Annotated in this window: 56 protein-coding genes and 1 tRNA gene (1 of these 57 running past the window's edge); 34 read left to right on the forward strand and 23 right to left on the reverse strand. The window is 64.3% G+C overall.

Going from position 1 to position 55529, the window contains the following annotated elements:
• Positions 1–70: 70 nt before the first annotated feature.
• The 3 genes from BHD06_RS24640 to BHD06_RS07795 all read right to left on the reverse strand — a co-directional run bounded on the left by BHD06_RS24640 (position 71) and on the right by BHD06_RS07795 (position 3232).
• Positions 71–1075, reverse strand: coding sequence for a calcium-binding protein (locus BHD06_RS24640; protein ID WP_080456429.1), 1005 nt, complete (start codon positions 1073–1075; stop codon positions 71–73).
• Between the two features lie 75 nt (positions 1076–1150).
• On the reverse strand, positions 1151–2098 hold the full coding sequence (locus BHD06_RS07790) for an NAD(P)-dependent oxidoreductase (RefSeq protein ID WP_080456430.1): 948 nt from the start codon (positions 2096–2098) through the stop codon (positions 1151–1153).
• Positions 2099–2206: 108 nt separating this feature from the next.
• Positions 2207–3232 carry a LacI family DNA-binding transcriptional regulator gene (locus BHD06_RS07795; protein WP_080456533.1) on the reverse strand — a complete coding sequence of 342 codons (1026 nt, stop codon included), beginning with the start codon at positions 3230–3232 and terminating at the stop codon, positions 2207–2209.
• Positions 3233–3384: 152 nt separating this feature from the next.
• Between BHD06_RS07795 and BHD06_RS07800 the strand changes: the two genes are divergently transcribed.
• The 7 genes from BHD06_RS07800 (at position 3385) to aroA (ending at position 10687) form a co-directional block, all read left to right on the forward strand.
• Positions 3385–3461, forward strand: a tRNA-Arg gene (locus BHD06_RS07800).
• A 203-nt stretch (positions 3462–3664) separates the two neighbouring features.
• Positions 3665–4453, forward strand: a complete 789-nt coding sequence (locus BHD06_RS07805) for an allophanate hydrolase subunit 1 (protein WP_080456431.1) — start codon at positions 3665–3667, stop codon at positions 4451–4453.
• Entirely contained in the window at positions 4450–5469 is a 1020-nt protein-coding gene (locus BHD06_RS07810; RefSeq protein WP_080456432.1) for a biotin-dependent carboxyltransferase family protein, read from the forward strand. Before BHD06_RS07805 ends, BHD06_RS07810 begins: the two co-directional genes overlap by 4 nt.
• 3 nt (positions 5470–5472) lie before the next feature.
• Positions 5473–6243: a LamB/YcsF family protein gene (locus BHD06_RS07815; RefSeq protein WP_080456433.1), complete on the forward strand. Its 771-nt coding sequence runs from the start codon at positions 5473–5475 to the stop codon at positions 6241–6243.
• Between the two features lie 177 nt (positions 6244–6420).
• Positions 6421–7575 (forward strand): phosphoserine transaminase, encoded by a 1155-nt coding sequence (locus tag BHD06_RS07820; protein ID WP_080456434.1) that lies wholly within the window; start codon positions 6421–6423, stop codon positions 7573–7575.
• Positions 7576–7662: 87 nt separating this feature from the next.
• Complete coding sequence (serA, locus tag BHD06_RS07825) at positions 7663–9258, forward strand: phosphoglycerate dehydrogenase (protein WP_080456435.1); 1596 nt, start codon at positions 7663–7665, stop codon at positions 9256–9258.
• 82 nt (positions 9259–9340) lie between these two features.
• Positions 9341–10687, forward strand: a complete 1347-nt coding sequence (gene aroA / locus BHD06_RS07830) for a 3-phosphoshikimate 1-carboxyvinyltransferase (RefSeq protein WP_080456534.1) — start codon at positions 9341–9343, stop codon at positions 10685–10687.
• A 28-nt stretch (positions 10688–10715) separates the two neighbouring features.
• Here the strand turns inward: aroA and BHD06_RS07835 are convergent, their stop codons facing one another.
• The 3 genes from BHD06_RS07835 to dapA form a co-directional block, all read right to left on the reverse strand.
• Entirely contained in the window at positions 10716–11096 is a 381-nt protein-coding gene (locus BHD06_RS07835) for a hypothetical protein (RefSeq protein WP_080456436.1), read from the reverse strand.
• 88 nt (positions 11097–11184) lie between these two features.
• Positions 11185–12444: a glycerate kinase gene (locus BHD06_RS07840; RefSeq protein ID WP_254892342.1), complete on the reverse strand. Its 1260-nt coding sequence runs from the start codon at positions 12442–12444 to the stop codon at positions 11185–11187.
• A gap of 8 nt (positions 12445–12452) precedes the next feature.
• Positions 12453–13328, reverse strand: coding sequence for a 4-hydroxy-tetrahydrodipicolinate synthase (dapA, locus tag BHD06_RS07845; protein WP_080456535.1), 876 nt, complete (start codon positions 13326–13328; stop codon positions 12453–12455).
• Between the two features lie 149 nt (positions 13329–13477).
• Here dapA and BHD06_RS07850 point away from each other — a divergent pair, with 149 nt between their 5' ends.
• Positions 13478–15412, forward strand: a complete 1935-nt coding sequence (locus BHD06_RS07850) for a lytic transglycosylase domain-containing protein (RefSeq protein WP_080456438.1) — start codon at positions 13478–13480, stop codon at positions 15410–15412.
• 12 nt (positions 15413–15424) lie between these two features.
• On the opposite strand, the gene BHD06_RS07855 is transcribed toward BHD06_RS07850, so the two are convergent.
• Positions 15425–15841: a VOC family protein gene (locus BHD06_RS07855; RefSeq protein ID WP_080456439.1), complete on the reverse strand. Its 417-nt coding sequence runs from the start codon at positions 15839–15841 to the stop codon at positions 15425–15427.
• 82 nt (positions 15842–15923) lie between these two features.
• Entirely contained in the window at positions 15924–16952 is a 1029-nt protein-coding gene (locus tag BHD06_RS07860) for an FAD-binding oxidoreductase (protein WP_080456440.1), read from the reverse strand.
• A gap of 63 nt (positions 16953–17015) precedes the next feature.
• Here BHD06_RS07860 and mnmD point away from each other — a divergent pair, with 63 nt between their 5' ends.
• The 5 genes from mnmD to BHD06_RS23685 all read left to right on the forward strand — a co-directional run bounded on the left by mnmD (position 17016) and on the right by BHD06_RS23685 (position 20864).
• Complete coding sequence (gene mnmD / locus BHD06_RS07865) at positions 17016–17693, forward strand: tRNA (5-methylaminomethyl-2-thiouridine)(34)-methyltransferase MnmD (RefSeq protein WP_080456441.1); 678 nt, start codon at positions 17016–17018, stop codon at positions 17691–17693.
• Positions 17690–18556 carry a DMT family transporter gene (locus BHD06_RS07870; protein ID WP_080456442.1) on the forward strand — a complete coding sequence of 289 codons (867 nt, stop codon included), beginning with the start codon at positions 17690–17692 and terminating at the stop codon, positions 18554–18556. The genes mnmD and BHD06_RS07870 overlap by 4 nt, the downstream gene beginning before the upstream one ends.
• Before the next feature lie 125 nt (positions 18557–18681).
• On the forward strand, positions 18682–19131 hold the full coding sequence (locus tag BHD06_RS07875; protein WP_254892343.1) for a hypothetical protein: 450 nt from the start codon (positions 18682–18684) through the stop codon (positions 19129–19131).
• 303 nt (positions 19132–19434) lie between these two features.
• Positions 19435–20559, forward strand: a complete 1125-nt coding sequence (locus tag BHD06_RS07880; RefSeq protein ID WP_080456444.1) for an alpha-amylase — start codon at positions 19435–19437, stop codon at positions 20557–20559.
• Positions 20560–20696: 137 nt separating this feature from the next.
• Positions 20697–20864, forward strand: coding sequence for a hypothetical protein (locus BHD06_RS23685; protein ID WP_176214310.1), 168 nt, complete (start codon positions 20697–20699; stop codon positions 20862–20864).
• Between the two features lie 137 nt (positions 20865–21001).
• Here the strand turns inward: BHD06_RS23685 and BHD06_RS07885 are convergent, their stop codons facing one another.
• Both BHD06_RS07885 and BHD06_RS07890 read right to left on the reverse strand, forming a co-directional pair.
• Entirely contained in the window at positions 21002–21595 is a 594-nt protein-coding gene (locus tag BHD06_RS07885; RefSeq protein ID WP_080456445.1) for an HD domain-containing protein, read from the reverse strand.
• Positions 21596–21625: 30 nt separating this feature from the next.
• Positions 21626–22543: an FkbM family methyltransferase gene (locus tag BHD06_RS07890; protein WP_080456446.1), complete on the reverse strand. Its 918-nt coding sequence runs from the start codon at positions 22541–22543 to the stop codon at positions 21626–21628.
• Positions 22544–22700: 157 nt separating this feature from the next.
• On the opposite strand from BHD06_RS07890, the gene BHD06_RS07895 reads away from it, so the two are divergent.
• The 3 genes from BHD06_RS07895 to BHD06_RS07905 all read left to right on the forward strand — a co-directional run bounded on the left by BHD06_RS07895 (position 22701) and on the right by BHD06_RS07905 (position 25018).
• Entirely contained in the window at positions 22701–23015 is a 315-nt protein-coding gene (locus BHD06_RS07895; protein ID WP_080456447.1) for a hypothetical protein, read from the forward strand.
• 72 nt (positions 23016–23087) lie between these two features.
• A complete protein-coding gene (ahcY, locus tag BHD06_RS07900; RefSeq protein WP_080456536.1) occupies positions 23088–24476 on the forward strand; it encodes an adenosylhomocysteinase in 1389 nt (462 codons plus the stop codon).
• A 200-nt stretch (positions 24477–24676) separates the two neighbouring features.
• A complete protein-coding gene (locus BHD06_RS07905) occupies positions 24677–25018 on the forward strand; it encodes a DUF2853 family protein (protein WP_080456448.1) in 342 nt (113 codons plus the stop codon).
• A gap of 64 nt (positions 25019–25082) precedes the next feature.
• Here BHD06_RS07905 and BHD06_RS07910 read toward each other — a convergent pair whose 3' ends face one another.
• Positions 25083–25556, reverse strand: coding sequence for a MarR family winged helix-turn-helix transcriptional regulator (locus BHD06_RS07910; protein WP_176214312.1), 474 nt, complete (start codon positions 25554–25556; stop codon positions 25083–25085).
• 249 nt (positions 25557–25805) lie between these two features.
• Here BHD06_RS07910 and ectA point away from each other — a divergent pair, with 249 nt between their 5' ends.
• Genes ectA through BHD06_RS07930 form a run of 4 tightly spaced genes read left to right on the forward strand, consistent with a single transcriptional unit; the run spans position 25806 to position 29540 of the window.
• Complete coding sequence (gene ectA / locus BHD06_RS07915) at positions 25806–26324, forward strand: diaminobutyrate acetyltransferase (protein WP_080456449.1); 519 nt, start codon at positions 25806–25808, stop codon at positions 26322–26324.
• A 51-nt stretch (positions 26325–26375) separates the two neighbouring features.
• Positions 26376–27668, forward strand: coding sequence for a diaminobutyrate--2-oxoglutarate transaminase (gene ectB / locus BHD06_RS07920; protein ID WP_254892344.1), 1293 nt, complete (start codon positions 26376–26378; stop codon positions 27666–27668).
• A gap of 5 nt (positions 27669–27673) precedes the next feature.
• Positions 27674–28066: an ectoine synthase gene (locus BHD06_RS07925; RefSeq protein ID WP_080456451.1), complete on the forward strand. Its 393-nt coding sequence runs from the start codon at positions 27674–27676 to the stop codon at positions 28064–28066.
• 37 nt (positions 28067–28103) lie between these two features.
• Positions 28104–29540 (forward strand): aspartate kinase, encoded by a 1437-nt coding sequence (locus BHD06_RS07930; RefSeq protein WP_080456452.1) that lies wholly within the window; start codon positions 28104–28106, stop codon positions 29538–29540.
• Between the two features lie 237 nt (positions 29541–29777).
• Here the strand turns inward: BHD06_RS07930 and BHD06_RS07935 are convergent, their stop codons facing one another.
• The 6 genes from BHD06_RS07935 to BHD06_RS07960 all read right to left on the reverse strand — a co-directional run bounded on the left by BHD06_RS07935 (position 29778) and on the right by BHD06_RS07960 (position 35457).
• Complete coding sequence (locus BHD06_RS07935; RefSeq protein ID WP_080456453.1) at positions 29778–30518, reverse strand: peptidase; 741 nt, start codon at positions 30516–30518, stop codon at positions 29778–29780.
• Between the two features lie 9 nt (positions 30519–30527).
• On the reverse strand, positions 30528–31325 hold the full coding sequence (locus BHD06_RS07940) for a transglutaminase family protein (RefSeq protein WP_080456454.1): 798 nt from the start codon (positions 31323–31325) through the stop codon (positions 30528–30530).
• Between the two features lie 3 nt (positions 31326–31328).
• A complete protein-coding gene (locus tag BHD06_RS07945) occupies positions 31329–32270 on the reverse strand; it encodes an alpha-E domain-containing protein (protein ID WP_080456455.1) in 942 nt (313 codons plus the stop codon).
• Between the two features lie 4 nt (positions 32271–32274).
• A complete protein-coding gene (locus tag BHD06_RS07950; protein ID WP_080456456.1) occupies positions 32275–33693 on the reverse strand; it encodes a circularly permuted type 2 ATP-grasp protein in 1419 nt (472 codons plus the stop codon).
• 353 nt (positions 33694–34046) lie between these two features.
• Positions 34047–35096, reverse strand: coding sequence for a permease (locus BHD06_RS07955; RefSeq protein ID WP_176214311.1), 1050 nt, complete (start codon positions 35094–35096; stop codon positions 34047–34049).
• A 43-nt stretch (positions 35097–35139) separates the two neighbouring features.
• On the reverse strand, positions 35140–35457 hold the full coding sequence (locus BHD06_RS07960) for a helix-turn-helix transcriptional regulator (RefSeq protein ID WP_080456457.1): 318 nt from the start codon (positions 35455–35457) through the stop codon (positions 35140–35142).
• A gap of 351 nt (positions 35458–35808) precedes the next feature.
• On the opposite strand from BHD06_RS07960, the gene BHD06_RS07965 reads away from it, so the two are divergent.
• From BHD06_RS07965 to BHD06_RS07980, 4 genes are read left to right on the forward strand one after another with little or no spacing between them, the layout of a single operon-like run.
• Positions 35809–36468 carry an ABC transporter ATP-binding protein gene (locus BHD06_RS07965; protein ID WP_080456458.1) on the forward strand — a complete coding sequence of 220 codons (660 nt, stop codon included), beginning with the start codon at positions 35809–35811 and terminating at the stop codon, positions 36466–36468.
• Complete coding sequence (locus BHD06_RS07970) at positions 36446–38080, forward strand: capsule biosynthesis protein (protein WP_080456459.1); 1635 nt, start codon at positions 36446–36448, stop codon at positions 38078–38080. The genes BHD06_RS07965 and BHD06_RS07970 overlap by 23 nt, the downstream gene beginning before the upstream one ends.
• 1 nt (position 38081) lies before the next feature.
• Positions 38082–38915 carry a 3-deoxy-8-phosphooctulonate synthase gene (gene kdsA / locus BHD06_RS07975; protein ID WP_080456460.1) on the forward strand — a complete coding sequence of 278 codons (834 nt, stop codon included), beginning with the start codon at positions 38082–38084 and terminating at the stop codon, positions 38913–38915.
• A gap of 21 nt (positions 38916–38936) precedes the next feature.
• On the forward strand, positions 38937–40433 hold the full coding sequence (locus BHD06_RS07980) for a phosphomannomutase/phosphoglucomutase (protein ID WP_080456461.1): 1497 nt from the start codon (positions 38937–38939) through the stop codon (positions 40431–40433).
• Positions 40434–40704: 271 nt separating this feature from the next.
• Here BHD06_RS07980 and BHD06_RS07985 read toward each other — a convergent pair whose 3' ends face one another.
• The 3 genes from BHD06_RS07985 to BHD06_RS07995 are packed head-to-tail and all read right to left on the reverse strand — an operon-like array spanning position 40705 to position 43859.
• Positions 40705–41979 (reverse strand): folylpolyglutamate synthase/dihydrofolate synthase family protein, encoded by a 1275-nt coding sequence (locus BHD06_RS07985; RefSeq protein WP_080456462.1) that lies wholly within the window; start codon positions 41977–41979, stop codon positions 40705–40707.
• Positions 41976–42911: an acetyl-CoA carboxylase, carboxyltransferase subunit beta gene (accD, locus tag BHD06_RS07990; protein WP_080456539.1), complete on the reverse strand. Its 936-nt coding sequence runs from the start codon at positions 42909–42911 to the stop codon at positions 41976–41978. Before accD ends, BHD06_RS07985 begins: the two co-directional genes overlap by 4 nt.
• A 60-nt stretch (positions 42912–42971) precedes the next feature.
• Positions 42972–43859, reverse strand: coding sequence for a CPBP family intramembrane glutamic endopeptidase (locus BHD06_RS07995; RefSeq protein ID WP_080456463.1), 888 nt, complete (start codon positions 43857–43859; stop codon positions 42972–42974).
• Positions 43860–43959: 100 nt separating this feature from the next.
• Between BHD06_RS07995 and ilvD the strand changes: the two genes are divergently transcribed.
• The 4 genes from ilvD to BHD06_RS08015 all read left to right on the forward strand — a co-directional run bounded on the left by ilvD (position 43960) and on the right by BHD06_RS08015 (position 47606).
• A complete protein-coding gene (ilvD, locus tag BHD06_RS08000; protein ID WP_080456464.1) occupies positions 43960–45717 on the forward strand; it encodes a dihydroxy-acid dehydratase in 1758 nt (585 codons plus the stop codon).
• Between the two features lies 1 nt (position 45718).
• Positions 45719–46384: a hypothetical protein gene (locus tag BHD06_RS08005; RefSeq protein ID WP_080456465.1), complete on the forward strand. Its 666-nt coding sequence runs from the start codon at positions 45719–45721 to the stop codon at positions 46382–46384.
• 72 nt (positions 46385–46456) lie between these two features.
• Entirely contained in the window at positions 46457–47215 is a 759-nt protein-coding gene (locus BHD06_RS08010; protein WP_080456466.1) for a DUF6478 family protein, read from the forward strand.
• Between the two features lie 13 nt (positions 47216–47228).
• Positions 47229–47606, forward strand: a complete 378-nt coding sequence (locus BHD06_RS08015) for a hypothetical protein (protein ID WP_080456467.1) — start codon at positions 47229–47231, stop codon at positions 47604–47606.
• Between the two features lie 128 nt (positions 47607–47734).
• On the opposite strand, the gene BHD06_RS08020 is transcribed toward BHD06_RS08015, so the two are convergent.
• Entirely contained in the window at positions 47735–48181 is a 447-nt protein-coding gene (locus tag BHD06_RS08020) for a GNAT family N-acetyltransferase (protein WP_080456468.1), read from the reverse strand.
• 345 nt (positions 48182–48526) lie between these two features.
• Between BHD06_RS08020 and rlmN the strand changes: the two genes are divergently transcribed.
• The 4 genes from rlmN to BHD06_RS08040 all read left to right on the forward strand — a co-directional run bounded on the left by rlmN (position 48527) and on the right by BHD06_RS08040 (position 51673).
• Positions 48527–49705 carry a 23S rRNA (adenine(2503)-C(2))-methyltransferase RlmN gene (gene rlmN, locus BHD06_RS08025; protein ID WP_080456469.1) on the forward strand — a complete coding sequence of 393 codons (1179 nt, stop codon included), beginning with the start codon at positions 48527–48529 and terminating at the stop codon, positions 49703–49705.
• A 3-nt stretch (positions 49706–49708) separates the two neighbouring features.
• Positions 49709–50662, forward strand: coding sequence for an amidoligase family protein (locus BHD06_RS08030; protein WP_080456470.1), 954 nt, complete (start codon positions 49709–49711; stop codon positions 50660–50662).
• Complete coding sequence (locus BHD06_RS08035; RefSeq protein WP_080456471.1) at positions 50659–51381, forward strand: gamma-glutamyl-gamma-aminobutyrate hydrolase family protein; 723 nt, start codon at positions 50659–50661, stop codon at positions 51379–51381. Before BHD06_RS08030 ends, BHD06_RS08035 begins: the two co-directional genes overlap by 4 nt.
• Before the next feature lie 103 nt (positions 51382–51484).
• A complete protein-coding gene (locus BHD06_RS08040) occupies positions 51485–51673 on the forward strand; it encodes a hypothetical protein (RefSeq protein WP_080456472.1) in 189 nt (62 codons plus the stop codon).
• Positions 51674–51686: 13 nt separating this feature from the next.
• On the opposite strand, the gene purD is transcribed toward BHD06_RS08040, so the two are convergent.
• On the reverse strand, positions 51687–52949 hold the full coding sequence (purD, locus tag BHD06_RS08045) for a phosphoribosylamine--glycine ligase (RefSeq protein WP_080456473.1): 1263 nt from the start codon (positions 52947–52949) through the stop codon (positions 51687–51689).
• A 73-nt stretch (positions 52950–53022) separates the two neighbouring features.
• On the opposite strand from purD, the gene xseA reads away from it, so the two are divergent.
• Positions 53023–54525, forward strand: coding sequence for an exodeoxyribonuclease VII large subunit (gene xseA / locus BHD06_RS08050; RefSeq protein WP_080456540.1), 1503 nt, complete (start codon positions 53023–53025; stop codon positions 54523–54525).
• 86 nt (positions 54526–54611) lie between these two features.
• Here the strand turns inward: xseA and BHD06_RS08055 are convergent, their stop codons facing one another.
• Positions 54612–55178 (reverse strand): DNA-3-methyladenine glycosylase I, encoded by a 567-nt coding sequence (locus BHD06_RS08055; RefSeq protein ID WP_080456474.1) that lies wholly within the window; start codon positions 55176–55178, stop codon positions 54612–54614.
• 93 nt (positions 55179–55271) lie between these two features.
• Between BHD06_RS08055 and BHD06_RS08060 the strand changes: the two genes are divergently transcribed.
• Positions 55272–55529, forward strand: the 5' portion of a protein-coding gene (locus BHD06_RS08060; protein ID WP_080456475.1) for an EAL domain-containing protein. 579 nt of this gene lie beyond the right edge of the window; the window shows 258 of its 837 coding nt (coding positions 1–258); its start codon is at positions 55272–55274; its stop codon lies off the right edge, out of view.

Consider the following 55529-nt stretch of genomic DNA (forward strand, 5'->3'; position numbering starts at 1 on the left):
GCCGGGCCCGAAGGATAGGCGCGTATAGGAGAATTCGACGGGGAATGAAAGCGGAAATCCATTCCGTGTTTCAGGACCCGATCAACCCGGCCAGCCCGCTCTGCGGCAGCAGCGTGACATGGTCCAGCGTCAGCCCCGCCGCATTGGCAATCGTCGCCAACTGAACGCCCTCGACCACAAGATGCTGCGTCTCGGGGGTCTCGGGATCAGAGGCCAGCCCGATCTCGGGGGCACCGCCGGAAGTATCGTCATAAACCACGAGCAGCGAATCCTCCGCCACCGAGAAATCCAGGATCTCCGCCTGATGCCTGGCCGTCAGCCAGTCACCGAGAATCACCTGATCGGCCCCCGACCCGGTGTCGACCACGTCCTCCTGCCCGGCAATGATCACGTCATCGCCCGATCCGCCATTGAGATAATCCCGCCCATCGAGATCGTCGCGCGCCGCAGTGTCCGGATCGTCGACCACGCCGTTCAGCGTGTCATCTCCGATGCCGCCAAAGAGCGTGTCCTGCCCCAGATCCCCGGTCAGACGGTCATTGCCGATATCGCCATGCAGCGCATCCGCACCCTGCCCGCCCGCGAGCGCGTCATCCCCCGCACTGCCGACAAGACTGTCATCGCCAGCGCCGCCAGACAGCCGGTCATCATCGTTATGACCGAAGAGCGTATCGTCGCCAGGACCGCCGCGCAGATCGTCATCGCCGTCCCCCCCGTGCAGCGAGTCATCGCCGCCATCGCCCGAGATCACGTCCTGCCCGGCACCGCCATGCAGCACATCCGCACCGGGCCCGCCGCTAATCGTGTCTTCACCCTGATAGCCGTTGATCTGATCCTGGCCGTCGGTCCCGGCAATCACCTCGGCCTCGCCTTGCCCGGCAATCACCTGCCAGACCGGCTGCGCGGCCTCACCCGCATCTTGCACCAGCGCATCCAGCAGATCCGTATCGCTGTCCTGCTGACCGTCATCGGGTGCGGCGTCGGGTTCGGGGGTGTTGTCAGACCCTCCCCCCAGACCGACAAATGCCGACGCGCCAACGGCCACCATTCCCAACAAACCTGCCGCCAACATCATCACAAAAACCCGCCACGACCCCACAGAATGGGACTACGGCACGCGATTCTTGGCAAGGGGAAAGCCCCGCGATGGTTAACGCGCCGAGGGACGCACCTCGTATCCCGGCTCTTCGGGCTCGTCGTCGGTCATCTGCGCCGGAAAGCCCGGCGCGCGGATATCGAGGCCCGTGGCATCCTCCAGCCGACGGATAATGTTGGGCGACAATTCCCGTTCGCCATAGCGCGCGATGCCGTCATCGAAGATCGAGAGCAGCAGCGGCGAGAGTTCCAGCGGCACACCCGCCTCGTCGGCGATCTTCTGAAAGAGGCCGATATCCTTTTTCACCAGGTCCATGGTAAAGGAAATGTCGCGGCTACCGTTCAGGATCACCTGGCTTTCGGTTTCATGCACGAAGGAGGTGCCGGAACTGATCTTGATCGCCTCATAGGCAGTGGCCAGATCCATTCCCGCCGCCTTGGCCGTGACCAGCGCCTCGCAGCAACTCAGCAGGTTGGCAGTGGCGAGGTAATTGGTGATCACCTTGAGCACCGAGGCGCTGCCGGTCTCTCCGGTATGCAGCACCCGCCGTCCCATCGTCGTCAAAAGCGGCAGAACCCGCTCGAAGGTCTCGCGCGCACAACCCGCGAAGATCGCGATATTGCCGGTATCGGCCCGGTGACAGCCGCCCGAGACCGGGCAATCCACCGCCGCCCCGCCGCGCGCCTCGACCATCCCGGCCAGTCGGCGGATTTCGCCTGCATCGGTGGTGGACATCTCCAGCCAGATCTTGCCCGGCCCGACCTCGGGCAGCATCTGCATCATTACCGCGTCAGACGCGGCGGGCGACGGCAGGCAGGTGATCACCACCTCGCTGTCGCGCATCAGCTGCGCCGGACTTTCGCCAGGTTTGGCCCCGTGCGCGACAAAGCCCTGCACCAGATCGCCGTTGAGGTCATAGACCGTCAGGTCGTGACCATTGCGCAGCAGACTGCCGGACAGTTTGCCACCGACATTGCCCAGACCGATAAAGCCGATTTTCATGGAGTACGCCCCTGTTGCTTGCACCGTACTCAAGACGGCTCGACACAGCCTTTTGCGATTCGCGAGGCAAATGCAAAATGGAAACGCACGCGCGGCGTAAAAACCGCGTCAGACGCGGCGCAGCGTGTCGCCCAGGCTGATCGTGGGTTCCAGCGCGACGCGCACCGGCTCGGCGGTCTCGGGGTGGTCGGCGCGGGCGGCGATGATCTCGGCGGCGCGGCGTCCGATCTGCAGCCGGCAGGCATCCATGGTGGCCAGCTCGCGCGGCAGGCCCTGCAACAACTCCACGCCGTTGAACCCGGCAAGCCCCACGTCGCCGGGAATATCCACGCCCTGTTCCAGCAGGTAGAGCAACCCGCCCGCGCCTATCATATCATTGGAATAATACAAGAAATCCAGATCCGGCGTGCGCCGCAACATCTCGGCGGTCATCTCGCGCCCCTTGAGCAGCGCCGAGCCCCCGGAATAGAACTCGTGATCGGCCATCTCGATTCCGGCCTTGGCGAGTGCCTCTGTGAACCCCTCGAAACGTTTGCGCGCCCGGTGATCGAGCGGCATCTTGGTGCCCATGAAGCCGATCCGGCGATAGCCCGCGCCGATGATCGCCTGCGCCATCTGCTGCCCGGCGAGGCGGTGCGAAATGCCCACGACAGAATCAATCGGCGTGCCATCCACATCCATGATCTCGACCACCGGAATGCCACTCGCGCGCAGCATGGCACGGCTCGCATCCGAATGCTCCAGCCCCGCGATGATCACGCCCGAGGGCCGCCACGAGAGCATCTCGTATAGGACCTTTTCCTCTTTCTCGGGACGATATCCCGTCAGCCCTACCACCGGTTGCAGGCTGGTTTCCTCGAGCACCTGGCTGATCCCGGTCATCACCTCGGGAAAGACCATGTTCGACATCGAGGGGATGATCACCGCCACCAGGTTCACCCGCTGGCTGGCCAGCGCGCCGGCGATCTTGTTGGGCACATAGCCGAGCCGCTTGGCGGCTTCCAGCACCCGCTGCCGGGTGCCGTCCGACACGTCGCCCTTGTTGCGCAACACGCGGCTGACGGTCATCTCCGACACCCCCGCGCACTCGGACACGTCGCGCAAGGTCAGGGGGTGGCGGTCTTGATTGGTCACGGGCGTTGTCCAGAAAAGGCTTTGATCAAGTGTTACCGTGAACAGACCCGCCGGATCAAGCGGCCCGCGCATGACGGACATGAACGGAATCGCCGCTCATGTGAAATCAACCGATGACAAACGGACCGCCGCCGAGTAATCAGACCCCGCGCGGCCCCGTGGCTCAACTGGATAGAGCAGCCCCCTCCTAAGGGGCAGGTTGCAGGTTCGAATCCTGCCGGGGTCGCCAAAATAGCACAGCGATCAACGAGATTTACGGCGGGTGTCGCCGGGAGTATGGGCCAGCGCATGAGCGGCAGGGCGGGCGGATGTCCGAGGTGATGCTGGGGGCGGCACCTTATGCGGCGACCATGCTGGTCATGGCCGGGCTGCTCATCGCCTTTCGGCAGATTGCCCTTTTCCTGCCGCAAGCTGTCCAATAGACCTTGAGGCATGCGCGAGATCGAAGGAAACCGCCCCGTGAGCGAAACGGATCAAGATATACGCGCCGATGCACGCTTTCCCCGGATCGGGCGGGTTGGGCTCGATGGTCTGCTTGTCTCCTTCGGCGAGACGTTGAGCGAGCCTGCCAACCGCGCAGCCCTCGCCTTTCGCGCAGCGGTGGAGCAGGTCACGCCCGAGGGCGTCGAGGAAAGCACCACCTCGCTCGTCTCGACCTTCCTGCGCTTCGATGCGCTGCGCATCGAGGCGGCGGATCTGCGCGCGGAACTCCAGACGCTGCTCGACAGCCGCGACTGGTATGCCGCCGATCTTCCCGAGGGGCGCAGCTTCTGGCGCATTCCCACCGTTTACGGCACCGATCTGGCCCCGCAATTGGCCGAAGCGGCAAAGGCGGCAGGGCTGACAGAGCAAGCGGCGGCGCAGGAGATCGCCAGCACCCGCGTGCGCGTGCAGACCATCGGATTCGCCCCCGGTCAGCCCTACCTGGGCGAATTGCCGGAGGCCTGGGACATCCCCCGCCAGACCGCGCTGACCGACCGTGTGCCGACTGGTGCGTTGGCCGTGGCGATCCGACAGTTGGTACTCTTTTCGGTCACCACGCCCACTGGTTGGCGGCATATCGGGCAGACCGCCTTTCGCCTGTTTCGCCCCGATGCGGAGGCGCCCTTTGTCCTGCGCCCGGGCGACGAGGTGATATTCGAGGCGACCGACCGCGAGACCTATGACCGCCTGCGCAAGGACGGCCCCGATGGCGGTGCCCGGTCCGAGCTGATCCGATGACACGCCGATTGATCATTCATGACGCCGGGCCCGGTGTCAGCGTGCAGGATCTGGGCCGGCCCGGATACCTCGCCTTTGGCCTCTCGCGTGGCGGCGCGGCGGACCGGCTCGCCATGGCCGAGGGCGCGGCGCTCTTGCATCAGCCCGAGGGGCTGGCGGCGCTGGAAATGGCGGGCATGGGCGGCACGTTCGAGGTCAGCCACGATACCCGCATCGCCCTGACCGGCGCGCCGATGCGTGCGCAATTGGACGGCGCGCCGCTGGCGTGGAACGCCTCGTACCTGCTGCACGCGGGCAGCCGTCTCAGTGTCGGGGCGGCGACACACGGCGTCTATGGCTACCTGCATCTGGGCGGCGGCATCGCCACGCCCAAGCGTCTCGGCGCGCACTCGGCGCATCTTGCGGCGGGGCTTGGCGCGCTGATCGCGGCGGGCGACGATCTACCTTTGGGTGAGGACCGGGCCGAGGCCGAGACCGGGCTTTTCCTGCCTGGCGATGACCGGTTCGAGGGGGGCAAGGTGCGTCTCGTGCCGGGGTTTCAGACCGGGTTATTCCCAGATGAGGAGATTACCCGCTTCGAGGCCACGCAGTTCACCCGCGCCGCGCGCGGCAACAGGATGGGCGTGCGCTTCGATCCCGACGGCGAGGGCTTTGCCTGCGCGGCCGGGCTTTCGGTCCTGTCCGAAGTGATCGTGCCGGGTGATATCCAGATCACCGGCGACGGCGCGCCCTTCGTGCTGATGTCGGAATGCCAGACCACGGGTGGCTATCCGCGCATCGGCTCGGTCCTGCCCTGCGACCTGCCGCGCGTTGCGCAGGCGCAGCCCGGCGCGCAACTGCGGTTTCGCTTTGTCACGCCCGAGGAGGGTCTCGCCGCTGAACGCGCCGCCGAGACGACCCGCAAGGGGCTGCGGGCGAAACTCGACCACCTTATACGCAACCCCGATGACATCCGCGATCTGCTGTCCTATCAACTTATCAGCGGTGTCACCGCAGGCCATGACGAGGAGACCTGACCCATGCAAGCAAGCGTCGATCTGAATGCCGACATGAGCGAGAGCTTTGGCCCCTGGACCATGGGCGACGATGCCGCCCTGCTGGAGGTGGTGAGTTCCGCCAATATCGCCTGCGGCTTTCACGCGGGCGACCCGGACGTGATGGCGCGGACCATGGCGGGCGCTGTCGCGCGTGACGTGGGCATCGGCGCGCATCCCGGCTTTGCTGACCTGCAAGGCTTTGGCCGCAGGCGCATCGATTTGGCGCACGAGACGCTCGGCAACCTGGTGCGCTATCAGTTGGGGGCGGCGCAGGCGATGGCGCGCGCGGCGGGGGGCGCGGTGCGCCATCTGAAACTGCATGGCGCGCTCGCCAACATGGCCTCTGAGGACGCGGAACTAGCCCGCGCCGCCTATGCCGCAGCACTTTCGGTCGATCCCGAGATCATCGTGATGGTGCTTGCAGGCACCGCGCAGGAGGTGGCTGCCCGCGATCTCGGCGCGCGCATGGCCTGCGAGATCTTTGCCGACCGCGCCTATAACGACGATTGCACGCTGGTCGACCGGCGCAAGCCGGGCGCGGTGATCCATGATCCCGCCTGCGCCGCCGCCCGTATCCTCGAAATGATTCGCGCGGGCGCGATCGTCGCCGAAAGCGGCAAGCATATCCCCACCCGGATCGATACGATCTGCCTGCATGGCGACACGCCGGAAGCAGTGGAGATCGCGCGCGGCCTGCGCGCGGCGCTTGAAGCGGCGGGTGTCTCGGTGGCGCGGTTCCCGGGCCTGCGCTGATCCCATCAGATGCGGCGCGTTCCGATGGGAAACGCGCGAGATGTCACTGTACTGAAAACGACCGTCTTTTTCGATTCTGCGTCATTTCTGCACTTGCGAAACGCCCCGCGCGGCCGTAATCCCGCAGGTGGGACACCCCTCCCCAACGAGGGGCGCTTATCTGGAAGGATAGCAGCAATGGCTATTGAACAACCGGCAACGCGGCCGGCAAATCCGCGTTTTTCCTCTGGCCCCTGTGCCAAACCCCCCGTTTTCGAATTGAACAAGCTGTCGGCTGCGCCCCTGGGCCGCAGCCACCGCGCCGCCGTGGGCAAGGCCAGGCTCAAGGCCGCCATCGAGGGCACGCGCGAGATCCTCGGCATTCCCGACGACTACCGCATCGGCATCGTGCCCGCCTCGGATACCGGGGCTGTGGAAATGGCAATGTGGAACCTGCTGGGCGCGCGCCGCGTTGAAATGCTGGCTTGGGAAAGCTTTGGCGCGGGCTGGGTCACCGACGCAGTCAAGCAGCTGAAACTCGACGCCGAGGTCAAGACCGCCGATTATGGCGAGATCGTCGATCTGGAGACGGTCGATACCGACAATGACGTGGTCTTCACCTGGAACGGCACCACGAGCGGAGTGCGTGTGCCCAATGGCGACTGGATCAAACCGGATCGCGCGGGACTGACGATCTGCGATGCCACATCGGCTGCCTTCGCGCAAAACCTGCCCTGGGACAAGCTGGATGTCACCACGTTCAGCTGGCAGAAGGTGCTGGGTGGCGAGGCCGCGCATGGCATGATCATCCTTTCCCCCCGTGCGGTCGAGCGGCTGGAAAGCTATACGCCCGCGTGGCCGCTGCCCAAGATTTTCCGCCTGACCAAGGGCGGCAAGCTGATCGAGGGCATATTTGTCGGCGAGACGATCAACACGCCGTCGATGCTGGCGGTCGAGGATTATCTGCTGGCGCTCGACTGGGCGCGCTCGGTGGGCGGCATGAACGGGCTGCGCGAGCGGGCCTATGCCAATCTCGCCGCCGTGCAGGCCTTTGTCGCCGGGCATCGGTGGCTGACCTTTCTGGCGCAGGAACCGGCGATCCGCTCGAACACCTCAGTCTGCCTGAAATTCACCGACGACCGTATCACTGACGGCGCGGCGTTTGCCAAAGCGGTGGCCAAGCGGCTGGAGGCCGAGGGCGTGGCCTATGACATCGGGGCCTATCGCGACGCCCCTCCAGGGTTGCGCATCTGGTGCGGCGGCACGGTTGAGGCCGCGGATGTGGCAGCCTTGATGCCGTGGATCGAATGGGCTTTTGAAGCCGAAATCGCGGCGCTGTCCGAGACGGCGTGACCCCCGATTTCTTGAAAAGAAATCGGTCCGAATTCCTTCAAGGAATTCGGACCCTCCCCCAAATGTTTCATCAAAGGACCAGCAAAAATGGCTCCCAAGGTACTCGTCTCCGACAAACTTTCCGAAACCGCCGTGCAGATCTTTCGCGATCGCGGCATCGACGTGGATTTCCAGCCCGATCTGGGCAAGGACAAGGACAGGCTCGCCGAGGTGATTGGCGCGTATGATGGTCTTGCCATCCGCTCAGCCACCAAGGTGACCGAAAAGATCCTCGCCAATGCCACCAATCTCAAGGTGATCGCGCGCGCAGGCATCGGCACCGACAATATCGACAAACTCGCAGCCAGCAAAAAGGGCGTGATCGTGATGAACACGCCCTTTGGCAACATGATCACCACCGCCGAGCACGCCATCGCGATGATGTTCGCCGTGGCGCGGCAGATCCCCGAGGCGTCGGCCTCGACCCAGGCGGGCAAATGGGAGAAATCGCGCTTCATGGGGGTGGAGCTGACCGGCAAGACCCTCGGTGTGATCGGTGCGGGCAATATCGGCGGCATCGTCTGCGACCGCGCGCGCGGGCTGAAGATGAAGGTGGTGGCCTATGACCCGTTCCTCGGTCAGGAAAAGGCCGACAAGATGGGGGTGGAGAAGGTCGAACTCGATGAGCTGCTGAAGCGCGCCGATTTCATCACTCTGCATGTTCCGCTGACCGATCAGACCCGCAACATCCTGAGCCGTGAGAACCTTGAAAAGACCAAGAAGGGCGTCCGCATCATCAACTGCGCGCGCGGCGGGCTGGTGGATGAGCAGGCGCTCGCGGACCTCTTGAACGCGGGTCATGTGGCGGGTGCGGGCTTTGATGTGTTTGCAGAGGAACCCGCAGTGGACAATCCGCTTTTCGGTCTGGCAGGCGTGGTCTGCACGCCGCATCTGGGGGCCGCGACCACCGAGGCGCAGGAAAACGTCGCCCTGCAAGTGGCCGAACAGATGTCGGATTACCTGCTGACCGGTGCAGTGACCAACGCGCTCAACATGCCGTCGGTGACAGCCGAAGAGGCCAAGGTTATGGGGCCGTGGATCAAGCTGTCGGATCACCTTGGCAATTTCATCGGCCAGATGACCGACGAGCCGATCAAGGCGATCAACATCCTTTACGATGGTGTGGCCAGCGAGATGAACCTTGGCGCACTGACCTCTGCCGCAGTGGCGGGGATCATGAAGTCCGTCAACCCCGAGGTGAACATGGTCTCCGCCCCCGTCGTGGCCAAGGAACGCGGGGTCAAGATCTCGACCACCAAGCAGGACAAGTCCGGTGCTTTCGAGGGCTACATCAAGATCACCGTGGTCACCGACAAGCGCGAACGCTCCATCGGCGGCACCGTGTTCAGCGACGGCAAGCCACGTTTCATCCAGATCAAGGGCATCAATATCGACGCCGAGATCGGGCAGTACATGGTCTATACCACCAACGAGGACGTGCCGGGGATCATCGGCACGCTGGGCCAGACGATGGGCGAGAACGGCGTGAACATCGCCAATTTCACCCTTGGCCGCTCGGATGCGGGCGGCGAGGCGATCGCGCTCCTCTATGTCGATGCGCCCGTGCCGGACGCGGCGATCAAGGCGCTGCACGCGACGGGCAAGTTCCAGCAGATCCGCTCGCTGCAATTCGACATGGGCTGAGCCACACGCAAGAGCGATGGACGAGGTCGCCTGCCTGCGCTATCAGGCAGGCGATTTCGCGTTTTTCAGGAGACCGCCGCCCATGTCCGGCCATGCCACGCCCGTTCCCATGACCTCACACAGATCCGGGCCTCTCAGCGGTCGGGCCGATGTGCCGGGGGACAAGTCGATCTCGCACCGGGCGCTCATCCTCGGGGCGCTGTGTGTGGGTGAGACCGTGATCACCGGGTTGCTGGAGGGCGAGGACGTTCTGGACACCGCCAAGGCGATGCGCGCCTTCGGGGGCGAGGTGACGCGCGACGGGGACGGCACATGGCATGTGCATGGCGTCGGCGTGGGCGGCTTTGCCGAGCCTGAACAGGTGATCGACTGCGGCAATTCCGGCACCGGGGTGCGGCTGATCATGGGGGCGATGGCGACTTCGCCGATCTGCGCGACGTTCACCGGGGATGCGAGCCTCAACAAACGGCCTATGGCGCGGGTCACCGACCCTCTGGCGCTATTCGGGGCGCAGGCGGTGGGGCGCGCGGGTGGCCGGTTGCCGATGACCGTGGTCGGTGCGGCCGAGCCTGTGCCGGTGCGCTACCAGGTGCCGGTACCGTCGGCGCAGGTGAAATCCGCTGTGCTTCTGGCCGGGCTGAACGCGCCCGGCGAGACGGTGGTCATAGAAAAGGAAGCGACCCGCGACCATACCGAGCGCATGCTGGCCGGGTTCGGTGCCGAGGTCACGACCGAGGTGACCGAAGAGGGCCGTGTCATCACCCTGACCGGGCAGCCGGAACTTATCCCGCAGAGCATCGTCGTGCCGCGCGATCCCTCTTCGGCAGCGTTTCCGGTCTGCGCGGCGATCATCACCCCTGGCTCTGACGTGCTGGTGCCGGGTATCGGGCTGAACCCGACGCGTGCGGGACTGTTCACCACGCTGCGCGAGATGGGGGCCGATCTGGAGTATGAGAACCTGCGCGAGGAAGGCGGCGAGCCGATGGCAGACCTGCGCGCCCGGTTTTCGCCGGATCTGAAGGGCGTCGATGTGCCGCCCGAACGCGCCGCGAGCATGATTGACGAATATCCCGTCCTGTCGGTGGTGGCGGGTTTTGCGAGGGGCAAGACCGTGATGCGCGGGGTCAAGGAATTGCGCGTCAAGGAAAGCGACCGGATCGAGGCGATGGCGGCAGGACTGCGCGCCGGAGGTGTGACCGTTGAGGATGGCCCAGACTGGTGGATCGTGCACGGCCTGGGCCATGGCAATGTGCCCGGCGGCCAAACCTGCTCCAGCCATCTCGATCACCGCATAGCGATGTCCTTCATGGTTATGGGCATGGCAACACAAGACCCCGTCAGCGTCGATGACGGCAGTCCGATCGCCACGTCCTTCCCGATCTTCGAGCCGCTGATGGCGACGCTCGGCGCAGATATCCGGCGCGGCTGACCGCGCCTCCTGCACCCCTTGAACGGCGCTATTCCAGTTGCCGTCCCTCCTGCACCGTGAACGGCTCCAGCCGGTCGCCATTCACCCAGGCGTAGCCGTCCTCATCGGTGCGGACCATGGCATAAGGCGTCCAGCCGGTGCTTCGCCACCAGCTTTCATACTCGTTGGTGTCCGCGTTCACGCGCCATTTTCCCTCGTCGTCTTCCCCGCCATCCGGGACATACAGGGTCGTCCCGTCAGTGGCGAAATACTGATGATAGGCGGTGCCCGACCAGGTGCCAGAAATCGTATTGCCTGCCAACAGCGTATCTATCTCAGAGGCGCTCAGCCGCTTGGGGGCGGCAACGGCGGGCAGGGCTGTGGCCACTGTCACGGCGGCGATGGCGGCAAGAAGGAAACGGCGCTTCATGCGAAAACTCCTTTCAAAACAAAGGAAAGTATCGCAAATTCTGGGCATAATTGCGACTCTAAACTTGAATCCCGTCGCCGACGGCGCGTCAGAGAGGCGCAATCAGGATGGCACGAAAGTCGTTCACATTGGTTAGCGTCGGACCGGGAACAACCTGATCGTCAAGAGCCGCAAAGAAACTGTGCGCGTCGTTCCCGTCGAGTGCCAGCTGCGGATCGACCCCGCGTTTGGCGGCCTCGGTCAGCGTCTCGGGATGGATCACCGCGCCCGCCACCTCTGCCGCACCGTCGACGCCGTCGGTATCGCAGGCGATGGCGTGGATGCCCGGTGCGCCATCGAGCGCCAGTGCCAGCGCCAGCGCGTATTCGGCATTGGGCCCGCCGACCCCGTCGCCGCGCCGCGTCACCGTCAACTCGCCCCCGGAAAGGAGCAGCACGGGCGACGCGCCTGCGCCAAGCGTGGCCTGAACCGCACGTGCCTCGGCGGCGTGCGCGCGCGCCACGTCACGTGCCTCGCCTTCCAGCGCGTCGCCAAGGCTGACCACCTCGATGCCGTTTTCGTGGGCGATTTCAGCGGCGGCCTCCAGTGATTGGACGGGGGCGGCGTAGATGACGTTCTCGACCCGCGACAGGCGCGGATCATCCGGTGCGATCACCCCGGTCTGTCCCGCCAGAACCGCCTGCGCCGAGGCGGGCAAATCGATGCCATAGGCCGCGACGATGGCGCGGGCGTCGGCGGGTGTGGAGGCCTCGCCCACCGTGGGGCCCGAGCCGATCATCGCTGGATCATCGCCCGGCACGTCTGAAATCATCAGCACTCGCATCCGGGCAGGATATGCGGCGGCGGCCAGTTGCCCGCCTTTCACCCGGCTCAGATGCTTGCGCAGCAGGTTCATCTTGCCGATGGGCGCGCCCGACGCCAGCAGCGCGGTGTTGACCGCCTGTTTCTCGGTCAGCGTCACCGCACCCGCGGGCTGCACCAGAAGCGAGGATGCGCCGCCCGAGATCAGCGCCAACACCATATCCGCCTCGCCAAGACCTGCCATCAGATCGAGCATCCGCGCTGTGGCCTGCATGCCTGCCGCATCGGGCACCGGATGCGCGGCCTCGACGATCTCGATGCCTTTGCAAGGCCGCCCATAGCCATATCGCGTGATCACCAGACCCTCGCAGGGGCCGTAGGCAGCCTCGACCGCCTCGGCCATGCGCGCGCTTGCCTTGCCCGCGCCGATCACCACCAGCCGCCCCTCGGGGCGTGGCGGCAGGTGCGCGGCAAGGCTCTGCATCGGGTCAGCCACGGCCACAGCCTGGTCGAACATCGCGCGCAGGAGGGGCTGAGGATCTGTCACCGGGCGGCCTAGTTGATCAGGCCCGCATGGCGCATGCCGTCCTCGACCAGCGCCTTGACCGGATCGCTCAGCCCGACCAGCGGCGTGCGCACCTCTTCGCTGCACAGCCCGAGCCGTGACATAGCGTATTTGACGCCGACCAGCCCCGGTTCCGTAAAGATCGCGCTATGCAGCGGCATCAGCCGGTCCTGCAATTCGAGCGCGGTGGCATAATCGCCCGCCAGCGTCGCCTCCTGCACCTGCGCCACCAGTTTCGGCGCGACATTCGCGGTCACCGATATGACACCGACGCCGCCCTGCGCGTTGAAGCCATGCGCGGTGGCGTCCTCGCCGGAAATCTGGATGAACTCCTTGCCGCAGGTCAGCCGCTGCGCGCAGACCCGCGCCAGATCACCGGTGGCGTCCTTGACACCGATGATGCGCGGCAGCCTGGCCAGTTGCCCCATAGTGTCGGGCATCATGTCCACGGCGGACCGACCGGGAATGTTGTAGATGATGATCGGCAGATCGCAGCATTCGTGCAGCGCGGTGAAATGCGCGATCATGCCGTCCTGCGTGGGCTTATTGTAATAGGGCGTCACGACAAGCGCAGCATCGGCCCCGACCTTTTCGGCATGCTGCATGAAGCGGATCGCCTCGAGCGTGTTGTTCGATCCCGCCCCGGCAATCACCGGGATACGGCCTGCGGCGGCGCGCACAACCTCTTCGACGACGGTCTCGTGTTCGCGGTGGGTCAGCGTCGGGCTCTCGCCTGTGGTGCCCACGGGCACAAGGCCGTGGCTGCCTTCGCCGATATGCCACTCGACGAGTTTCTTGAGCGTGTCCAGATCCAGTTCGCCGTTCTTGAACGGCGTGACCAGGGCAGGAAAAGATCCTTTGAACATGACACGCTCCTTTCGTCCTGTGCGGGTCGGGCCCGCGGTGATCCGGTTGGCCATCAGCGGCGTATCGCGCAGTGTCGCGTGCATCATCAATGGACGCGGGCGCGCAAGCCCCCTAGGCTGGCGTCGTCTATCCTTCGCCATGGCGGGAAATGCAAGAGATGTTGCGCGTACTCACGCTGGTTTTCGGGCTGATTACTCCGCTTTTCGCCGCACAGGCGGCGGATCTGCCGCGCATCGCCCCGCGCCCGCTGGCCAGTGCGCTTGACGCGATGCAGGGTGGGCGATGGAAAGTCGCGGCGCGGCTGGCGGCGCGTGACGGTCGGGCGGCGGCCGATCTGATCGAGTGGTATCGCCTGCGCGCGGGACTGGGAGAGCCACGCGAGATCCTCGCCTTTGTGGAGCGCAACGCGCACTGGCCCGGCCTCGACTATCTGCGCCGCCGGAGCGAGGCGGCGATGACCCATGCCGATTTCGATAATGTGCTCACGTTTTACGATGGCTACCGCCCGCAGACCGGCACCGGCGCGCTCAACCTCGCACGCGCCCTGCTGGCACGCGGACGGCAGGGCGAAGCGGAGGTGGGCGTGGTCCTGGCCTGGCGCACCCTCGATCTGAGCACGGCGGAGCATGACGATTTTCTGCGCGACTTCGGCGATCTTTTGCGCCCGCATCACGCCGCGCGGCTTGAGATGGCGCTCTGGCGGGGTTTGCGCGATGTCGAGGACATGCTGCCGCTGGTCAGTGCCGAGGCGCGCGCTTTGGCGGAGTTGCGGGGCAAGGTGAAGCGTGGCGAGGCGCAGGACCTGACCGAGGCACAAGAGATCAACGCGGGTATCGCGTTCGAGCTGTTCACCCGCCACCTGAGCAACGCGCCCGAGGAGGCGATTGCCGTGCTGCTGCGTCAAAGCCGGATCGAGGGTGGTCTGGGCGAGCCCGAGAGATGGGCCAGCTGGCGCCGCGCGCTCGCCCGGCAGAAGATGCGTGCGGGCGAACCACGTTTGGCCTATGAGATCGCGGCGGTCCACCAACTGGTTGATGGGGCGAATTACGCCGATCTGGAGTGGCTGTCGGGTTATCTGGCACTGCGGTATTTCGATGCGCCGGAACTGGCGCTCGATCACTTTCAGCGCTTCCGCGTGGCGGTCGGCACACCGATCTCATTGGGGCGCGCCGGCTACTGGATCGGGCGCGCGCAGGAGGCTTTGGGCGACACAGAGGCCGCGCAACTCGCCTATGCCGAGGGGGCGGCGTATCAGACCAGCTTTTACGGGCTGCTCGCGGCGGAAAAGGCGGGGCTGCCTGTCGATGACAATTTGCGCGGCACCGAGGCGTTTCCGCCTTGGCGCGGCGCTGCGTTCGCGCAGAGCGATCTGCACGAGATCGCCATATTGGCGCTCAGAATGGGCGATCTGGGGCTAGCGCGGCGGTTCTTTATTCATTTGGCGGACAGTCAGGATCGCACCGGGCTGGGCCAGATGGGCAGGATGCTTGCCGAGTTGCAGAACCCCCATTTGCAGGTGATGCTGGGCAAGGCGGCGGCGGAGCGCGGGATCGTGGTCGAAGCCCCCTATTATGCACTCCATCCGATGACCGGAATGGACCTGCCCGCCCCGATGGAACTGACCCTCGCCATCGCCCGGCGCGAGAGTGAATTCAACCCGGGGGTGGTCAGCGGTGCCGGGGCGCGTGGCCTGATGCAACTCATGCCCGGCACCGCGCGCGACATGGCGCGCGATCTGGGGCTTGGCTACGACCCGGCGAACCTGCTGAACGATCCGGTGTACAACGCGCGGCTTGGCACGGGGTATCTCGCGCAGCTTCGGGCGCGGTTCGAGGGCAATATCGTGCTGGTCTCGGTGGGCTATAACGCGGGGCCGGGTCGTGCCGGGCAATGGTTGGGGACGCAGGGCGATCCGCGCGGAAAGGGCGCGCATGAGATCGTCGACTGGATCGAGCATATCCCGTTCCGCGAGACCCGCAATTACGTGATGCGCGTGGCCGAAAGCCTGCCCGCCTATCGCGCCCGGCTGGACAAGTCGGTCCTGCCGGTGCCGTTTTCCCAGGAACTTGCCGCACGAGAGTAAGTCGCCGGAGACCTAGGACGGCACCCGATCGGCGATCGGCGTCGCAATTTCGATCAGGTTGCCATCCGGATCGCGAAGATAGAGTGACAGGATCGGCCCCATCGCCCCGGTCCGCCGCACCGGTCCCTCCTCGACCGTGACACCGCACGCCGCCAGATGCGCCTGCCACGCCATCAGCGGCACATCGCTGAGAAAACACAGATCCGCCGTGCCTGGCAGCGCGTGCGCTGCCTTGGGCTCGAACTCGGCCCCGGCGGGGTGCAGGTTGATCTTCTGCCGCCCAAAGCGGAGCGCCCAACGGCGCGTGCCATCCGCCGGGCGAAACGCCTCGGCCCGCATCCCCAGCGTCCCCTCGTAAAAGACGATCGTGGCCTCGATATCCGCCACCGTCAGCACCAGATGATCCAGCCCGCTCAATTCAGGTCGCATCGCGATACACCCTCGTCACATGATCTGCCTGAGGCACCGCCAGGCGTTTTCGAGATCGCGCGAGCAAGGGTCTTGCCCCCGCTCACAATGATGCCTCCGGTCTGAACCCATCCGGGATGCGGTCCACCCCGTCGAGCATCAGGTCGGCCATCACCTCGCCCACCTTGGGTGCCATGCCGAACCCGATCTTGAAGCCGCCATTGGCGATGAATGCGCCCGCGTGCAGCGGATGCGCCCCCAGCATCGGCGCGCGAGAGCGTGTCCGCGGGCGCACCCCGGCCCACCGCTCCAGCACCCGCGCGCCGCTGATCGCGGGCACCACCGCGCGAGCCCGCGCAATCACCGCGTCCAACTGCGCATCGGTGCTTTCCGGATCGTCATAGTCGCGCTCCGAGGTCGAGCCGATCGCCGTGGTGCCGTCCTCATGCGGCACGATATGCACCGCATCGGCAAAAAGCTGCGGCAAGTCGCGCGCGTCGAAATCGAGCACCGCGCCCTGCCCCTTCACGCCGTTGCCCACCTGCCGGGTATGACCCGTGTTCAACGCCTCCAGCCCCGCCACCCCCGTGGCCCAGAGCACGCGGCCCGCATCCGGCCCCTCGCGCAGCACCTCGCAACCGCGCGCGCGCAGCGCCGCCACCAACGCCGCGCAGGCCCGGCGCGGATGCAGCCGCGCGCTCAGCGTGTCGCGGATCACATACCCGGTGGGGCTCTGCGGGCACCACGCGCCGTGCACAGGCTCCACGCGCCACTCCGCCTGCCCCTGCCACAGCGTCGCCGCCCCGGCCTCTCGCGCCCGCGCCAGCGCCAACGCCGCCTCATTCATAACCGGCTGCACCCGCCCCAGCCGCGCATAGCCCGGCGAGAGGCCCCCGGCATCGGCCACCTCGGCCCAGAACGGCCCCGCCATGATCAGGCCCTCAAATTGAAACGCCTTCTTGTCATTCCAGTTTTCCGGCACATGCGGGGCCAGGGCACCAACCACTCCGCCCGAGGCCCCGGCACCGGGGCCATGCGGGTCGATCACCCGCACCCGTGCCCCGCGCCGCGCGCAGGCCCAGGCCACAGACAGCCCGAAAATTCCCGCACCCCTGACCGTGATATCGACCATTGCCAATCCCCTTGCCGCGCGCCATGGTTGCGCGCATTCGCCCCTGTTCTAGAGGATCGCCGCATGCAGGACCATCCCGCAGACCTCAGCTGGCGTGACGGCGATGTGCCTGTCTCGGCCCGCTTCGACGATCCCTATTTCAGCCTCGAAAACGGGCTCGCCGAGACCCGCCATGTCTTTCTTGCAGGCAACAGCCTGCCCGCCCGGTTCCGCGACGGCTTCCATATCGCCGAACTCGGCTTCGGCACCGGGCTGAACCTTCTGGCGACGCTTGCGGCCTGGCGCGCCGCTCGGGCCCCCGGCCGGCTGCGTTTCACCTCCTTCGAAGCCTTCCCGATGCCGCCCGCCGACATGCGCCGCGCGCAAAGCCGCTTTGCGGAGCTTGCACCGATCGCCGCCGACCTTGCCCCCTACTGGCAGGGCCAGGCGCAGGAAATCATCCTGCCGGACCTGCATTTCACGCTGATCGTCGGCGATGCCCGCGACACGCTAAAGCCTTGGCCGGACATGGCGGACGCGTGGTTTCTCGACGGCTTTTCCCCCGCCAAGAACCCCGAACTCTGGCAGCCCGAGTTGATGGCCGAAGTCGCCCGCCACACCAAACCGGACGGCACGGCAGCCACCTACACGGCGGCCGGTTTCGTGCGCCGGGGGCTTGAGGCGGCGGGATTTTCTGTTACCCGTCAGGCGGGATATGGCCGCAAACGGCACATGACCGTGGCGGCGAAAGGCAAGGCATGACGCTCCAGAATACCCGGCTCGGCATCTGGCTGATGGTGCTGACCACCTTCATCTTCGCGGTGCAGGATGGCATCTCTCGGCATCTGGCAGACGAATACAACGTCTTCATGGTGGTGATGATCCGCTACTGGTTCTTCGCCGCCTTCGTGATGACCATCGCCGCGCGCAAGGCCGGTGGCCTGCGTAGCGCCGCCGCCACCACCCAGCCCCTGATGCAGGGCTTTCGCGCGGTGCTTCTGGTGGCCGAGATTTGCGTAATGGTCTACGGCTTCACCCTCCTCGGGCTGGTCGAGAGCCACGCGGTCTTCGCCTGCTACCCGCTGCTGATCGCCGCGCTTTCCGGCCCGGTTCTGGGCGAAAGCGTGGGCTGGCGCAGATGGACGGCAATCGCCGTCGGTTTCGTCGGCGTAACCATCATCCTCGAGCCCGGCTTTGGCGTGTTCCAGCCCGCCGCCATCATCCCCTTCATCGCGGCGCTGATGTTCGCGCTCTACGGCCTGCTCACCCGCTATGTCGCCCGGCGCGACACAGCGGCCACCTCGTTCTTCTGGACCGGTACGGTGGGCTCGGTCGCGATGACAGCAGTTGGCGCCTGGTTCTGGGAATCGATGACCGGCCCCGACTGGGTCTGGATGGGCGCGCTCTGCATCACCGGCGCGGCGGGACATTACACGCTGATCAAATGCTACGAGGTCGCCGAGGCGAGCGCGGTGCAGCCTTTCGCCTATCTGCAACTGGTCTTTGCCAGCACCCTGGGCATCCTGGTGTTTTCCGAAACCATCCGCCTCAACGTGGCGATTGGCGCGGCGCTGATCGTGGGGGCGGGGCTGTTTACCCTCTGGCGGCAACGCCAAAAGGGCTAGCACGTGCCGCGCAGGCTTGACAGAAATTCCATCGCTGGCTAACTTTTTCCTGCGCGGTTCCTGCATTACTCGCTCCCGCGCTTGATTTTTGACCAGTCCGGCCATTCCGGCCCGGAGATTTTGTTGTGCTGAGCATACGCGCACTCATGGCAGGCTTGCGAAAGGTCGGTGTCGCACCGGCCCTTCTGATCGTGCTACTCAGTGTGCGCGTCGCCACCGCCGCCGCCGTCGACTGTCAGCACGAACTGGCCGATGCTGCCCGCGCCGCCGAGCGTGCGCAAGAGGCGCTGCGCATCGAGGCACTGGCACTGGGCGGCGAGTTGTGCCTCGTCGAGGAGAATCCGGCACAACCCGCCCCGACCGAGGCCGCGCATGATCACGACGGCCCGCATCTCGGCACGCCCTGCCCGTTCTTCAAATCACCCGCCGCGCTGACCGACATTTCGGTCGATCCGGCAGCTCGGATCGTCACCTTTTCCTACATCTCGGCGCGCACGGACGTGCCCGGCGCCGCCGCGCAGATCCCTTGCGCGGCCTACAGCCCGCGTGCACCGCCCCTGACTGCCCAGGGATAACTGGCATGCGCGCCTGACGGGCCCACCCGTGCATCCGTTCCCCACACAGGACGGCATGCATTTCCAGCGGGACATCCGGTGCGGGGCTTTCCCCATTCAGGTTCTCGGTCGTGACACCCTCTCCAGCGGGCAGGCACGGCGGAACGAGATCCGGGATGACAGGCCCGAACGGCCCATGCCAGCCCCCCACGGCCAGTCCATCCGACAAGTCTTCAATAGGATTTCCGCAGGCGCCAGCCGGGCCGACCACATAACCCCACGCGCCTCACCGACGGACCCCACAACAAAAAAGAGACCAAAACCATGACACAGGTTTTCCTGCGCGCAGGTGCATTCTGCGCGACGCTGGCGCTTTGCCTTACGACTCAACCGGCAACCGCTCATGACGACGCGCCCGCAGCACCGGGTGACGACACGCCCTTCACCGTCACCGACCTGCCGCCGCTGCGCGCCGACGGCCATGCGCCGATCGGCGTGATGGGCGATCACCGCCACAAGACCGGCGAGGTGATGCTGTCCTATCGTTTCATGTACATGGACATGCGTGGCAACCGGATCGGCGACAACAGCGTCGATCCCGCCACCATCGTCACCACCGTGCCCAATGGCGGCGGCGGCGCGCCGCCCACCCTGCGCGTCGTGCCCACCGACATGCAGATGCAGATGCACATGTTCGGCGCAATGTACGCGCCCAGTGACCGCATTACCCTCATGGCGATGCTGCCCTATATCGACAAGAAGATGGACCACATCACCTTCCAGGGTGCCGCCGGGGCAACCGAACTCGGGCGGTTCCGCACCCGGTCGGAAGGTATCGGCGATCTGAAGATCTCCTCGCTGATCGGCCTGGCCGAGCATGGCAATCACAAGCTGCACCTCAATCTCGGGCTGAGCCTTCCGACCGGCTCCACCTCGGAGCGCGGCACCATACTCACGCCGACGGGAGCACGGCCCACCGTGCGGTTGCCCTATGCGATGCAGATCGGATCGGGCACCTATGATCTCCTGCCCGGCATCACCTATAACGGCCGGTCGGGCAATCTCAGCTGGGGGGCGCAGCTTGCCGGGGTGATCCGCACCGGGAAGAATAATGGCTACCGCCTCGGCGACGAAGCCAAGCTCACCACGTGGGCGAGCTATCAGCCGACCCCGGGACTGAGCCTGTCCGGCCGGATCGAGGCCAAGACCGCTGGTGATATCAGCGGCCGCGACCCGCTCATCTCAGCCCCGGTACAGACGGCGGACCCGAATAATTACGGCGGCGACACGGTCATGCTCTGGGCCGGAATCAACCTGACGGGACAGGAGGGAGCGTTGCGCGGCCACCGCCTCGCCGCCGAGATCGGTCTGCCGGTCTACCGCGATCTCAACGGCCCGCAGATGGAAACCGACTGGATCGCCACGCTCGGCTGGCAATACGCGTTTTGATCTTCGGCGCGCGCGGGGCCTGCCGTCGCGCGCGCCTGACCTGCGGCAAAAGGGGCCACCGGTGTGGCCCCGACTTCACAAATTCGTAATCACGCATGTAACTGGCCCGAGCAAGTGACGGGCAGGCTTGCGGTTTATTGCCCACATCGGGACAGCGTGGGCACGCGGCATTCAACCTCGGGCTCAGCCTGCCCACTGGCTCGATCACCGAACCGGCGGATGCTCAGCCCGATGCCCCCATGCGGCTGGCCTATTCGATGCAGCTTGGCTCGGGCACCTGCGACCTGCATCCCAGCCTGACGTGAGAGACCGAACGCGGTGCGGTCAACTGGGGCGGACAGGTGCGCGCCGCTTTCCGGTTAGCTCAGCTATTCAGGACGCGCTGAAATGCGCCACGAGAACCGCGTCCATGGGTGCGACGCACAGATCATGGGTTTGCGGCTCAGCCCATCTCGGCCATCAGTGCATGATGTCGTGCGGTATAGGCGGCACGCGTCTCGGTGGGGGGGCGCAGGGTGATGCTCAGATCGCGGATCATCTCCGCGTCGGGCTTGCCGAAGAAGCGTTCCGCCTCGGCGATGGTGAAACCGGCGATCTCCGTGGATTCCATCCAGGCGCTGATCTTGTCGGCGGTCTTGATCTGCTTCTTCACCGGGGCAGGAATGGCGGCGGGCAGGCCGAACCGGATATGCACCGCCGCCGCAAGCCGCTTGTCGAGCGCGTCATAGCCCGGCCCGACGGCGTTTTTTACCGGCGAGATCATGTCCCCGATCACGTATTCGGGGGCATCGTGCAAAAGTGCCGCAAGCCGCCATTTGGCGGGCGCGCGGGGATTGAGCCGGGCAAAAAGCCGCTCCACCAGCAGTGAATGCTCGGCCACGGAATAGGCGAAATCGCCCAGCGTCTGCCCGTTCCAGCGCGCGACAAAGCTGAGACCGTGGGCGATATCCTCGATCTCGATATCGACCGGGGTGGGATCAAGCAGGTCGAGCCTGCGACCCGAGAGCATCTTTTGCCAGGCGCGGGGGGTGTGCATGGGGCCTCCGGGGTCAGGTTATGGGCCTGACTAACGCGACTGCGCCGGATTTGCAAAGCCCTGCGCGATCCGCGCCAGAAGCGGCGAGTCCGCTCGCGCGGCGAGAAAATTGTAGCCCTTGTAGGCGTCGGTCTTAAGGGCACGGATCATGCCCACATCCCGCATCGGTTCAAACCCGTGCTCGATGGAACAGAGCCGCATATCGGGGTCCGACAGCAAATGCGCGCTGACCGAACAGGCGGGATCGTTGCCGTGATCCTCAAAGATCAGCACCGCGCCATCTGTCAGGGCGCGGGCGGCGCCCTCGATCGCGGCGATCTCGGCCCCTTCGACATCCAGCTTGATCAAGGCGGCGACGCCCTCGGGCACCAGATCGTCGATGGCCAGTGTCTCGACGGTCTCGACCCGGTCTTGCCCGCCCACGGGCTGATCGGATTGAAGACGGGCCGAGGCATGGCTGAGATGGGTGTTGACGAAACGCATCTCTTCGCCCGAGCGGGCATGAATGGCCGCGCGGTGGAGGGTCACGTTGCACAATTCACCGGCGTTCCTGTACAACTCGGCAAAGGTTCTCGCCGAGGCCTCGACCGCGATCACCCGGTCAAACAGCGGCACGGCGCGCGTCGTCCAATAGCCCTTGTTCGCCCCCATGTCGCAGAACAGCGGCGTGGCGCCCCTGGCCGCGCGTAGCACGCGGGCAACCTCCGGCTCGTAGGGCGCGCGGTAAAGCGCAAAGCGGGTCCAGTAGCCGTCATTCAACGCGATGCGGTAGGGTGGTGCGCCATTCTCATGCAAAAACACCGCCCCATCCGGGCCAAAGACGCGCCCCAGCCCGCGTGCGAAGCGACCATAGAGCCCGCGTGTCACCGCCAGCCGGAATAGCCCCATCAAAAGCACATATTGTAGCCGCGCGGCGGGGCCGGAGAAGGTCAAACGCTGGTCGCTCATATCCGCAGAGGTAGACAGGATGCGCGCGCCATGCCAGCCCCAAACACATCTCCCACACGCGCTTGTGTCGCGAGTTTTAATGCGGCACGGGACCACACCCCCCAGATTCAATGAATGAAACCGGCGCAACCGCGCCCCCGATCCGAGGAGAAACCCCATGTTCAAACGTCTTTGTTCCACCGCCATGATCTTTGGTGCCGCCGCCCTTGCGCCGCCGCAGCCTGCGCAGGCACAGGCGATGACCTGCCTGCCACGCGCGGCATTGGTCGAACGGCTGGAAAATCGCTACAAGGAACATCGCGCCGGTGGCGGGCTGCAAAGCCCGCAGCAATTGCTGGAGGTCTGGGCATCAGACGAAAGCGGCAGCTTCACGGTTTTCGTGACCCGTCCCAATGGCGTGAGCTGCATTCTCGCGACCGGCCAGAACTGGACCGGAGCAGCAAGATCCCGACCTGACGGCGTGGCCGGGTAATCGTGCATTGCCCAATCGGGGGGTGAGTGCTAATTGCCTTGCAAAATTCTCATGCAAGGAGCCACCCTCAAGATGGCAAAGGATTACATCGTCAAGGACATCAGCCTCGCCGCGTTCGGGCGCAAGGAACTGGATATCGCGGAAACTGAAATGCCGGGGCTGATGGCGCTGCGCAAGGAATACGGCGAGACCAAGCCGCTCAAGGGCGCGCGGATCGTCGGCAGCCTGCACATGACCATCCAGACCGCCGTGCTGATTGAGACGCTGGTCGATCTGGGTGCCGATGTGCGGTGGGCCTCGTGCAACGTCTTCTCGACCCAGGATCACGCGGCCGCGGCAATCGCCGAAGGTGGCACCCCGGTCTTTGCGATCAAGGGGCAGAGCCTTGAAGAGCATTGGGATTATCTCGACAAGTCCTTCATGTTCGAAGACGGGCCCAACATGATCCTCGACGATGGCGGCGATGCCACGCTCTATATCCTGCTCGGCGCGCGCGCCGAAGCCGGCGAAGACATCATCCCGGTGCCCGGCTCGGAAGAGGAAGAGGTGATCAAGGCGCAGATCGCCAAGCGCATGGCCGCCAGCCCCGGCTGGTTCACACGCGTGCGCGACCAGATCAAGGGCGTGTCCGAGGAAACCACCACCGGCGTGCATCGTCTCTATGATCTGCACAAGAAAGGCTTGCTGCCCTTCCCCGCGATCAACGTCAACGACTCGGTCACCAAGTCGAAATTCGACAACAAGTACGGCTGCAAGGAAAGCCTTGTCGACGGCATCCGCCGTGCCACCGATACGATGATGGCGGGCAAGGTCGCCGTGGTCATGGGCTATGGCGACGTGGGCAAGGGCTCGGCGGCAAGCTTGCGCGGTGCGGGCGCGCGGGTCAAGGTGACCGAGGTCGATCCCATCTGCGCGCTTCAGGCGGCGATGGACGGGTTCGAGGTAACCACGCTGGAGGATGTGGTCGATAGCGCCGATATCTTCATCACCACCACCGGCAACAAGGACGTGATCCGCATCGAGCACATGCGCGCGATGAAGGACATGGCCATCGTCGGAAATATCGGCCATTTCGACAATGAAATTCAGGTCGCAGCACTCAAGAACCACAAGTGGACCCACATCAAGGACCAGGTGGACATGATCGAGATGCCCTCGGGCAACCGCATCATCCTGCTCAGCGAAGGCCGCCTGCTGAACCTCGGCAACGCCACCGGGCATCCGTCCTTTGTGATGTCGGCCTCCTTCACCAACCAGGTGCTGGCGCAGATCGAACTATGGACCAAGGGAGATCGGTACAGCAACGAGGTCTATGTCCTGCCCAAGCATCTCGATGAAAAGGTCGCGCGCCTGCATCTGGATCGCATCGGCGTCAAGCTGACCGAACTCAAACCCGATCAGGCCGCCTATATCGGCGTCAGCCCCGACGGCCCGTTCAAGCCCGAGCATTATCGCTACTAGATATCGCATCACGCGCGAGGACACGCCCGTTGACCACATGGCCAGCGGGCGTTTTTCGTCGTGGCTCCGCCGAGGGGGAGTGCCCAGGCAAATTTCCCTTTGAGAGCATAAAAACAGCCGCTATCGTGCCCAAAGCGCCATTCTAGGGGCTTGGGTGAAACACGAGACCAGTAAAAAGGTCGGGTATTCTGGAGGAATTCATGGGAAAGCGTGACGATCTGATCGCACAATATGCAGATGACCTGCGCAACAAATGCGGCATGCAGCCGGATATGGATCTGCTGACCAAGGTGACCATCGGCTGCGGCCCGGCGATCTACAACGCGGATGCCTCGACCGTGGCCGCCAGCCAGCCGGAGGAGTTGGAGACGGTGAAAACCAATTTCCTGGTCAAGAAGCTGGGTCTCGCGGACAGCCCCGCGCTGATGGATGCGATCAACCAGGTGCTCGAGACCTATGGCCGCTCTGAACGCAACAAGTATCGCGCCGTGGTCTACTACATGCTGACCAAGCATTTCGGCAAGGAATCAGTCTACGGCTGATCCGCCTGCAACGGCAATGACGCCGCGCCCGCCCGATGATGTGGCGGGCGTTTTCTTACGCGGCTCACGCACTGCGCAAATCCCCGGTATCCAGCACCGGCGACGCGTCGATGCCCTCGGCGTCGAGCATGGTGGCGACGCGTTCCAGCGAAGCCACGAGCTGCGCCTGCTCCCAGTCCTCCAGCGCCTCGAACTTCCGCACGTAACGCTGTTGTAGCGCGTCGGGGGCGTGGAGGATGATATCGCGGCCTTCCTTTGTGATGATGATATTCGTCTGACGCCGGTCGGTTTGCGATTTCTCGCGCGTGACGACACCGTGTTTCACCAGCTTGTCCACCAGCGAGGTCACCGTCGCCTGGCTGACGCGCATCTGCTGGGCGATGAGTGTCGCTGTGCAACTGCTACGCTCTGCCACAATCTGCAGCACGCGAAACTGCACGGCTGTCAGCCCGGCGGCATTAGCTAGCTTGCGCCCATAGATTTCAGTGGCGCGCAGGATGCGCCGCAGCGCGATAAGGCTTTGGTCGGTGCGATCCATTTTCGTCCCTTCGTTAATCGAAGTAATGGTCGCAAAGCTGTCGCTCAATTGCAATTTTATTCCTCCCGAGCCAAATTAATTTAGTTAGCTAATTAAATATATAACGCATATTACCTATGAATTTAAGGGTATTTTGGAATTTATTCGTCTATCACGGCGAATGATGCTCTAAGGTTGATTTTTGGAATCGCCTGATATATTTAGATAGTCAAAGCAAATAGAGAGGTCATTGATCCTATGCGACATGCGATGGAAATGTTTCACAAAGCCCTTCCCACCCTGCGCAAGCCGAGCGCGGAGGATGGCGCTGCGATCTGGGAACTGATCCAAGCGTGCAAGCCGCTGGACGAGAACTCGATGTATTGCAACCTGATCCAGTGTGATCATTTTCGCGATACCTGCATCATTGCCGAGCTGAATGGCGAGGTGGTCGGCTGGGTGTCGGGCTATGTCTTGCCCGACGATCCCGAAACGTTCTTTGTCTGGCAGGTTGCCGTTTCGGAAAAAGCACGCGGCACCGGGCTTGGCACGCTGATGCTGCGCGCGCTGCTTTCGCGTGAGAATTGCAAAGGCGTGACCCGGCTCCAGACCACGATCACGCGTGACAATCCCGGGAGTTGGGCGCTGTTTCGCAAGTTCAGCGATTACACCGACGGCGAGCTGTCAAGCACACCCTACTTCTCGAAGTCGCAGCATTTCAACGATCTGCACGATACCGAATACATGGTGACCATCACCATGAAGGCGCGGACGAAGAAGGCGGCCTGATCCCAGGCCCCCTCTGCCCGCCCTCACCCAAATCACATGAAGGAACATACCATGCCGACTGACATGTCAGCCGATCTTGCCATCTATGAACGCCGCGAATCGCAGGCGCGCAGCTATTGCCGCAGCTTTCCCACGTCTTTCGTCAAGGCGCAGGGCTCGGAGCTGACCGACGCATCGGGCCGCACCTATATCGACTTTCTCGCCGGGTGCTCGTCGCTCAACTACGGCCACAACGACCCGGACATGAAAGCCGCGCTGATCGAGCATATCAATGCCGATGGGATCACCCACGGCCTTGATATGCACAGCGGGGCCAAGGCAGACTTCCTGACTGCGTTCGAGGACATCATCCTCAAACCACGGAACATGGACTACAAGGTGATGATGACCGGCCCGACCGGCACCAACGCCGTCGAGGCCGCGATGAAACTCGCGCGCAAGATCACGGGCCGCCGCAACATTATCGCCTTCACCAACGGCTTTCACGGCATGACCATGGGCGCGCTCAGCTGCACCGGTAACGCCGGCAAGCGGGCGGGTGCCGGTGGCGGGCCGCTCTGCGGCACCACGCATATGCCCTTCGAGGGCGCGTTCGGCGATGGCATGGACAGCCTCAAGATCATCGAAGAGATGCTCTCCAACCCGTCGAGCGGCGTCGATGCCCCTGCGGCCTTCATCATCGAGCCGGTGCAGGGCGAGGGCGGGCTCAATGCGGCGTCGCCCGAGTTCATGCGCGGCATCGCCAAGCTTGCCAAGGAACACGGCGCGCTCTTTATCGTCGATGACATTCAGGCCGGCTGTGGCCGCACCGGCACCTTCTTCAGCTTCGAGGAGATGGGCATCGAGCCCGATCTCATCCCGATGGCCAAGAGCTTTTCCGGCATGGGCCTGCCCTTCGCCGCCCTGCTGATCAAGCCCGAGCATGATATCTGGGGCCCGGCCGAGCATAATGGCACCTTCCGGGGCAACACCCATGCCTTTGTCACCGCGCGTGTGGCATTGGAGAAGTTCTGGAAAGACGACACCTTCCGCAAGGAGATCGCGACCAAGGCCGAGATGCTGCGCGAGGCGCTGGAGCTTATCGCCGACGACACCCCCGGTGCCCGCCTCAAGGGGCGAGGCATGATGCGGGGCGTCGATGTCGGCAATGGCGATCTGGCGGGCGATATATGCGCGCGCGCCTTCGAAAAGGGTCTCATCATCGAGACTTCGGGCGCGCATGACGAGGTGGTCAAGGTTCTGGCCCCCCTCACCACACCCGAGGCCACGTTCCGTAAGGGGCTGGATATCCTCATCGAGGCCGCGCGCGACGTGACGGCTCAAACCAAATTTGCAGCGGAGTAACAGGAATGATTGTCAGAGACTTCAACAAGATCATCGAAGACGAACGCAACCGCGTCGTTTCGAACGCGCAATGGTCGAGCGTGCGGATGCTGCTCGCCGATGACGGGATGGGGTTTTCCTTCCACATCACGTTTCTGGAGCCGGGATCCGAGCACACGTTCGAGTACAAGAATCACTTCGAGAGCGTCTATTGCATGCAGGGCAAGGGCTCGATCACCGATATCGCCACCGGCGAAACTCATGAGATCAAACCGGGCGTCATGTACGCGCTCGACCAGCACGATCGCCACATCCTGCGCGCCGAGGAAGAGCTTGTGATGGCCTGCTGCTTCAACCCGCCGGTAACCGGCAAAGAAGTCCATCAGGCCGACGGTTCCTACGCGCTGGAAGACAGCTAACAAAGGCTCGGGGGTGTGCCCCCCCGGGAAGAGGGATATGACATTTCCAACCCATACCGTCGAAAAGATCGGCGGCACATCCATGAGCCGCGTGAACGAATTGCTCGACACGCTCTTCATCGGCGGCCGCGAGGGCCAGCGACTCTATCACCGCGCCTTCGTGGTCTCGGCCTTTGGCGGGATCACCAACAAGCTCCTGGAGCACAAAAAATCCGGCACGCCGGGGGTCTATGCCCTCTTTGCCAATGCCGATGATGATCACGGTTGGCTCGACGCGCTGACCGAGGTGGGCACCGCGATGCGCGCCGCACATGGCGAAATCCTCGAACATCCCGGCGACCGCAGCATGGCGGATGAATTCGTGCGTGAGCGGATTGAGGGCGCGCGCTCGTGCCTCTTCGATCTGCAGCGGCTGTGTTCCTACGGGCATTTCCGGCTCAGCGATCACATGCTGGTCATCCGCGAATTGCTGTCGGGCCTGGGCGAGGCGCATTCCGCCTTTGTCACCACGCTGCTGTTGCAGCGCGCAGGTGTAAACGCACGCTTCATCGACCTCAGCGGCTGGCGCGATGAGACCGAGCACACCCTCTCGGAGCGTATCGCACAGGGTTTGGGCGACGTGGACCTCGCCACCGAGATGCCGATCATCACCGGTTATGCACAATGCACCGAAGGGCTGATGCGCGAATTCGACCGTGGCTATTCCGAGGTGACCTTCGCCCGCATCGCCGCCTACACGAGCGCGACCGAGGCGATCATCCACAAGGAATTCCACCTATCTTCGGCTGATCCGAAACTCGTCGGCGAAGAGGCCGTGCGCAAGCTGGGCCACACCAATTACGACGTCGCCGATCAGCTTTCGAATCTCGGAATGGAGGCGATCCACCCCAAGGCGGCCAAGACCCTGCGCCAGGCCGAGGTGTCGCTGCGGGTGACGAACGCCTTCGATCCGGGCGACCCTGGCACGCTGATCGACGATCAGCCCGCCAAGGAGGCCAATGTAGAGATCGTGACCGGCCTCAAGGTCGTGGCATTGGAGTTGTTCGAACAGGATATGGTCGGCGTCAAGGGCTATGACGCGGCCATTCTCGAGGCGCTCAAACGGCACAATGTCTGGATTGTCTCCAAGACATCGAACGCCAACACGATCACCCACTATGTGCACGCTTCGCTCAAGGTCGTGCGCCGCGTGGCCCGCGATCTGGAAGAGCAGTTCACATCGGCCACGGTTTCGGCACGCACCCTGTCGCTCGTGTCGCCCATCGGCCGCGATCTGAGCGGGCTCAAGGTACTCAGCCGGGGCCTCTCGGCGCTGGAAGAGGCGGGCATCGAGGTAATCGCCGCGCATCAGACGCCGCGTGGCGTGGATGTGCAATTCGTGCTGTCGGCGGCGGACATGGAGGCCGGGATCACCGCGCTACACCGTGCGCTGATCGAAGGCACGGTGGCGCAGGTCCCTAAAAAGGCCGCCTGACCCGGGATCATCCGGTCAAGCCGGATGAGACGTGATGCCTGTGTCAGTCGGCCCATGACAATTTGAAGCGAATGCGCGGCACTCTTGGTTAGGAGGGGCCGCGCTTTTTGTGTATGGTCAAGAGGTCGAGGCCAGGATGGCCGGGACCTTCAGACAGTAACACGTGTGGTGCGTAGGGAGCACGTGGGGTGACGGAGGGTGTCGGCGATATGGCTGGCATCCTCCGTTCTGTTTCGTCTATCCGTTCGGCTCTGTAAACTCCGGCAGGCTGTTCAGCGCGTCTTTCAACGCCGCGCCCCAGGCTTCGGAGATATGGTGAAAATAGGGATCATCCCCCTGGATGCGCCCCGTTCGCCCCCGGCTCAGGCTGTCAGCGGCGTAGAAATGATAATCAAACGGTGGTGCCACCCCGAGATTGGCCTTGATCGTCGAATCAAAACTCACCAGCAACAGTCGCATCGCCTGTTCGAAACTCAGATCCTTATCATAGGCCCGCACCAGAATGGGCTTGCCGTACTTGGTCTCGCCGATCTGGAAGAACGGCGAATCCTCGGTGGTCTCGATGAAATTGCCCTCGGGGTAGATCAGGAACAGGCGCGGCGGCCCGCCCGCGATCTGCCCGCCAAGGATCAGCGTGGCGTGAAATGCCGAGTCGGCCTTCATCCCGCCGGTTTCATGCACCGCCACCACCTCGTGCAGTGTCTGTGCGATGATCCGCGCGGCTTGAAACATCGACGGCACCGACAACAGATCGGGATTGCGTTCGTCATGCGCCTTGCCGCGTTCTTCAAGCTGACTGATCACCGCCTGCGTGGTGGCAAGGTTGCCCGAGGACAAAAGCGTCAGGCAAAGCCGCCCCGGCACCTCCCAGATCATCATCTTCCGATAAGTCGAGATATTGTCCACGCCCGCATTGGTGCGGGTGTCGGACATGAACATCAGGCCCTCTTTCAGGGCCATACCCACGCAATAGGTCATCTCGTGCCTTCACTGCTGAACAACCTTGATCTGCACGCCGAGCGTCTCCGACAGCCCGCCGATCCGCATGCCAGTTATCGGGGACGCGTCGGAATAGTCCAGCCCCGTGGCGACGCGCACATAGCGCGCATCCGGCGAAATCCCGTTCGAGACATCGAACCCGACCCAGCCGATCCCGTCCAGATAGGCCTCGGCCCAGGCATGCATCGCGGTCTGGTCCGTGGTGTCGTCCATCATCAGATAGCCCGACACGTAGCGTGCGGGCAGATCGAGATGCCGCGCGCAGGCAATGAAGATATGGGCGTGATCCTGACACACGCCGCGCCCGTCGTTCAGGGCGTCCTCGGCGCTCCATGTGGGTTCCGATGCACCGGTCTCATAGGCCACCGCCTCGCGGATCAGCCCGCAGAGCGCGTGCAGCCGGTCAAGATCGTTGCCCGGTGCCAGACGGCCGGTAAGGCCGCGCACCTGCTCGCGGGCCTCGGTGCGCGGCGTGGCACGACAATAAAGCCACAGCGGCGCCGGGCCGCGATGCGCCCCGACGATACCGTGGGTATCGCTCACCTCGATCTCGCCCTCGCTCAGCACGTCGAGGATCTGCGTGTCCCGATCAAGGCTGATCAGTTCGGTGGTGTTGTGATGGTGGTCCTCGAAACTCAGTTCCTTCTTGCCGCCGGTGATTGCGGTGCGCCAGCTGATCACGCTCTGATGCGGCGTGGTCTTGGGCGTCTTGCGCACCTGTTGCAGGCCGAACCGCACCGGTTCGGCAAAGCGATAGCTGGTCACGTGGTGAATGGTCAGGCGCATGAATCACTCATAAAAGCGATAATCCAACTCGATCTGCCTGGCGAGGCCGGAGAATGCGCCCAGAAGCTCGGTGATCATCTCGTGCAGACCAAACTCGAAAATCTGGTCCAGATCATGCGAAAGATACTGCTGTTCGATCTGCGATACCAGCCGCAACGATGGCCCCGGCTCGCGATTGCCGCGATTGAGATAACTCAGGTTGTCGCGGATCTTGGCCGTGCAGAACGCAAGGCTACGCGGCATCCGCTTGTCCAGCACCAGAAAATGCGTGATCTCGCGCGGAGCCAGCTTGGAGCCGTATTCCATCCGGAACCCGCCCTTGGCCGACAACGAGCGCAGGATGCTCTCCCATTGCACATTATCGATGGAACTGCCCACGGCGACGGTTGATGGCAGCAGCACGTAGTACTTCACGTCCAGAATACGCGCGGTGTTGTCGGCCCGCTCTATAAAGGTGCCAAGCCTCGCGAAATCGTAGATCTCGTTGCGCATCATTGTGCCGTGGGTCATCCCCCGCACCAGCGCCGCCTGCTGCCGCAGCGCGCGCAGGACATTGGGCAGGTCGCGTTCCCCGACCTTGCGCGCCAGCGTCTCGCGCGCATGCATGTAGGCGGCGTTGATCGCCTCCCAGACATCGCCGGTCAGCGCGGTGCGCACCATGCGCGCATTCTGGCGCGCCTGCTCGATGCAGCACAGCACCGAGGACGGGTTTTCGCGCGAGCGCAAGAGCCAGTCCACGGCAGCATCCTTGGTCACCGTTTCGTTGGCCGCCAGATAGGCATCCAGCACCGAGGCCGATTGCAGCACCGGCCGCCACTCCGCGTCAGGCTCATTCAGCCGGGTCAGCGCGATGCGCTGGCCGGTCTCGATCAGGCGTGCGGTGTTCTCAGCCCGCTCCAGCAGGCGATACATCCAGAAGATCCCATTCGCGGTCTTGCCCAGCATCGCCTCAGTCCTCCAGCACCCATGTGTCCTTGGTGCCGCCCCCCTGAGAGGAGTTGACCACGAGCGATCCCTTCTTCAGCGCCACCCGCGTCAGCCCCCCCGGGGTAATCCGGATGCCCTCTGGGCTTACCAGAACATAGGGCCGCAGATCGACATGCCGGGGCGTCAGCCCCATGCGCGAAAAGATCGGCACGGTCGACAGGCTGAGGGTGGGCTGGGCGATGTAATTACCGGGCCGCGCCTTGAGCTTGCGGCGGAAGGCGGCGAGGTCGGTCTTGCTGGCGGTCGGCCCCACCAGCATGCCGTAACCGCCCGACCCATGCACCTCCTTCACCACCAGATCGGTCAAATTCTCGAGCACATAGGCCAGCGAGTCTGGGTCCGAGCAGCGCCATGTCGGCACGTTCTGCAACAGCGGCCGCTCGCCGGTATAGAACTCGACGATCTCGGGCATGTAGGAATAAATCGCCTTGTCGTCGGCGATGCCGGTACCCGGTGCATTGGCAATCGTGATACCGCCGGTGCGGTAGACATCCATGATGCCAGGCACTCCAAGCTGGCTTTCGGGGTTGAAGTTGAGCGGGTCTATAAACTCGTCATCGACGCGGCGATAAAGCACGTCAATGGCCTTGTAACCACAGGTGGTGCGCATCGCCACGCGCCCGTCCACCACCCGCAAATCATGCCCCTCGACCAGTTCCACACCCATCTGATCGGCCAGAAAGGCATGCTCGAAATAGGCGGAATTGAAGATCCCCGGCGTCAACACCGCGACCACCGGATCAATCCCCGCCGCAGGTGGCGCGCAGGCCGCGAGCGAGCGGCGCAGGTTGGCCGGGTAATTCTGCACCGGCTGCACCCGGTTGCGCGAGAAAAGTTCCGGGAACATCTGCAGCATCGTCTCGCGGTTTTCCAGCATGTAACTGACCCCCGAGGGGGTACGCGCATTATCCTCAAGCACGTAGAATTCGCCCTCGCCTGTGCAGACAAGGTCGATGCCGACGATATGGGTATAGATCCCGCCCGGCGGCGCGACCCCGATCATATGCGGCAGAAAGGCGTCGTTGCGCGCGATCATCTCTTGCGGGATGCGCCCCGCCTTCACGATTTCCTGGGTGTGGTAGATGTCGTGCAGGAAGGCGTTGATCGCGCGCACCCGCTGCTCGATGCCGCGCGACAGGCGGTGCCACTCGGCCCCCGACATGATGCGCGGCACGATGTCGAACGGGATCAGCCGTTCCTCGGCCTCGGCGCGGCCATAAACGTTGAAGGTGATGCCGGTGAGGCGGAAGATTTCCTCGGCCTCACGCTGCTTGGCGCGCAAACGCTTTGGGTCTTCCTCGGCGAACCAGTCGTGAAAACCGCGATAAGGCGCACGCAAACCGCCCGTAGAGCCCCACATTTCGTCAAAACACTCGGTCATCCATCGTCCCACGTTTAAGGAAGATCAGCTTACCCCGATATTCTCACACCGCAACGGGGCCATTTTTGAACAGAAAATGCACATGAAAGGGCGTGTTCGCGTCTTTGGGTGGCGTTAAATGCGACGACTGCCCAATTATTAGGCAAATCCGACGATGCCATCCAGTCAGCGAACGCGCCGCGCCCGGGTCATGGAAGCGGCGCGCCATCGCAGTTGGCGGTCATCGGCGTCCCCGCCTGTACCGCAGCCCAGGTTGTCAGGATGAACAAACCCTTACCATCAGACGTGTAAAAAAATTTCGGTGGAGTCGCCGCGAGCGGTGACGGGGGCCGCGCCCCCATACCCGGCAGCGGTCATGCGATGCTCCACAGGTGAAACAGAAGCCCGGCGGCAAACGCCCCGCTCAGCGACAATGCGATATAAAGTACGAAGACCCGCGGTTTCACGAGCGCCCAGACCGCGATGGCGGCGGGCAGCGAGGTCACGCCACCGGCCACCAGAAAGGCCAACCCGGCACCCGGCGCCATGCCCTGCGCGATCAGCCCGCCCACCAGCGGCAGCGCGGCATAGCCGTTAAGATAGGCGGGCACCCCGACCAGTGTGCCAAGCGCGATCGGTCCAAGCCCGCTGCCGCCCAGCACCGACGTGACGGTTTCCGCCGGAACAAAGGCCAGCATCAGGCTTTCGAGCAGAAAGGCCAGCGTCAACCATTTGGCGAGAAACAGCGTCACGTTCAGCGCCTCGCGTCCGAATTTCGCGCGCCGCTCGGGCTCTTGCCAGAACCGCCAGACCACCGGTTTGGGCGCGCGCAACTTGGCCCCGCCGCAGCCGCCATTGCCGATCCCCTCGCGCAGCGGATCGCTCAGCCCACCGGCGCGGGACATGACATGCACCACCGTGCCGCCAAGGACGCCAAGCCCCACCGCCGCCAGCGTTTTGGCGAGCGCAAATTCCAGCCCCAGAACACCGGTGGTCAACACGAACATCGACGGGTCCATTACCGGCGAGGCCAGCCAGAACGCCATCACCGCCGAGAGCGGCACCCCCATCGCCAGAAGCGCCGCAATCAGCGGGATCACCCCGCAGGAGCAGAACGGCGACAGCCCCCCGGCCAATGCCGCCAACCCGATCATCACAACCGGCGCGCCGGTAAAGGCGCGCGCAATCAGGTTATCGGCCCCGGTTGCCGTGGCCCAAGCCGCCACACCGATCGACAAGATCAGGAAGGGTGCGGTATTCAGCAGCGATTGCGCTGTAAAGCCAAGGCTATCGCGCGCCTGCACGGGGTCGAGCACTGCGAGCACCATGAGGATCAGCGCCGAGGCCAGCCACACCCGGTGAGTCCGCCAGAGCGTGCGGAGCCATGCGGCGGGGCCGGTCGGGGAAAGGCTCGTGTCTGTCATGTCTATATCTCCGGAATTTTGGTTATTTAAGGACCTAAAAATCTCACGCCGCATCGCCCTTGGTCTGCAGGGTGACACCGGCACAGCATTCCGAGGTCAGAAACCCCAGCACCCGCTGCATCGCCGCGTAATCCACGCTGTTGAACACCTCGCGCCCCTCCTTGATTTGCACCACCAGCCCGGCCTCGACCAGCGTCGAAAGGTGATGCGCCAGCGTCGAGGGCGCGAGCCCCAGATGCGCACCGATATCGCCGACCCGCAGCCCGTCATGCCCCGCCTTGACCAGCAGGCGAAAAATCGACAGGCGGGCGTCATGGCCAAGGGCTGCCAGCGCGCGGGCATTGGGGCTTGTTATACTCATGAGATAAATATAACTAACATTCCGGTTATGTCGAGTCTTTTCCGCAGACGCGGCTCGGTGAGGAAGCACGCGCCTATCGCTGATGATCCAGCAGCAGCGCCCGCAAGCCCTGCCCCCTGTCGGCCAGCCCCTGCTGCGCCCAGCGGCCAGATCACCCTCCGCAGGTTGTTTTCGACAAGCATTGGCCGGAGAAGGATCAGGAAATTGCCACGATTCCGATCACTGGCCGCATAATATTGCCTTGTTCCAATGGCACATTGTCCGCAGATCGGCAATAATGACGCAATCAGGCTAAGTCGACCTTAAAAGTTTCCCGATACAGCGGGAGGGCAGTTCAACCGGGGGCATTTGATGCTCGAATTCGAGAATGTCAGCAAATCCTTCTGGACGGGCACCCAGCACAAGGTAATTCTCGACCGTGTCTCGTTCCGCGTGGAGCTAGGGAACAGCCTCGGAATCCTCGCGCCGAACGGCACCGGCAAGACTACCGTCATAAACATGATGGCCGGGCTGGAAAAACCCGACGAGGGCACGATACGCAGGGGCTGTCGTATCTCCTTTCCGCTGGGGTTCATGGGCGGCGTCATCAGCCGCCTGTCGGCGCTGGAAAACGCGCGCTACATCGCCCGCCTTTACGGGCTCGACCCCGATTACATCGAGTCCTTCTGCCGCTGGCTGTGCGGGCTCGGCGAATATTTCGACCAGCCCATCGGCACCTATTCTTCGGGCATGCGGGCGCGGTTCAGCTTTGCCTTGATGCTGGCGCTGGATTTCGACATGTATCTCATTGACGAGGGCATGCCCGGCTCCACCGATGTGGAGTTCAACCGCAAGGCCGGCGACATCCTGCGCGAACGGCTGAGTACCACCACCATCGTTATCGTGTCGCATGACCCCAAGGTGCTCGAGAAATTCGCGCGCTCCGCTGCTGTCCTGATGGGCGGCAAGCTCTACATGTTCGACACCTTGGAAGAGGCAAGAGAGCTTTATGACTACGAAACCCAAGGTTAGGAAGTTCCGCATCCGGCGCAGCGCGCCCGGCCCCGCCGTGGCGGCGCAGGACGGCAATGCCGCGCGCCAATACGAGGAGGCACCGAATCTCGCGCCCGAACCCGAGTCGCAAACTGCCCATAGCGGCGAGGTGTCATCGGCCAGAGAAACCGGCACGGCCCAGAACATCGACGAGATCCGCCGCGAGGGGCTGACCGGGCGCCAACTGCGCATGGCACGGCGCATGGCGCAAAAGCACGGGCTGGCCCCAACATCGGACTTCGACGCCGTCCGGCTGCTGCGGGCCCGTGGCATCGATCCGTTCCAGCGCGCCAACATCCTCGAGCTTGTGGCCAACAAGACCGACGGCGGGGCGGAACGGACCCAGGACGCGCAGGCCAATACCCGTGTGCAACTGCCGCAGACCGTTCCGGCGGGCCACCATGGCAACCTGCCCGCCACCGACATGAGCCCGGCCGACCGCCGCGCCATGGAAATCCAGGACATCCAGCGCGATATCGGGCGGCGCCGTCGGCGCAAGCTGGCGCTTTTGTTTTCCCGGCTGATGGCGTTCGTGATCCTGCCGACGATTGTCGTGGGCTATTACTACATGTCCATCGCCACGCCGATGTACGCCACCAAATCCGCCTTTCTGATCCTGTCGGCCGATGGCGGCAGTGGCGGGGGCGGCGGCGGACTCGGTGGACTTTTGCCCAGCCAGTTCGCCACCGGGCAGGACGCCATCGCCACGCAGGAATATCTCGAATCCAAGGATGCGATGCTGCGCCTCGATGCCGATGTCGGCTTTCGCGCGCATTTCAGCCAGCCGCATATCGACCCGCTGCAGCGGCTCGATCCCGATGCCTCGAACGAGGCAGCCTACAGCCTCTATCGCAAATACGTGAAACTCGGCTACGACCCGACCGAAGGCGTCATCCGAATGGAGGTCTCGACCGCCGATCCGGCCATCAGCGCGCAATTCTCCGAACGCCTCATCGCCTATGCCGAGGAACGTGTCGACGAGCTCAGCCAGGAAAAGCGACAGGATGCGGTCAAGACCGCAATCGAGAGCTTGGATCAAGCCAAGGCCGAACGCCGCGAGGCGCAGGAGCGGCTTGTTACGCTACAGGAGGGCAGCATTCTCGATCCCGAAGGCGAGATCGCGGGCATCCGCAGCCTGATCACAACGGTGGAATTGCAACTCCAGGAAAAAGAGCTCGATCTCAGCATCCAGATGAACAATGCCCGGCCCAACCGCGCGCGGGTCGAGGCTCTCGAGACCGAAATTCGGATTCTACGCAGCGAATTGGATCGACAGAAGGCGCGGCTCACCGAGGCGACCGAAGGCGAAAGCTCGCTGGCCTCCAAGACGGCCGCGATCCAGATGGCGCAGGCCGATCTCGCAACCGCCGACCTGGTGCTGCAATCGGCGCTCGAAGCCAAGCGCCAGTCCGAAGTCGAGGCCAACAAGCAGGTGCGTTACCTGACCGTCAGTGTCCGCCCCCTGCCCTCGCAGGATTCCACCTATCCGCGGGTGTTCGAGAACACCGTGCTGGCCTTCCTGATCTTTTCTGGTATCTACCTGATGATCTCGCTCACGGCGTCCATTCTGCGCGAACAGGTATCGTCCTGATATGACACACATCGACCTGAACGGGCTTTGCATCGGAAACGATCAGGCCCTGACCCTGATCGCCGGGCCCTGCCAGCTCGAATCCGCCGATCATGCGCAGATGATTGCGGGCCAGCTTCAGCAGGCCTGCCGCGCCGCCGGGGCGGGGCTCATCTTCAAAGGTAGTTTCGACAAGGCCAACCGCACCTCGCTCGGTGGACAGCGCGGGCTTGGCCTCGACGCGGGGCTCAAGGTGCTGCAATCGGTCAAAGACACGCTCAACCTGCCGGTTCTGACGGATGTGCACCTGCCCGAGCAATGCGCGACGGTGGCCGAGGTGGCCGATGTGCTACAAATCCCCGCCTTCCTGTGCCGGCAGACAGATCTGCTGATTGCCGCCGGTGAAACCGGGGCTGTGATCAATGTGAAAAAGGGCCAGTTTCTCGCCCCCTGGGACATGCCCAATGTCATCTCCAAGATCGAGAGCACGGGCAATTCCCGCATAATGCTGACCGAGCGCGGCACTTCATTCGGCTACAACACACTGGTCGCGGATATGCGCAGCCTGCCGCAGATGGCCGCCACCGGCTATCCGGTGGTGATGGACGCCACCCATTCGGTGCAGCAGCCGGGCGGTCGAGGCGGTTCGTCGGGCGGGCAGCGCGAGTTTGCGCCGGTGATGGCGCGCGCCGCCGTCAGCCTCGGCGTGGCCTGCGTGTTCATCGAAACCCACGAGGATCCCGACAGCGCGCCCTCGGACGGCCCCAACATGATCCCGTTGGCGCAAATGCCTGCGCTGATCGACACGCTGATGGCGTTCGACCGTCTGGCCAAGGCAAATCCGATTACCCTCTGACCCAAGAAACACGAGTATTTCATGACCAAACCACTGCCGACCGTTACCCCCAACACCTGGGAATTCCTGCGCGACGCGATGATCGCGCCCACCGGCTTTCGCGAATATGACGCGCGCTGGAAATATCCCGATGAGATCAACCTGCCCGGCATCACCGCGCTCGGCCTAGGGCTTGGCACGCAGATCCGCGCGCGCGGGATCGAGCCGGTGATCGCGGTCGGGAACGATTATCGCGACTATTCGCTCAGCATCAAGAATGCGCTCATCCTCGGGCTGATGCAGGCGGGCATGGCTGTCAAGGATATCGGCCCCTGCCTGTCGCCGATGGCCTATTTCGCACAGTTCCACCTGGACGTGCCCGCCGTGGCGATGGTCACCGCCTCGCATAACCCGAATGGCTGGACCGGGGTCAAGATGGGATTCGAGCGGCCCCTGACCCATGGCCCCGACGAGATGGCCGAGCTCAAGGGTATCGTGCTGGAGGGGCGTGGTCGGACGCATCAGGGCGGCACCTATGAATTCGTCCCCGGCGTGCGCGAGGCCTATCTCGACGACCTCGCCGCCGACTTCAAGATGACCCGCAAGCTGCGCGTGGTCTGCGCCACCGGTAACGGCACGGCCTCGGCCTTCGCACCCGAGCTGTTCGAGCGCATCGGCGTCGAGGTGATCCCCTCGCATAACACCCTCGACTACACCTTCCCGCATTACAACCCCAACCCCGAAGCCATGGAAATGCTGCATGACATGGCCGACACGGTGCGCGCCACGGGGGCCGACTTCGCGCTTGGATTTGATGGGGACGGTGACCGCTGCGGCGTGGTCGATGACGAGGGCGAAGAGATTTTCGCCGACAAGGTGGGCGTCATCATGGCGCGGGATCTTTCCAAGATTTACCCTGATTCAACCTTTGTCGCGGATGTGAAATCCACCGGGCTTTTCGCGTCCGACCCCGAATTGATCAAGAATGGCGTGACGGCGGATTACTGGAAGACCGGGCACAGCCACATGAAACGCCGGGTCAAGGAGTTGGGCGCGCTCGCCGGATTCGAGAAATCGGGGCACTACTTCCTCGCCGATCCGGTGGGACGCGGCTATGACTGCGGCATGCGCGTGGCGGTGGAAATCTGCAAGCTGATGGACCGCAACCCCGAAATGTCGATGTCGGACCTGCGCCGCGCCCTGCCGGTGACTTACTCTACGCCCACCATGTCACCCTGGTGCGCGGATACCGAGAAATACGCAGTGCTCGACCGGATCGTGGAACGGCTGGTCGCCAAGCACGAGGCGGGTGATCTGGTGGCAGGACGTGCGATCAAGGAGGTGGTGACGGTGAACGGCGCGCGCGTCATCCTCGACAACGGGTCGTGGGGTCTGGTGCGGGCGTCGTCGAACACACCGAACCTGGTAGTGGTCTGCGAAAGCAGCGACAGCGAGGCCGAGATGCGGGCGATCTTTGCCGATATCGACGCCGTGATCCGCACCGAACCGGACGTTGGCGACTACGATCAGTCGATCTGAGGGAGTTTGTGCTGCAAATGGACTGGAGCGCGGACCTTTGGTGTTAACTAGATAAGCCGCGCAGCGCCCGACCGCCGGGTGGGCGCGGCAACCTCTGTGGACCGCACTTTATGCCAGCCAGCCACTCCCGCGTTTTCAATGGCTTGAAACATTGCAAAAGCGCCCGCCCGAGGGGGCGGCCGGGCGCTGCGCGGCGGTGCCTGCGGCACCTTGATTCCGCGCATCGGTTCTAGACTTCAACGGCAGATCGAGACCAAACCCCCTGCCCCGCTCAGCCGTTCTCGCGCAGGATGCCACCTGCCAGATAGAGCGAGCCGCAAATCAGGATGCGCGCCTGCGGAGCGCTAGCCGCGATGCACTGAACGGCCTCTAGCGCGCTTTCGGCGGTTTTGGCGCGCAACCCCACGGCTTGCGCCGCCTCTGCCGTGGCCTCGGCGGGCAGGGTGTTCGCCTCGCCGGGAATGGAGAGCGCGATCAGCTGGTCGGCCTGCGCCGCCAAAGGCCCGAGATAGCCGCCGATATCCTTGGTGTTGAGCATGCCGCAGATGAGATGCGTCGGACGCTTGGGCAAGCCCGCCAGATGCCGCCCGAGCGCCTGACCGGCGGCGGCATTATGCCCGCCATCGAGCCAGATTTCCGCCTCTGGCGCGGCCTCGACCAACGGTCCACGCACAAGCCGTTGCATCCGCGCGGGCCAATGCGCGCGCGTCACTGCCGCCTCATACCCTGCATCACCCGTCCCGAGGTGGCGTAACGCAGCGAGAGCGGCTCCCGCATTCTCGATCTGATGCGCGCCGGGCAGGTTCGGCAGCGGCAGATCGCACAGCCCGGTCTCGTCCTGATAGATCAGCCGCCCGCGCTCCTCGAAGGCGTGCCAGTGCTGGCCGTGGGCCAGAAGCGGCGCGCCAAGGGCCGTGGCGCGCGCCTCGATCACCGCCGTCGCGTCATCCTGCTGCGGGCCGACCACGCAGGGGACACCGCGCTTGAGGATCCCGGCTTTCTCGCCCGCGATCCTGGCGAGCGTGTTGCCGAGATATTGCTCATGGTCGATCGAGACGGGGGTAATCACCGTCAGCGCGGGCCGGTCCACCACGTTGGTAGCATCGAGCCGCCCGCCAAGCCCGACCTCTAGCAGCGTGTAATCCGCCCCGGCCCGCGCCATGCCGAGTATCGCGGCACAGGTGGTGATCTCGAAATACGTGATCGCCTCATTGCCATTGGCGGCATAGCATTCATCGAGAATGGCGGTCAGGTGATCTTCGGAAATCAGCGCGCCTGCCAGCCGGATACGCTCGTGAAACCGCGCCAGATGCGGCGAGGTATAGGCGTGGCAAGTCTTGCCAGCCGCCTCGAGCCCGGCGCGGATCATCGCGAGGGTCGAGCCCTTGCCGTTGGTTCCCGCGATATGGATCACCGGGGGCAAGTCGTTCTGCGGATTGCCCAGGGCGTCAAGCAGGCGCCAGACCCGATCGAGCGTGAGGTCGATGATCTTGGGATGCAGCGCCATCATCCTTTCAAGGATGAGGTCGGATGTCGGCGCGCTCATTCCTTGGACTCGTCCTTGGCCGCGGTCTCGGGCACGACCGGTTCGGGCGCTGCGGGCGCGGGCAGGTCGCCCCTCACGGCGGGGGGCAGGCCCATCAACATGCGGGTGATGGTAATGAGTTCGTCGCGCATCTTCGCGCGCGGTGTCACCCGGTCGAGCATGCCGTGCTCCAGCAGGTATTCGGCACGCTGAAAGCCCTCGGGCAGCTTCTCGCGGATGGTCTGTTCGATCACGCGCGGCCCCGCAAAGCAGATCAGCGCGCCCGGTTCCGCAATCTGCACATCGCCCAGCATCGCATAAGATGCGGTGACGCCGCCTGTGGTGGGGTGGGTCAGCACCACGATATAGGGCAGCCCGGCCTCGCGCAGCATCTGCACCGCGACGGTGGTGCGCGGCATCTGCATCAGGCTGAGAATCCCCTCCTGCATACGTGCGCCGCCTGCGGCGGAAAACAGGATCAGCGGGCGCTCGAGCTTTACCGCCTCCTGGGCGGCGGCGATGATGGCGTTGCCGACATACATGCCCATGGAACCGGCCATGAAACTGAAATCCTGCGCCGCCGCGACAATCGGCGTGCGCCCCATCTCGCCAGTGGCGACCAGCATCGCTTCTTTTTCGCCGGTTTCCCTCTGTGCTGCGCGCAGCCGGTCGGGATATTTCTTCTGATCGCGGAAATGCAGCGGATCGGGGGTCGGCAGCGGCACCTCGACCTCGGTGAATAGGCCGCCATCGAAGAGCGCGGCAAAGCGCGCGCGCGGCGTGATTCCCATATGGTGGCCGCAATTGGTGCAGACGTTGAGATTACCCGAGAGTTCGCGGTGAAACAGCATGGTCCCGCACTCGTCGCATTTGGACCAGAGGTTCTCCGGAATTTCGCGGCGCGAGAAGATCGAATTGATCCGCGGTCGCACGTAATTGGTGATCCAGTTCATCGGGCGGGCCCCTGCCTTGACGTTGCGCCACCACATAAGCGGGGCGCACGGGAAATGCAATCAGCCGTGCAGGGCGACACGGATGGCGAGCCAGCCGCAGATGAGGATGAGCAGGTCGACCGGCATCATCGCCGTGATCATCGCCGTGTCATCCATCCCGAACGGATAGACATAGAGCGCCATCCCGTCGAACTGCCCCTCGGGTGCGGCGATCAGGATGGCGCTGAAATTGTTGATGAGATGGAGCGCGGTGGCGGGACCGAGCGTGCCGAAGCGGGCCGTCAGATCGGCCGCAACGAGGCCGAAAGCCCCGGCCCAGAGCACGACGAGCCAGGCCGTGCCGCCATAGCTCATCGCGTTGAAATGCAGGAGGGCAAAGCCGACCGAGGGCAACACCAGCCAGACCAGCGGCGAGGCGAAGCGCGCGGCAAGCTGGCTTTGCAGGTAGCCGCGAAAGATCAGTTCCTCGGCGAAGACCTGACAGAAGAGGGCGAATAGCGCGGGCAGCAGAAAGAGCATCCAGATGCCCGGTTTGAGATTTGGCTCGGGTGCGACGCCCTCGGGCATCGGGATCAGCATCACGGCCCCGTAAAGCAGCAGCATCGCCGCCAGCGCCCGCCCGAATTGCCGCAGCGCCAGCGGCAGCGGCCCGATCAGCGAAGCAAGGCCGCGCCGGTGCACGATTAGCAGGATCACCGCCAGCGCCACGATCAGCAGGGCGAAGGCCAGCAGGTTGATCAGCACCCCTGCCGGGGTGGTGGCCGCGGCGATCCCCGGCTGGATCTGCGCCCATGTCTCGGGGCCGAAGATCACCGGCAGCAGGGCCGCATAACCGAAACTCAGGCCCAGAAAGAGCGGCACCAGCAGGACGAAACCGCCGACAAGGCGCGGCAGGGCGGCAGAGGCGCGGGCGGGGGCAACAAGCCGTTCATGGGCGTGGTATCGCATGGGCGCGACGCTATCCCGGGCAGCCACGCGTTGCAATCCGGCTTGCCCCGCCCGCAGCTCTGGCCTAGACCGAATGCCAGCTAATTCCGGGAGGCCCCTCATGACCAAGTTCGACAAATCCAGACTGCCCAGCCGCCATGTGACCGAAGGCCCAGAGCGCGCGCCGCATCGCTCGTACTACTACGCGATGGGCATGACCGACGCGGAAATTCATCAGCCCCTGGTCGGTGTGGCAACCTGCTGGAACGAGGCCGCCCCTTGCAACATCGCCCTCAGCCGTCAGGCGCAGGCGGTCAAGGGCGGCGTCAAGGAGGCGCATGGCACCCCGCGCGAGTTCACCACCATCACCGTCACCGATGGCATCGCCATGGGGCATGAGGGCATGCGCAGCTCATTGGCGAGCCGCGAGGCAATCGCCGATACGGTTGAACTGACCATGCGCGGCCATTGCTATGACGCGCTTGTCGGGCTTGCGGGCTGTGACAAGAGTTTGCCGGGGATGATGATGGCAATGGTGCGGCTCAACGTGCCGTCGGTGTTCATCTACGGTGGCTCGATCCTGCCGGGCAAGGCACCGCAGATCGACGAGATCCCCGAGGATTTCCGCACCCGCGACCTGACGGTGCAAGACATGTTTGAGGCCGTCGGCTGGCACCAGAACAAGCAGATGTCAGACAAGGCGCTCGACGCGCTGGAGCGCGTGGCCTGCCCCTCGGCTGGTGCCTGTGGCGGACAGTTCACCGCCAATACCATGGCCTGTGTGTCCGAGGCGATCGGCCTCGCGCTGATGAATTCGTCGGGCATGCCCGCCCCTTACGAGAGCCGCGATCAATATGCCGAGGCGTCGGGCCGCGCGGTGATGGACCTGCTGGAGAAAAACATCCGTGCCCGCGACGTGGTGACGCTCAAGAGCTTGCAGAACGCCGCGCGCGTCGTGGCATGCACTGGCGGGTCGACCAATGCGGGGCTGCACCTGCCTGCGATTGCCCATGAGGCAGGGATCGACTTTTTCCTTGAGGATGTCTGCGACATCTTCCGTGACACGCCCTATTTCGTCGATCTCAAACCGGGCGGGCAATTCGTCGCCAAGGACCTTTACGATGCGGGCGGCATCCCGGTGGTGATGAAAGAGCTGCGCAAGGCAGGCCTCATCCACGAGGATTGCATGACCGCGACCGGGCGCTCTATCGGGGAAGAACTCGACCTGATCGAGCGCGAGGCTGATGGCCGCGTGATCTATCCCATCGACGCCCCGATCACCAAGACCGGCGGCGTGGTCGGCCTCAAGGGCAATCTCGCCCCCACCGGTGCCATCGTCAAGGTGGCGGGCATCGCCCCTGAACATCAGGTGTTCACCGGGCCCGCGCGCGTCTTTGACTGCGAAGAGGATGCCTTTGCCGCCGTGCAGAACCGCGAATACGAGGAAGGCGAGGTGATCGTCATCCGCAACGAGGGGCCAGCAGGCGGGCCCGGCATGCGCGAGATGCTGTCGACCACGGCGGCGCTTTCGGGACAGGGTATGGGCAAGAAGGTGGCGCTGATCACCGATGGCCGGTTCTCGGGTGCGACGCGCGGGTTCTGCGTCGGCCATGTCGGCCCCGAGGCGGCGCATGGCGGGCCGATTGCGCTGATCGCGACCGGCGACATGATCACCATCGACGCCATCAAGGGCGAGTTGTCGGTGGACCTCTCGGACGAGGAACTGACCAAGCGCAAAGAGGCATGGCCCGGCCCGCGCGAGACGATCTATGCCTCGGGTGCGCTCTGGAAATATGCGCAATTGGTGGGCGAGACCTACAAAGGGGCCGTGACCCATCCCGGCGCGACCTCCGAGCGGCATGTGTATATGGACCTCTGAAATGGCATCGGCCCGGCACCGGGTCGCGGCGCGGGCCGGTCTTCTGCTCGCCTTCCTGCCGCTGGTGGCCTGTCTCGAAGTGACGGGCGAGTCCGGGCCGGGCGACGCGTTGAGCGCCGTGGCGTTTTACGATGGCGACGTCACGGTGACCGGCCCGCGCGGCTATTGCATCGACCGCGGCAGCGTCAAGCGCAGCCCCGGCGGGCGGTTCGCGCTCCTTGCCAGTTGCGAGAGCCTGACGGCACAGGCTGGCATCGCGGTGGAGCCTGCGGTGATGACCGTCGCGGTCTTGCCGCGCGCGGGCGGTGCCGAACAGCCCTCGGCCGCAGCCATGGCCGAGGCGCTCGGCCCCGAGGCGGTGCGCGGTGCCGAGGACGGCGATGGCCTCGCGCTCGTGCATGTGGCGCGGGGCGGGGACAAGGTTCTGCCCGGCGGCGACCCGTCCCACTGGCGCGCCAGCATGGTGATCAACGGCCACCTTGTCGGGCTGGCCGCCTACGGGCCCGAGGGCGGAACGGTGGCAGGCACCGGGGGCCGCGTCCTGCTGCGCGACTTGGCCGAGGCGATGCGCGACGCAAGCCCGGCACCGGGAACCGCCAGTCAGACGGCCATCCACCCCGCTGGGCGCGGCACTCTATTCGGCGGATTGTTTCCTGTTTCGAATTAATGCTATGCAAAGACAGTCATTACATAAAACGGGGCCTTCTCGCCTGAAAAGCTTGGCAAAGGTGCGGTCTGCATGAAGATTCTCGATGTCGCGATGCACCGGCGCAGTATGCGCAAATGGCGGCAGGCCGCGCGCAACGCCCCGATGATGAACATCAGTGCCCTGCGCCGGGCACGGGCGCAGGCACGCAAGCTGATGTATTCCCTCAACGAGGTGATCTCGGTCGCCGACAATCGCCTGGCGCTGCCGATGATCGGCTCTAACGCCTTTCCGCGCCCGCATGGCACCGATTGGGCCTGGCGCCCCGAGATCTGGCGCGAACCGCTGCCGACGCCCGGCATGGCCTCGGTGCAGTCGAAATCCATGCTCGGGCGCGAGGTGACGCTGTTTCACGACTGCGCCCATTCAGAACTGTCGCTGCGCCAGCTGCGCAACAGCCGCGAGGCCGATCTTGCGCCGTATGGGCTGCGTATGGATGTCTTCGCCTTCGACGGCTCGTTCCTGTCGCTGGTGCTCGATTTCCCGCAGCAGGCCATCGACGGACTGACCCGGCGGCACCTCATTCGCATGGACACCATCGTCGAGCTGGAAAAGCCGCTCGAAATCTTTGCACGGCTCAATATCAAACACGGGCCCAACACCCAGCAGATCGTGCGCGAACTGCCGCTCAACGAGGAAGAGATCATGGTCGAGTTCGACCTTGCCTATTCCACGCTGAGCGAAAAGCGGGTGGAACGGGCCTGGATCGACCTGATCTTCGAGAACCCGCAGATGAGCCAGGTCGTGCTGCGCGACGTCACCTTCAGCCGCCGCCCGCGTGCGGATCTCTAGGAAAGGACCGATCATGAGCGATCTGACACTGACCAAGACCCGGCTTTTCGAGGGCGTTTGGGAGGGGGTGCTGAGCGGCGAGAGCGGCGGCGGTGCCGCCCCCGAAATCGAGGTGACCCACCAGCAGGAACCGATTGCAGGCGTCGAGGTGATCGCCCGCGCCGAGACTGGCGATTGGGTGGTGCGCGTGCCGGTGCCGCCCGAGAAACTCGCCGACGGGGTGCAGACTTTCGTCATCCGCGACCGGATGAGCGGCGCGGTTCTGGACAGCTTCGCGCTGCTGGCAGGGGATGTACTGACCTATGATATCCGCGCCGAAATGGCGCTCCTGCGCGAGGAGCTCGATCTCTTGAAACGCGCGTTCCGGCGACATTGCCTGGAGACGATGTAGAGCGGAATGCCGCGTCGCAGGGCTCGGGGTATGGCGGCCCGGATGAGGGGCTGTATCGCGTCGGTATTCCGTCGGTATTGCGCCGGTGGAGAGTGCAGGGGCCTTTGAGACCTTGCTGGTCCTGTCCCCTACAGGGATTTCGACAGGATCGCAGCGTTATCTTTTCCTTGCGTGTACCCACAGCTTTCATAGAAACACCGGGCCGTCATCGTGCTTTCGAGTTCGCAGCGGGGGACCTTGCAAGACCGCAAATCCCGCTCCATCGCGGCCAAGACAGCTTTGCTGACGCCAGAGAATCGCGCGTCAGGGTGGACATAGTTCAACAGGATTTCGCCCCGTAGCGCAGCCATGCCAATGCCGACAACGGTCTTCTCTCGCAGCGCCACCAACAGAACCGCATCGTCTCTTGCGACCCACCTTTCCCATGCGCCGACGGTCTTGTTTCCCAACCAGGCTTCGATTTTCTCTGCATCGTTTTCATGATCAGCGACACAGAGTTCAGTGATCGAACGATGGAGTGTGCAGATTGCGCCTGCCGCATCCGACGCGGTTGCCGTCCTTATGAGGGGTGTCATCCAATTCACCTTTCAGGGTCCAAGCCTATTGAGGCGACAATCTGCGTCAAGCGATTGCTTCGACCGCAAATCTGCGCGCCCATTGCGCCGCACACGGTATAGCTGTTCAAGGTCGGCTTTGATTTGGGCGATGCAAAATGGGTCGTGACGATTCTGTGCGGGCATTGCCCCACCCACGCGGAACAAGGCGTGCTTGCACGCCGGGGCGTCAGCGACCGATCCTCCCCGACGCTCCCAAGGGGGTGACCAAAATGGCTCATCCCCCGCGCCCCGGCGCAAAGAGGTTTTGGAATCACTGCCGAACCCCTATATGACGGGACATTCCCTCAGACGCGCGAAAGAGCCATGACACAGACCGCCCCGATCACGCAGGACGTGATGACCATCCCCCGCAAGCTGCCCGACGGGCCGATCAATCTGGTCGGGCTGACCCGGGACCGGCTGCGCGAGGTGCTGATCGAGCACGGCACGCCGGAGAAACAGGCCAAGATGCGGGTGAACCAGATCTGGCAATGGATTTATGGATGGGGCGTGCGCGACTTTGACGCGATGACCAATCTTGCCAAGACCTATCGCGCCGATCTGGCCGAGACGTTCGTGATCGAGATTCCCGAGGTGGTGAGCAAACAGGTCAGCGCCGATGGCACGCGCAAATATCTTGTGCGGATCGCGGGCGGGCATGAGGTTGAGGTGGTTTATATTCCCGAGACGGATCGTGGCACGCTGTGCATCTCGTCTCAGGTGGGCTGCACCCTGACCTGTTCGTTCTGCCATACCGGCACGCAAAAGCTGGTGCGCAATCTGACCGCCGGAGAGATCATCGGTCAAGTGATGCTGGCGCGGGATGATCTTGACGAATGGCCGCGCCCCGGCGAGGGCGCGGGCGAGCGGCCGCGCCTGATCAGCAATATCGTGCTGATGGGCATGGGCGAGCCGCTCTATAATTTTGACAATGTGCGCGACGCGATGAAAATTGCGATGGATGGCGAGGGCATTTCATTGTCGCGCCGCCGGATCACACTGTCGACAAGCGGCGTTGTGCCGGAGATCGCCAAGACGGCGGAAGAGATCGGCTGTCTGCTCGCTGTCAGCTTTCACGCCACCACCGACGAGGTGCGCGACCGGCTGGTGCCGATCAACAAGAAATGGAACATCGAGACGCTGCTGGGCGCCCTGCGCGAGTATCCGCGCCTCAGCAATTCCGAGCGCATCACGTTTGAATATGTCATGCTCAAGGACGTGAACGACAGCGATGCCGATGCCCGCCGTCTGGTGCAACTGATCAAGGGTATTCCGGCCAAGATCAACCTTATTCCGTTCAACGAATGGCCCGGCGCGCCGCATCAGCGCAGCGATTGGGAGCGGATCGAGCGCTTTGCCGACATCATCTACAAGGCGGGCTATGCGAGCCCCATCCGCACCCCACGTGGCGAGGATATCATGGCCGCCTGTGGACAGTTGAAATCGGCGACCGAACGCGCCCGCAAGCCACGCCGCGATATCGAGGCCGAGGCGGGGCTCTGATCCGTGGCGGAGTTCGCGCCCCTGCCGCAGCCGCTCAACTCCAAAGGTGATCCGCGCCTCGTGGGCGTGGAAATCGAGCTTGGTGGGCTGCCCGAGGCCGAGGTGGCGCGGCTCTGTGCCGAGGCTGTGGGCGGGACGCCCAAGCAGGTCGATAGCCATATCTGGCATATCGAGGACAGTCGCATCGGGCGGCTTGAAGTCTATCTCGATATCTTTCTGCGCAACGCGCAGAAGAGCAAGCTGCGCGATCTGGCGCTGGATCTAGGGCGCGAGGTGGTGCCGGTCGAGATCGTGAGCGAACCGCTCGACATGGACGGGCTGGCGCGGCTTGATGCGCTGCGCGAGGTGTTGCGCGAGGCCGGGGCGTTGGGCAGTCGCGCGGGCTGGTTTTTTGGCTTTGGTCTGCATCTCAATATCGAGATCGCAAGTGACGAGGACGCCGATATCGTGCGCCCGCTTCTGGCCTATGCGCTGATCGAGGACTGGCTGCGCACCGATGACCCGATTGACGAGTCGCGCCGCCTGCTGCCCTTCACAGATCCCTACCCCACCGATTTCGTGCGCGCCCTGATCGGGGCCGGGCCGGGGGCCACGCGCGACCATGTGACGGGCCTCTATCTGGAGCATACGCCGAGCCGTAATCGTGGCCTCGACATGCTGCCGGTTTTTGCGCATTTCGAACCGGACCGCATTGCGGCGGCGATTGCCGACAAGACATCAGCGCGTCCCACGTTTCATTTTCGCCTGCCCGATTGCCGGATCGACGAGGCGGGATGGTCGATCGCGTGGGAATGGCGGCGTTGGCGCACGGTCGAACGGGTGGCCGCCGATGCGGCGCTGCTCGACCGGTTGGCGCGGGCCTGGGAGGACGATCATGGCCTGCTGACGATTTCCCGGCAAAGCTGGGCCCTGCGGGCGGGGCGTATTTTGCAAACGGCGGGGCTGGCCGGGACATGACCCGATCCAACCGCCCCGTGATCGGGGTCACCGTCTCGCGCCGCTCGGGCTGGCGCATCTATCCGCTGATTGCGCTCAATGTCTGGCTCTCGGGGGGCTGCGCGCGGCGCTGGCAAGCCGGGCGCAGGGCGGATATCGACAGTGTGGACGGCATTATCATCGGCGGCGGCGACGATATATCGCCCGATCTATACGGTGGGCGGATCGTCACCTCGGCCCGGCTCGATCCGGCGCGCGATGCGCTGGAGCGGGGCGTGTTGCTGGGGGCCTTCGTGAAATCCAAGCCCGTGCTGGGCATCTGCCGGGGCAGCCAGATGCTCAATATCGCATTGGGCGGGACGCTGCATCAGGACGCCTATTCGACCTACGCGGCCAGCGACCATATCCGCACGGTGCTGCCGCGCAAGACGGTGCATATCGAGCCGGGCACCCGGCTGGCGCGTCTGGCGGGTTTGCGCCCGATGAAGGTCAACGCGCTGCACACCCAGGCGGTGGACCGGCTGGGTGAAGGATTGCGCGTGGCGGCGCGCGATCAGGGTGGCATGATCCAGGCCATCGAGCGGGTCGAGGAGCCGTTTGCCCTGGGCGTGCAGTGGCACCCGGAGCATCTGTTCTACGCGCATCGGCAAATGGGCATTTTCCGCGCGCTGATCGCGGCCGCGAAGGCCCGTCAGGCACATACGGCGCAACTCGCGGGGGTCGATGCCGCCAGCGGCTGAGCCGTCGCGACATTTCCCCGACCGCGCCACAATTCGGCACGATTGACGCCACAACCGTTAACTATCCCTTGAATATCGGAAAACCGTAACAGGGATGGAAACAATGAACCTGAACCAGTGTGAACCCAACCGCGAAATCCACGATCTTGTCCTGCGTGAGCGTCACCTCGCCGTGTCCGAGCGCGAATGGAAGCACCGGCTGCGCGGCTATGGCTACGCGATCCGCGATACCGCCGAGGGGCGTTTCGTCACCTCGCTTCTCAAGGGTGCGCCGCTCTGCCGGTTGAGCTAAGAGTGCGCGCCGTTCATAGCGCGCGCCAGCCGATATCGCGGCGGCAGAACCCGTCCGGCCAGTCGATCCGGTCGACGAGGGCATAAGCCCGGTCCGCCGCCTCGCGCAGGCTGGTCCCGCGCGCCGTCGCCGCCAGAACGCGCCCGCCGCTGGCCACATACCGCCCGTCGCGGCGTGCCGTGCCGGCGTGAAACACCTGGTGAAAGCTGTCCTCGGGGGCGTCCTCCAGCCCGTTGATGACACTTCCCTTGTCATAGTCGCCCGGGTACCCCTTGGCCGCCATCACCACCGTCAGCGCGTGATCCTCGGCCCAGTTGACCGCGCAATCCGCCAGCCGTCCCTCGGCTGCCGCCTGCATCAGGTCGAGCGCCTGACCGCCCAAGCGCATCATCAGCACTTGGGTCTCCGGATCGCCGAAGCGGACGTTGAACTCGACCAGCCGGGGCTGTTCGTTCTCGATCATCAGCCCGACGAAAAGCACCCCCCGATAGGGCGTGCCGCGCCGCATCATTTCCGCCAGAACCGGGCGCACGATCCGGTCCAGCGCCTTTTGTGTGACCGCCTCGGTCATCACCGGCGCGGGCGAATAGGCCCCCATGCCGCCGGTATTGGGGCCGGTGTCGCCCTCGCCTGCGCGCTTGTGATCCTGCGCGGTGCCGATGGGCAGGGCGGTTTCGCCGTCGCAAAGGACGAAGAACGACGCTTCCTCGCCGGTCATGAATTCCTCGATCACCACCTCGGCCCCGGCGGCGCCGAATTCACCGCCGAACATGTCGTCGAGCGCGGCCAGTGCCTGCGCCTCGGTCTCGGCCACGATCACCCCCTTGCCCGCCGCCAGCCCGTCAGCCTTGACCACGATCGGCGCGCCCTGCGCCTGCACGTAATCACGCGCCGCCGCGTGGTCGGTGAAATGGCCATAGGCGGCGGTGGGCGCCCCCGCCATGTCGCAGATTGTCTTGGTGAAACTCTTCGAGGCCTCCAGTCGCGCGGCCTCGGCCCCCGGCCCAAAAACCAGCAGACCCGCCTCGCGCAGCCGGTCGGCGACCCCTGCCGCAAGCGGGGCCTCGGGGCCGATGATCACGAAATCAATCGCCTCGGCCTCGCAAAACCCGGCCACGGCACCACCATCGAGGATATCGAGCGTCGCGCAATCCGCAATCTCGGCGATCCCGGCATTGCCAGGGGCCACGATCAGCCGGTCGCATTTAGGGTTCTGCAACACGGCCCAGGCAAGGGCGTGTTCACGGCCACCGCCGCCGAGGATCAGGATATTCATGGCGCATAACTCCGGCTTGGCCTCGCTTGGCATGCGTTCTAGGGTGGCGCGCAGGCAGACACAAGGCAGCAGCATGTCCGATCTAATCGACGATCCCGATCCCGGCGAGAACGCCCCCGAATTCTCGGTCTCGGACCTCTCGGGCGCGATCAAGCGGGTGATCGAGGGCGAATTCAGTCATGTCCGCGTGCGCGGCGAGCTGGGGCGGATTTCGCGGCCGCGCTCGGGGCATATCTATCTTGACCTCAAGGATGATCGCGCGGTTCTGTCGGGGGTGATCTGGAAGGGGGTGGCGGCGCGCCTCTCGGTCGAGCCCGAGGAAGGGATGGAGGTCGTAGCCACCGGGCGGCTGACCACCTTCCCCGGCCAGTCGCGCTATCAGATCGTGATCGAGGATATCAAACCGGCGGGCATGGGCGCGCTGATGGCGATGCTGGAAAAGCGCAAAGCGGCGCTGGCGGCCGAGGGGCTCTTTGCGGCAGAGCGTAAGCGGCCCCTGCCCTACCTGCCCGAGATCATCGGGGTTGTCACCTCGCCCTCGGGCGCGGTCATTCGCGACATCCTGCACCGGCTGCGAGAACGGTTTCCGCGCAAGGTGCTGATCTGGCCAGTCGCCGTGCAGGGCGAGCGTTGCGCGCCCGAGGTCGCCCGCGCGATTCGCGGTTTCAATGCGCTGACCCCCGGCGGGGCGTTGCCGCGCCCGGATTTGATCATCGTGGCGCGCGGGGGCGGGTCGGTCGAGGACCTTTGGGGCTTCAATGACGAGGCTGTGGTGCGCGCCGCCGCAGAGAGTGACATACCGCTGATCTCGGCCGTCGGGCATGAGACCGACACGACGCTGATTGACCACGCCTCGGACAAGCGCGCGCCGACGCCGACGGCGGCGGCGGAACTCGCCGTGCCGGTGCGGCTCGACCTGCTGGCCTGGCTCGATACTCAGGCGGCGCGACTCAGCCATGCGCTGGGCCAGGCGATCACCCTGCGTGGTCAACGCCTGCGCGATCTGGCGCGCGCCCTGCCGCGTGTCGAGACACTGCTAGAAACACCGCGCCAGCGCTTCGACACCTGGTCGGACCGCCTGCCTGCCGCGCTGATCCGTTCGGTGCAGGTGCGGCGCGTGGCGCTGTCGGATGCTGCGGGTGCGTTGCGCCCGTCGCTGTTGCGGCGCGCGGTCGATGGCGATCGGCGGCGTCTGGCGGGCACCGCCGCGCGGCTCAACATCCATGCGCTGACGCGGGATATCGACCACAAGAGGCACGAGTTGGATCGTTTGACTGCGCGGTTTTCGGATGCCGCAGGGCGACAGACCAAGGGCTTGCGCGAGCGGATCGACGCGCTTGACCGGCTGCGCGAGACGTTGGGTTACAAGGCGACGCTGCGGCGCGGCTATGCGGTGGTGCGCGGCGATGGCGCGCTTGTGACCACGCGCGACGCGGCGGCGGCGGCCAAGGCGCTGGAGATCGAATTCACCGACGGGGTTCTGGGCGTATGTGATGCCCCAAGTGCCCCCCGCAAGACCGCAAAGCCCGCGCCAAAGCCGACAGACCCGCCCAAGGGGCAAGGCAGTCTGTTCTGAGGCGGCCCGGACATCGGCTTGCTGCGTGAATGAGTTGACGGGGCGGCCAATCCGAAGCCGCCGTCGGCACCACATCACGCGGCCTCTCAGCCCAAGCGCGCCACGCGCTCGTGACAGGGGCAGGTGACGAGGTGGTCATTGACCATCCCCACCGCCTGCATGAAGGCGTAGACGATGGTCGGGCCGCAGAACTTGAAGCCGCGTTTCTTCAAATCTTTCGAAATTTTTATGGAAAGATCGGTTTGCGCGGGCACCTCCGAAAGGGTCTGCCAACGGTTCTGGAGGGGCCGCCCGCCGACATGCTCCCAGAGGTAGCGGTCAAAGCCGTGTTCGGCCTCGATCAATTGCCACGCGCGGGCATTTCCGATGGTCGCCTCGATCTTGCCCCGGTGCCGGATGATGCCGGGATCAGCCAGCAGGCGGACGACCTCCGCCTCACCCCATCCGGCGATGGCATGCGGGTCAAACCCCTGAAATGCATCACGAAAACTCTCGCGCTTGCGCAGGATGGTGATCCAGCTCAGACCCGCCTGAAAGCCGTCGAGGATGAGCTTCTCCCACAGCGCACGGCTGTCAAATTCGGGCACGCCCCATTCGTGGTCGTGATAGGATTCGTAGAGCGCATCCGCCCCGACCCAACCGCATCGTTCCATGGCCTGTCCCCGCGATTTCGTTCAAATTTGCCCTTTAAACTGTCCTTAAGGGATCTGCCCCAGTTTGGGAACACGTCAGTCTCGGAGGGCAAGATGGGCAAGACACGCAAATGGGCCGATGTTCCGGCTGGACATGACAACCCGATATCCTATGCGGTCTCGGCACGGGATCGCTCGGTGATCGAGATGGTCGATCAGGCGGTGCGGCACAAACAGGTGATGCTGGCCTATCAGGCCGTCGTCACCGCCGGACAACCGGATAAACCCGCCTTTTACGAGGGGCTGATTCGCGTCATGGACGCGACCGGGCGGGTGATCCCCGCGCGCGACTTCATCAACCAGATCGAGGTG

This window comes from Roseovarius sp. A-2 (genome assembly GCF_002072155.1).
Classification (GTDB): Bacteria; Pseudomonadota; Alphaproteobacteria; order Rhodobacterales; family Rhodobacteraceae; genus Roseovarius.

What these genes read in the sequence shown, in the direction of transcription:
- BHD06_RS07995 (WP_080456463.1), bottom strand. Translation starts at nt 43,859, where the DNA reads ATGCGATACCACGCCCATGAACGGCTTGTTGCCCCCGCCCGCGCCTCT.
- BHD06_RS07940 (WP_080456454.1), bottom strand. Translation starts at nt 31,325, where the DNA reads ATGCGCCTGACCATTCACCACGTGACCAGCTATCGCTTTGCCGAACCG.
- BHD06_RS07885 (WP_080456445.1), bottom strand. Translation starts at nt 21,595, where the DNA reads ATGCACACCCCCCGCGCCTGGCAAAAGATGCTCTCGGGTCGCAGGCTC.
- BHD06_RS07815 (WP_080456433.1), top strand. Translation starts at nt 5,473, where the DNA reads ATGCAAGCAAGCGTCGATCTGAATGCCGACATGAGCGAGAGCTTTGGC.
- BHD06_RS08015 (WP_080456467.1), top strand. Translation starts at nt 47,229, where the DNA reads ATGAGCGATCTGACACTGACCAAGACCCGGCTTTTCGAGGGCGTTTGG.
- BHD06_RS07935 (WP_080456453.1), bottom strand. Translation starts at nt 30,518, where the DNA reads ATGACCTATTGCGTGGGTATGGCCCTGAAAGAGGGCCTGATGTTCATG.
- dapA (WP_080456535.1), bottom strand. Translation starts at nt 13,328, where the DNA reads ATGTTCAAAGGATCTTTTCCTGCCCTGGTCACGCCGTTCAAGAACGGC.
- BHD06_RS07905 (WP_080456448.1), top strand. Translation starts at nt 24,677, where the DNA reads ATGGGAAAGCGTGACGATCTGATCGCACAATATGCAGATGACCTGCGC.
- BHD06_RS07985 (WP_080456462.1), bottom strand. Translation starts at nt 41,979, where the DNA reads ATGAGCGCGCCGACATCCGACCTCATCCTTGAAAGGATGATGGCGCTG.
- BHD06_RS07855 (WP_080456439.1), bottom strand. Translation starts at nt 15,841, where the DNA reads ATGCGACCTGAATTGAGCGGGCTGGATCATCTGGTGCTGACGGTGGCG.
- BHD06_RS08055 (WP_080456474.1), bottom strand. Translation starts at nt 55,178, where the DNA reads ATGGAACGATGCGGTTGGGTCGGGGCGGATGCGCTCTACGAATCCTAT.
- serA (WP_080456435.1), top strand. Translation starts at nt 7,663, where the DNA reads ATGGCTCCCAAGGTACTCGTCTCCGACAAACTTTCCGAAACCGCCGTG.
- BHD06_RS07790 (WP_080456430.1), bottom strand. Translation starts at nt 2,098, where the DNA reads ATGAAAATCGGCTTTATCGGTCTGGGCAATGTCGGTGGCAAACTGTCC.
- BHD06_RS08010 (WP_080456466.1), top strand. Translation starts at nt 46,457, where the DNA reads ATGAAGATTCTCGATGTCGCGATGCACCGGCGCAGTATGCGCAAATGG.
- BHD06_RS07925 (WP_080456451.1), top strand. Translation starts at nt 27,674, where the DNA reads ATGATTGTCAGAGACTTCAACAAGATCATCGAAGACGAACGCAACCGC.
- BHD06_RS07835 (WP_080456436.1), bottom strand. Translation starts at nt 11,096, where the DNA reads ATGAAGCGCCGTTTCCTTCTTGCCGCCATCGCCGCCGTGACAGTGGCC.
- BHD06_RS07960 (WP_080456457.1), bottom strand. Translation starts at nt 35,457, where the DNA reads ATGAGTATAACAAGCCCCAATGCCCGCGCGCTGGCAGCCCTTGGCCAT.
- BHD06_RS07970 (WP_080456459.1), top strand. Translation starts at nt 36,446, where the DNA reads ATGACTACGAAACCCAAGGTTAGGAAGTTCCGCATCCGGCGCAGCGCG.
- BHD06_RS07890 (WP_080456446.1), bottom strand. Translation starts at nt 22,543, where the DNA reads ATGAGCGACCAGCGTTTGACCTTCTCCGGCCCCGCCGCGCGGCTACAA.
- BHD06_RS24640 (WP_080456429.1), bottom strand. Translation starts at nt 1,075, where the DNA reads ATGATGTTGGCGGCAGGTTTGTTGGGAATGGTGGCCGTTGGCGCGTCG.
- BHD06_RS07870 (WP_080456442.1), top strand. Translation starts at nt 17,690, where the DNA reads ATGACGCTCCAGAATACCCGGCTCGGCATCTGGCTGATGGTGCTGACC.
- BHD06_RS08005 (WP_080456465.1), top strand. Translation starts at nt 45,719, where the DNA reads ATGGCATCGGCCCGGCACCGGGTCGCGGCGCGGGCCGGTCTTCTGCTC.
- aroA (WP_080456534.1), top strand. Translation starts at nt 9,341, where the DNA reads ATGTCCGGCCATGCCACGCCCGTTCCCATGACCTCACACAGATCCGGG.
- ectA (WP_080456449.1), top strand. Translation starts at nt 25,806, where the DNA reads ATGGAAATGTTTCACAAAGCCCTTCCCACCCTGCGCAAGCCGAGCGCG.
- BHD06_RS07850 (WP_080456438.1), top strand. Translation starts at nt 13,478, where the DNA reads ATGCAAGAGATGTTGCGCGTACTCACGCTGGTTTTCGGGCTGATTACT.
- BHD06_RS07895 (WP_080456447.1), top strand. Translation starts at nt 22,701, where the DNA reads ATGTTCAAACGTCTTTGTTCCACCGCCATGATCTTTGGTGCCGCCGCC.
- BHD06_RS08040 (WP_080456472.1), top strand. Translation starts at nt 51,485, where the DNA reads ATGAACCTGAACCAGTGTGAACCCAACCGCGAAATCCACGATCTTGTC.
- ahcY (WP_080456536.1), top strand. Translation starts at nt 23,088, where the DNA reads ATGGCAAAGGATTACATCGTCAAGGACATCAGCCTCGCCGCGTTCGGG.
- mnmD (WP_080456441.1), top strand. Translation starts at nt 17,016, where the DNA reads ATGCAGGACCATCCCGCAGACCTCAGCTGGCGTGACGGCGATGTGCCT.
- kdsA (WP_080456460.1), top strand. Translation starts at nt 38,082, where the DNA reads ATGACACACATCGACCTGAACGGGCTTTGCATCGGAAACGATCAGGCC.
- BHD06_RS07910 (WP_176214312.1), bottom strand. Translation starts at nt 25,556, where the DNA reads ATGGATCGCACCGACCAAAGCCTTATCGCGCTGCGGCGCATCCTGCGC.
- BHD06_RS07860 (WP_080456440.1), bottom strand. Translation starts at nt 16,952, where the DNA reads ATGGTCGATATCACGGTCAGGGGTGCGGGAATTTTCGGGCTGTCTGTG.
- BHD06_RS07955 (WP_176214311.1), bottom strand. Translation starts at nt 35,096, where the DNA reads ATGACAGACACGAGCCTTTCCCCGACCGGCCCCGCCGCATGGCTCCGC.
- BHD06_RS08020 (WP_080456468.1), bottom strand. Translation starts at nt 48,181, where the DNA reads ATGACACCCCTCATAAGGACGGCAACCGCGTCGGATGCGGCAGGCGCA.
- BHD06_RS07805 (WP_080456431.1), top strand. Translation starts at nt 3,665, where the DNA reads ATGCGCGAGATCGAAGGAAACCGCCCCGTGAGCGAAACGGATCAAGAT.
- BHD06_RS08035 (WP_080456471.1), top strand. Translation starts at nt 50,659, where the DNA reads ATGACCCGATCCAACCGCCCCGTGATCGGGGTCACCGTCTCGCGCCGC.
- accD (WP_080456539.1), bottom strand. Translation starts at nt 42,911, where the DNA reads ATGAACTGGATCACCAATTACGTGCGACCGCGGATCAATTCGATCTTC.
- ectB (WP_254892344.1), top strand. Translation starts at nt 26,376, where the DNA reads ATGCCGACTGACATGTCAGCCGATCTTGCCATCTATGAACGCCGCGAA.
- xseA (WP_080456540.1), top strand. Translation starts at nt 53,023, where the DNA reads ATGTCCGATCTAATCGACGATCCCGATCCCGGCGAGAACGCCCCCGAA.
- BHD06_RS07930 (WP_080456452.1), top strand. Translation starts at nt 28,104, where the DNA reads ATGACATTTCCAACCCATACCGTCGAAAAGATCGGCGGCACATCCATG.
- purD (WP_080456473.1), bottom strand. Translation starts at nt 52,949, where the DNA reads ATGAATATCCTGATCCTCGGCGGCGGTGGCCGTGAACACGCCCTTGCC.
- BHD06_RS07810 (WP_080456432.1), top strand. Translation starts at nt 4,450, where the DNA reads ATGACACGCCGATTGATCATTCATGACGCCGGGCCCGGTGTCAGCGTG.
- BHD06_RS07980 (WP_080456461.1), top strand. Translation starts at nt 38,937, where the DNA reads ATGACCAAACCACTGCCGACCGTTACCCCCAACACCTGGGAATTCCTG.
- BHD06_RS07820 (WP_080456434.1), top strand. Translation starts at nt 6,421, where the DNA reads ATGGCTATTGAACAACCGGCAACGCGGCCGGCAAATCCGCGTTTTTCC.
- ilvD (WP_080456464.1), top strand. Translation starts at nt 43,960, where the DNA reads ATGACCAAGTTCGACAAATCCAGACTGCCCAGCCGCCATGTGACCGAA.
- BHD06_RS07945 (WP_080456455.1), bottom strand. Translation starts at nt 32,270, where the DNA reads ATGCTGGGCAAGACCGCGAATGGGATCTTCTGGATGTATCGCCTGCTG.
- BHD06_RS07965 (WP_080456458.1), top strand. Translation starts at nt 35,809, where the DNA reads ATGCTCGAATTCGAGAATGTCAGCAAATCCTTCTGGACGGGCACCCAG.
- rlmN (WP_080456469.1), top strand. Translation starts at nt 48,527, where the DNA reads ATGACACAGACCGCCCCGATCACGCAGGACGTGATGACCATCCCCCGC.
- BHD06_RS07950 (WP_080456456.1), bottom strand. Translation starts at nt 33,693, where the DNA reads ATGACCGAGTGTTTTGACGAAATGTGGGGCTCTACGGGCGGTTTGCGT.
- BHD06_RS07880 (WP_080456444.1), top strand. Translation starts at nt 19,435, where the DNA reads ATGACACAGGTTTTCCTGCGCGCAGGTGCATTCTGCGCGACGCTGGCG.